General features: G+C 60.5%; 36 protein-coding genes and 1 pseudogene. 27 read left to right on the plus strand and 10 right to left on the minus strand.

The window, feature by feature from the left end; translation table 11 throughout:
* Positions 1 to 121: helix-turn-helix domain-containing protein (locus BN1800_RS44140; RefSeq protein ID WP_210191301.1), on the minus strand; the 121-nt coding region annotated here is incomplete at its 3' end.
* Positions 122 to 408: 287 nt separating this feature from the next.
* On the opposite strand from BN1800_RS44140, the gene BN1800_RS31365 reads away from it, so the two are divergent.
* From BN1800_RS31365 to BN1800_RS31395, 7 genes are all read left to right on the plus strand, one after another.
* Entirely contained in the window at positions 409 to 1,248 is an 840-nt protein-coding gene (locus BN1800_RS31365; RefSeq protein ID WP_087003174.1) for a GNAT family N-acetyltransferase, read from the plus strand.
* A gap of 13 nt (positions 1,249 to 1,261) precedes the next feature.
* Complete coding sequence (locus tag BN1800_RS31370) at positions 1,262 to 2,638, plus strand: aspartate aminotransferase family protein (protein WP_087003177.1); 1,377 nt, start codon at positions 1,262 to 1,264, stop codon at positions 2,636 to 2,638.
* A 238-nt stretch (positions 2,639 to 2,876) separates the two neighbouring features.
* Entirely contained in the window at positions 2,877 to 3,620 is a 744-nt protein-coding gene (locus BN1800_RS31375) for an HAD-IA family hydrolase (protein ID WP_087003180.1), read from the plus strand.
* A 75-nt stretch (positions 3,621 to 3,695) separates the two neighbouring features.
* Positions 3,696 to 5,306: an ABC transporter substrate-binding protein gene (locus BN1800_RS31380; RefSeq protein WP_027510277.1), complete on the plus strand. Its 1,611-nt coding sequence runs from the start codon at positions 3,696 to 3,698 to the stop codon at positions 5,304 to 5,306.
* An 89-nt stretch (positions 5,307 to 5,395) separates the two neighbouring features.
* Positions 5,396 to 6,346, plus strand: a complete 951-nt coding sequence (locus BN1800_RS31385; protein ID WP_027510278.1) for an ABC transporter permease — start codon at positions 5,396 to 5,398, stop codon at positions 6,344 to 6,346.
* Positions 6,343 to 7,197 (plus strand): ABC transporter permease, encoded by an 855-nt coding sequence (locus BN1800_RS31390; RefSeq protein WP_087003183.1) that lies wholly within the window; start codon positions 6,343 to 6,345, stop codon positions 7,195 to 7,197. Before BN1800_RS31385 ends, BN1800_RS31390 begins: the two co-directional genes overlap by 4 nt.
* Entirely contained in the window at positions 7,197 to 8,855 is a 1,659-nt protein-coding gene (locus BN1800_RS31395; RefSeq protein ID WP_087003186.1) for an ABC transporter ATP-binding protein, read from the plus strand. The genes BN1800_RS31390 and BN1800_RS31395 overlap by 1 nt, the downstream gene beginning before the upstream one ends.
* A gap of 15 nt (positions 8,856 to 8,870) precedes the next feature.
* Here the strand turns inward: BN1800_RS31395 and BN1800_RS31400 are convergent, their stop codons facing one another.
* Positions 8,871 to 9,347: an Lrp/AsnC family transcriptional regulator gene (locus tag BN1800_RS31400; protein ID WP_027510281.1), complete on the minus strand. Its 477-nt coding sequence runs from the start codon at positions 9,345 to 9,347 to the stop codon at positions 8,871 to 8,873.
* Between the two features lie 233 nt (positions 9,348 to 9,580).
* Here BN1800_RS31400 and BN1800_RS31405 point away from each other — a divergent pair, with 233 nt between their 5' ends.
* The 14 genes from BN1800_RS31405 (at position 9,581) to BN1800_RS31470 (ending at position 27,019) form a co-directional block, all read left to right on the plus strand.
* Positions 9,581 to 10,906 carry an NAD(P)/FAD-dependent oxidoreductase gene (locus BN1800_RS31405; protein ID WP_087003189.1) on the plus strand — a complete coding sequence of 442 codons (1,326 nt, stop codon included), beginning with the start codon at positions 9,581 to 9,583 and terminating at the stop codon, positions 10,904 to 10,906.
* A gap of 88 nt (positions 10,907 to 10,994) precedes the next feature.
* Positions 10,995 to 11,582, plus strand: coding sequence for an ANTAR domain-containing response regulator (locus BN1800_RS31410; protein ID WP_087003192.1), 588 nt, complete (start codon positions 10,995 to 10,997; stop codon positions 11,580 to 11,582).
* A 49-nt stretch (positions 11,583 to 11,631) separates the two neighbouring features.
* Complete coding sequence (locus BN1800_RS31415; RefSeq protein ID WP_087003243.1) at positions 11,632 to 12,906, plus strand: CmpA/NrtA family ABC transporter substrate-binding protein; 1,275 nt, start codon at positions 11,632 to 11,634, stop codon at positions 12,904 to 12,906.
* Positions 12,907 to 13,264: 358 nt separating this feature from the next.
* Positions 13,265 to 14,563, plus strand: a complete 1,299-nt coding sequence (locus BN1800_RS31420; protein WP_087003246.1) for a CmpA/NrtA family ABC transporter substrate-binding protein — start codon at positions 13,265 to 13,267, stop codon at positions 14,561 to 14,563.
* Between the two features lie 59 nt (positions 14,564 to 14,622).
* Positions 14,623 to 15,513, plus strand: a complete 891-nt coding sequence (gene ntrB, locus BN1800_RS31425) for a nitrate ABC transporter permease (protein WP_027510286.1) — start codon at positions 14,623 to 14,625, stop codon at positions 15,511 to 15,513.
* 11 nt (positions 15,514 to 15,524) lie between these two features.
* Positions 15,525 to 16,322 (plus strand): ABC transporter ATP-binding protein, encoded by a 798-nt coding sequence (locus BN1800_RS31430; protein ID WP_027510287.1) that lies wholly within the window; start codon positions 15,525 to 15,527, stop codon positions 16,320 to 16,322.
* 135 nt (positions 16,323 to 16,457) lie between these two features.
* A complete protein-coding gene (locus BN1800_RS31435; RefSeq protein ID WP_087003194.1) occupies positions 16,458 to 17,060 on the plus strand; it encodes an ANTAR domain-containing response regulator in 603 nt (200 codons plus the stop codon).
* A complete protein-coding gene (locus tag BN1800_RS31440; RefSeq protein ID WP_087003197.1) occupies positions 17,057 to 18,271 on the plus strand; it encodes a CmpA/NrtA family ABC transporter substrate-binding protein in 1,215 nt (404 codons plus the stop codon). Before BN1800_RS31435 ends, BN1800_RS31440 begins: the two co-directional genes overlap by 4 nt.
* 318 nt (positions 18,272 to 18,589) lie before the next feature.
* Positions 18,590 to 19,861 (plus strand): MFS transporter, encoded by a 1,272-nt coding sequence (locus BN1800_RS31445; RefSeq protein WP_087003200.1) that lies wholly within the window; start codon positions 18,590 to 18,592, stop codon positions 19,859 to 19,861.
* Positions 19,862 to 19,878: 17 nt separating this feature from the next.
* The gene (gene nirB / locus BN1800_RS31450) at positions 19,879 to 22,329 is read left to right on the plus strand and encodes a nitrite reductase large subunit NirB (protein ID WP_087003203.1); all 2,451 of its coding nucleotides are present in this window, start codon (positions 19,879 to 19,881) and stop codon (positions 22,327 to 22,329) included.
* A gap of 4 nt (positions 22,330 to 22,333) precedes the next feature.
* Positions 22,334 to 22,669, plus strand: coding sequence for a nitrite reductase small subunit NirD (nirD, locus tag BN1800_RS31455; RefSeq protein WP_027510292.1), 336 nt, complete (start codon positions 22,334 to 22,336; stop codon positions 22,667 to 22,669).
* Positions 22,670 to 25,327, plus strand: a complete 2,658-nt coding sequence (locus tag BN1800_RS31460; RefSeq protein WP_087003206.1) for a nitrate reductase — start codon at positions 22,670 to 22,672, stop codon at positions 25,325 to 25,327. It abuts the gene before it with no gap.
* The gene (gene cysG, locus BN1800_RS31465) at positions 25,299 to 26,789 is read left to right on the plus strand and encodes a siroheme synthase CysG (RefSeq protein WP_087003209.1); all 1,491 of its coding nucleotides are present in this window, start codon (positions 25,299 to 25,301) and stop codon (positions 26,787 to 26,789) included. The genes BN1800_RS31460 and cysG overlap by 29 nt, the downstream gene beginning before the upstream one ends.
* A gap of 20 nt (positions 26,790 to 26,809) precedes the next feature.
* Entirely contained in the window at positions 26,810 to 27,019 is a 210-nt protein-coding gene (locus BN1800_RS31470) for a hypothetical protein (RefSeq protein WP_087003212.1), read from the plus strand.
* Positions 27,020 to 27,052: 33 nt separating this feature from the next.
* On the opposite strand, the gene BN1800_RS31475 is transcribed toward BN1800_RS31470, so the two are convergent.
* The 7 genes and pseudogenes from BN1800_RS31475 to BN1800_RS31495 all read right to left on the minus strand — a co-directional run bounded on the left by BN1800_RS31475 (position 27,053) and on the right by BN1800_RS31495 (position 32,242).
* Positions 27,053 to 27,412: a type II toxin-antitoxin system RelE/ParE family toxin gene (locus BN1800_RS31475; protein WP_087003215.1), complete on the minus strand. Its 360-nt coding sequence runs from the start codon at positions 27,410 to 27,412 to the stop codon at positions 27,053 to 27,055.
* A gap of 2 nt (positions 27,413 to 27,414) precedes the next feature.
* Positions 27,415 to 27,666, minus strand: coding sequence for a ribbon-helix-helix domain-containing protein (locus BN1800_RS31480; RefSeq protein ID WP_027510296.1), 252 nt, complete (start codon positions 27,664 to 27,666; stop codon positions 27,415 to 27,417).
* 186 nt (positions 27,667 to 27,852) lie between these two features.
* Complete coding sequence (locus tag BN1800_RS31485) at positions 27,853 to 28,728, minus strand: PDDEXK nuclease domain-containing protein (RefSeq protein ID WP_244564721.1); 876 nt, start codon at positions 28,726 to 28,728, stop codon at positions 27,853 to 27,855.
* Positions 28,729 to 28,755: 27 nt separating this feature from the next.
* Positions 28,756 to 28,845, minus strand: a pseudogene (locus BN1800_RS43525) (hypothetical protein); the annotation flags it as partial.
* Positions 28,821 to 29,159 carry a DUF1016 N-terminal domain-containing protein gene (locus BN1800_RS42980; protein WP_244564722.1) on the minus strand — a complete coding sequence of 113 codons (339 nt, stop codon included), beginning with the start codon at positions 29,157 to 29,159 and terminating at the stop codon, positions 28,821 to 28,823. The pseudogene BN1800_RS43525 and the gene BN1800_RS42980, both read right to left, overlap by 25 nt.
* A gap of 199 nt (positions 29,160 to 29,358) precedes the next feature.
* Positions 29,359 to 31,071 carry an adenylate/guanylate cyclase domain-containing protein gene (locus tag BN1800_RS31490; RefSeq protein WP_087003218.1) on the minus strand — a complete coding sequence of 571 codons (1,713 nt, stop codon included), beginning with the start codon at positions 31,069 to 31,071 and terminating at the stop codon, positions 29,359 to 29,361.
* A gap of 349 nt (positions 31,072 to 31,420) precedes the next feature.
* Positions 31,421 to 32,242: a helix-turn-helix domain-containing protein gene (locus tag BN1800_RS31495; protein ID WP_087003221.1), complete on the minus strand. Its 822-nt coding sequence runs from the start codon at positions 32,240 to 32,242 to the stop codon at positions 31,421 to 31,423.
* Between the two features lie 175 nt (positions 32,243 to 32,417).
* Here BN1800_RS31495 and BN1800_RS31500 point away from each other — a divergent pair, with 175 nt between their 5' ends.
* The gene (locus BN1800_RS31500; RefSeq protein ID WP_087003224.1) at positions 32,418 to 33,254 is read left to right on the plus strand and encodes an N-acyl homoserine lactonase family protein; all 837 of its coding nucleotides are present in this window, start codon (positions 32,418 to 32,420) and stop codon (positions 33,252 to 33,254) included.
* A gap of 228 nt (positions 33,255 to 33,482) precedes the next feature.
* Here the strand turns inward: BN1800_RS31500 and BN1800_RS31505 are convergent, their stop codons facing one another.
* Positions 33,483 to 34,532, minus strand: a complete 1,050-nt coding sequence (locus tag BN1800_RS31505; protein ID WP_087003227.1) for a LacI family DNA-binding transcriptional regulator — start codon at positions 34,530 to 34,532, stop codon at positions 33,483 to 33,485.
* 139 nt (positions 34,533 to 34,671) lie between these two features.
* Between BN1800_RS31505 and BN1800_RS31510 the strand changes: the two genes are divergently transcribed.
* From BN1800_RS31510 to BN1800_RS31530, 5 genes are all read left to right on the plus strand, one after another.
* Positions 34,672 to 36,993 (plus strand): alpha-L-rhamnosidase, encoded by a 2,322-nt coding sequence (locus BN1800_RS31510; protein WP_087003230.1) that lies wholly within the window; start codon positions 34,672 to 34,674, stop codon positions 36,991 to 36,993.
* A 43-nt stretch (positions 36,994 to 37,036) separates the two neighbouring features.
* A complete protein-coding gene (locus tag BN1800_RS31515) occupies positions 37,037 to 38,320 on the plus strand; it encodes an ABC transporter substrate-binding protein (protein WP_087003232.1) in 1,284 nt (427 codons plus the stop codon).
* 65 nt (positions 38,321 to 38,385) lie between these two features.
* Positions 38,386 to 39,264, plus strand: coding sequence for a carbohydrate ABC transporter permease (locus BN1800_RS31520; RefSeq protein WP_087003235.1), 879 nt, complete (start codon positions 38,386 to 38,388; stop codon positions 39,262 to 39,264).
* Positions 39,261 to 40,088, plus strand: a complete 828-nt coding sequence (locus tag BN1800_RS31525) for a carbohydrate ABC transporter permease (RefSeq protein ID WP_087003237.1) — start codon at positions 39,261 to 39,263, stop codon at positions 40,086 to 40,088. Before BN1800_RS31520 ends, BN1800_RS31525 begins: the two co-directional genes overlap by 4 nt.
* 4 nt (positions 40,089 to 40,092) lie before the next feature.
* Positions 40,093 to 41,076, plus strand: a complete 984-nt coding sequence (locus BN1800_RS31530; RefSeq protein ID WP_087003240.1) for an ABC transporter ATP-binding protein — start codon at positions 40,093 to 40,095, stop codon at positions 41,074 to 41,076.
* Positions 41,077 to 41,330 lie beyond the last annotated feature (254 nt).

A 41,330-nucleotide genomic window follows, 5' to 3' on the forward strand; every position in this document is an offset into this window, starting at 1 on the left:
GGCGCTTCTGTTCGAGGCAGGTGTTGTAGACGAGGCGGCAGCACCCGATGGTGCGGCGGAACAGGCGGGCCTGCTCCGCGTCGGGGTAGATGCGGAATTTGTACGCCATGCGCTCTTTCATCGCAGACGACGCTACCGCGTTCACCTTATGTCCGCAAGCCGCCGACGGCGGAATGATGAACGGTTCCCGGATGTTGCCAGGAAGATGCCTTCCCGACCGCGCCTTACCATCACCCGAAGGAAAGGGTTTGCGGCGCGAGTGTGATCACCGGACAGGCTCGTACCCGCGGCATAAGATGCGGCGAACTGGCGAGGCTACGGCGGAAGATACCGCCGAAGACCTGTCCTTGGGACGATCTTCTGACGGCCGCGGTCTAATACTAAAAGAAACGGACTAGGGATCCCTCCATGAAGACAACCCAGATCGATCTTGCGGCTTTTGGCCCTGACCATCTCGACGGTGCGGTCGCACTTTCGCGCCAGGCTGGGTGGCCCCACCGCCTGGAGGACTGGCGGATGATGCTTGCATTGAGTAGCGGCATCGCGGCCATCGAGAATAAAGGCCGCGTTGTGGGGACGGTCCTTGTGACGCCCTATGGCGACGATTGTGCTGCGATCAACATGGTCATTGTCGATGAAGCCATGCGCGGCCGCGGTCTTGGCCGAAAGCTGATGGATTGCGCCTTGAAGATTGCGGGGAACAGGCCGCTTCGTCTGGTCGCGACGAACGACGGCCTGCCGCTTTATGAGAAGCTCAGCTTCCGGGAAACCGGTTCGGTCCTGCAGTATCAGGGCAGCGTGCCTGAAATCGAGCGGCCAGATGGCGTGGCGCCTGCCGATCACGATGATCTCGATGCTATCGTGGTGCTCGATCGCATAGCCTTCGGCGCCGAACGCCGCGGCCTTCTCGAATATATCGCAAAGGTCGGGCAATTCGCGGTGATTCGCCAAGCCGGGGAAGTTCGGGGTTTTGCGGCATTTCGCAACTTCGGCCGCGGCGAAGTGATCGGGCCTGTCGTCGCCGCAAATGCCAGCGATGCCCGTGCCCTAATTTCCTTTTTCATTGCCAGCCGTCCCGGTGCTTTCCTGCGCGTTGACACGACGGCCGACACAGGTCTTGCACCCTGGCTTGCTGAACGCGGCTTTGCCCATGCCGGCGGCGGCATCACCATGCGGACCCGCGGCATCGAGCCGCCGACCAGTCCCGCGCTGAAAACCTTCGCACTCGCCAACCAAGCCCTCGGCTGACCTGGAGACATTCATGTTTAGCAATTCCCTGATCGAACTCGACCGCGCCCACCTCGTTCATCCGGTCGCTTCCTATCGCAGTCACGAAAATCTAGGCGTACGGGTCCTGGCCTCGGCCTCAGGCGCAACTGTCACCGATGCGACCGGCAAGCAATTGATCGACGGCTTTGCCGGCCTCTGGTGCGTCAATGCGGGCTACGGCCATGACAGCATTGTCGAGGCGGCGGCAAGGCAGATGCGTGAGCTCCCTTACGCGACCGCCTATTTCGGCCTTGGCTCCGAGCCGGCAATCCGGCTTGCCGCAGAACTCGCCGATCGCGCGCCGGGTGACCTCAATCATGTCTATTTCACGCTCGGCGGTTCGGATGCCATCGACAGCACAATCCGCTTCATCCGTTACTATTGGAACGCGCGCAGGCTGCCTGGAAAAGACCAGTTCATTTCTGTCGAACAGGGCTATCACGGCTCCTCGACGGTCGGCGCCGGCCTGACCGCCTTGCCCGCTTTTCATGCTGGTTTCGGATTGCCTTTCGACTGGCAGCACAAAATTCCGTCTCACTATGCCTATCGAAACCCCGCCGGCGCTGATCCGGAGGCAATCATCGCTGCCTCTGTTGCGGCATTGAAGCAAAAGATCGAAGAACTGGGCGGCGCCGATCGCGTTGCGGCATTCTATGCCGAACCGATCCAGGGATCGGGCGGCGTGCTTGTGCCGCCCAGAGGCTGGATGAAGGCGATGCGCGACGTCTGCCGCGATCTCGATATCCTCTTTGTCGCCGACGAAGTCATCACCGGCTTCGGCCGCACCGGCCCGCTGTTTGCTTGCTCGGAGGACGAGATCGTGCCGGACTTCCTGACGGTCGCAAAGGGCCTCACCTCCGGCTATGTGCCGATGGGTGCCCTCTTCATGTCCGAACATGTCTACCAGACGATCGCCGACGGCGCCGGTGCTTCCGCGGTCGGGCATGGCTATACCTATTCGGCCCACCCCGTCAGCGCTGCCGTCGGCCTTGAGGTTCTGCGGCTCTACGAGGGGGGTCTGCTCCAAAACGGCCGGAAGGCAGGAGCGCGCCTGATGGCCGGGCTTGAGAGCCTGAAGGACCATCCGCTCGTCGGCGATGTCCGCGGTCGCAGCATGCTGGCTGCCGTCGAGCTCGTCGTCGACAAGGAGCGCAAGACGCCGCTTCCGGCAGCTGCCGAGCCGGCGCGCCGCATCTTCGACCGTGCCTGGAACAACGGTCTCGTCATCCGCGCCTTCGCCAACGGCGTGCTCGGCTATGCCCCACCGCTCTGCTGCAGCGATACGGAGATCGACGCCATCGTCGAACGTACGCGCCGGACGCTTGACGAGACACTGGACGATCCGGCCGTGCGCGCCCTGGTGGCATGAGCGGGAGAATGAACTCCCGGCAGAGTTTTGCGTGGTCGTCGAAATTCCGTGAAGCTGTCATATTCGCAATTTTGTGCCGCAGAGCAGGTTCTTTTCGGAGAATCCAGTGGGCCATAGCTGCGAAACTGAAGGGAAGAAAAAAGCGGGAACCCCGAAAAATCGGGCTTTTGCAGGAAGAAAAAATACCTGCCGCGTCCACAGCAGCATTTAATTCTGTAGGCGACCCACAGCTGCGGCAATGAGGCGCTCACGAGAGAGGAATTGCACTTTGGCAAAGAACTTCGCGGATTTCAAATACCTCAGTTTTGATGTCGTCGGCACGCTGATCGACTTTGAAGGGGGCATCAAGGATTGCCTTGCCGGTATCTGTGCGGAGGCAGGCGTGAAAGTGGACGGCGAAGAAGCGCTGACGCTCTACCGTGAAGCGCGCTATTCTGAGAATGCCGATCTCTTCCCGGACGACCTCGTGCGCGTCTATCTGGTGATCGCCCCGAAACTTGGTCTTCCCGCGGAGCCGGCATATGGCGAGCGGCTTCGAGACTCCGCCAGGGATTGGAAAGGTTTTGCCGACAGCAAAGACGCCCTGGTCCGACTTTCCAAGAAGTATCGGCTGATCGCCATGACGAATGCCCGGCGCTGGGCGTTCGAGCACTTTGCCGAGGAACTTGGCAATCCATTCTATGCGGCCTTCACAGCCGACGATACGGGCACCGAAAAGCCCGATCCGGCCTTTTTCGAAAGGGTGTTCGATTTCGTCGCCAGGGAAGGCAACACAAAAGAGGATATCCTGCATGTGGCGCAGAGCCAGTACCACGACATCGGCATCTCGCGCCGTCTCGGCATGACGAATTGCTGGATCGAGCGGCGTCATTCACAAAAGGGCTACGGCGGCACGATCGAGCCGGAGCAGTTCACCCAACCTGATTATCACTTCACGTCCATGGTAGGCCTCGCCAATGCCATGGAGGAGGCCGACATTTAAAACCAACCTCACAAACGGACAAAATCCGCCGCAATAAGGCGGACGCCACAGACAATTCAACAAAAGGGGAATGCCATGAACGCCAAGATCACGAACTGGACCAAAGCAGACGACATGATGGTGGAAAACGCCATCCGCCGCGGCGCAACCCGGCGCGAATTGCTTCAACTGATGCTGGCTGGCGGTGTCGCCACGGCGGCAGGCGGCCTCATTCTCGGACGGGCGTCGAAGGCAGTAGCCGCCGCGCCGGTTTCGGGCGGCACCCTCAAGGCGGCCGGCTGGTCGTCCTCGACCGCTGATACGCTCGACCCAGCCAAGGCGTCGCTCTCGACCGACTATGTGCGCTGTTGCTCTTTCTACAACCGCCTCACCTTCCTCGATAAGAGCGGCACACCGCAGATGGAGCTTGCCGAAGCGATCGAGTCCAAAGATGCGAAGACCTGGACCGTCAAACTTAGAAGCGGTGTTACCTTCCACGATGGAAAGCCGCTCACGGCAGACGACGTCGTCTTCTCGCTGAAGCGGCATCTCGACCCGTCGGTCGGCTCGAAGGTCGCGAAGATCGCCGCCCAAATGACGGGTTTCAAGGCAATCGACAAGCAGACGATCGAGATCACGCTCGCAAATCCGAACGCCGACCTGCCGACCATCCTGTCGATGCATCACTTCATGATTGTCGCAGATGGCACCACCGACTTCTCCAAGGCCAACGGCACTGGCGCTTTCGTCAAGGAAGTCTTCGAGCCAGGCGTGCGCTCGGTCGGCGTCAAGAACAAGAACTACTGGAAATCCGGCCCGAACGTTGATTCCTTCGAATACTTCGCCATCAGCGACGACAATGCCCGCGTCAACGCGCTGCTTTCGGGTGATATCCACCTTGCTGCCGCGATCAATCCGCGCTCGAGGCGCCTTGTTGAGACCCAAGGGGACAGCTTCGTGCTATCGAAGACGACCTCCGGCAACTACACCAACCTCAACATGCGGCTGGACATGGAGCCTGGCAATAAGCGGGATTTCATCGAGGGAATGAAGTATCTCGTGAACCGCGAGCAGATCGTCAAGTCGGCGTTGCGCGGCCTCGGCGAGGTCGGCAACGACCAGCCAGTGTCGCCCGCCAACTTCTATCGCAATGCCGATCTCAAGCCGAAAACCTTCGATCCGGACAAGGCGAAATTCCTTTTCGAGAAGGCCGGCGTCCTTGGTCAGTCGATCCCCGTGATCGCCTCCGAAGCAGCCTCCTCCTCGATCGACATGGCGATGATCATCCAGGCCGCCGGCGCCGAGATCGGCATGAAGCTCGACGTCCAGCGCGTTCCTTCGGACGGTTACTGGGATAATTACTGGCTCAAGGCGCCGATCCACTTTGGCAACATCAATCCACGCCCTACGCCGGACATCTTATTCTCGCTGCTTTACACCTCGGAAGCGCCCTGGAACGAGAGCCAGTACAAGTCCGCGAAGTTCGACAAGATGCTGATCGAAGCCCGCGGCTCCCTTGATCAGGCGAAGCGCAAGGAAATCTACAACGACATGCAGATCATGGTCGCCGAGGAAGCCGGCACGATCATCCCGGCCTATATCTCCAATGTCGACGCCACGACGGCCAAGCTCAGGGGCTTGGAAGCCAACCCGCTTGGCGGCCAGATGGGTTATGCCTTCGCGGAATATGTTTGGCTCGAAGCCTGATGAAGCAAGGGGCCGGGGCGAAAACCGTCCCCGCTCCGCTTTCAGATTGCGCTATAGTCCTCCAGCCGAACGCCTAAGGGAGCGCGCGTGTGAACCAGCAAGTCCTATCCCTCATCTCGAGCCGATTGCTTATCGCTCTGATCACGCTGGTGATCGTATCGTTTGCGGTCTTCTTCGCCACGACGATGCTGCCCGGCGACACGGCGTCGATCCTCCTTGGCCAAGCCGCCACGCCGGAAGCCGTCGAAGGGCTTCGCAAGGCCATGCATCTGGATGAGCCGGCGATCCTGCGTTTCCTGCGCTGGCTCTCCGGCCTCGTGACAGGTGATCTTGGCACATCCTACGCCAACGACATGCCGATCGGCGAATTGATCGGCGGGCGCTTCGTCAACACGCTGAAGCTCGCCGGCGTAACCGCACTGTTTTCGGTCCCGATCGCGCTGACGCTCGGCATTACCGCTGCAATGCTGCGCGGCTCCCTTTACGACCGGATTGTCACCATTGTGACGATCGGCGTGATTTCGGTTCCGGAATTCATGGTTGCGACTTCGGCCGTCCTTCTCTTCGCTGTCTACCTCAAATGGCTGCCGGCGCTCTCGCTTGCCAATGAAGTCCATTCCCTTGCAGACGTGCTCCGGGTCTATGCCATGCCGGTCATCACGCTGACCTTCGTGGTTTCCGCACAGATGATCCGCATGACGCGTGCTGCGGTCGTGGAAACGCTCACCACACCCTATGTCGAAATGGCTCTTTTGAAGGGCGCTTCCCGGGGCCGCATCGTGCTTAAGCATGCGCTGCCGAATGCGCTTGGCCCGATCGTCAACGCGATTGCTCTCTCGCTCTCCTATCTGCTCGGCGGCGTGATTATCGTCGAGACCATATTCAACTACCCCGGCATCGCAAAATTGATGGTTGACGCGGTCGCCACGCGCGATCTGCCTCTGATCCAGAGCTGCGCGATGATCTTCTGTCTCGGCTATCTGGTCTTGACCACGCTTGCCGACATTATCGCCATTCTTTCCAATCCGAGGCTCAGATGACGACAGATATCCAACAACAGCAGCCAGCCGCACGCCGGATCGGCTACCGCTTCAATCTCGTCGGGGTCCTGGGGCTCAGCGTCATTCTCTTTTGGGCCTTTATCGCTATTTTTGCGCCGCTTCTCATTCCTTATCCAGTTGGCGAAATCGTCGACTTCGATTATTTCGGCCCGATGTCGGCGCAGTTCTGGATGGGATCGGACTATCTCGGCCGCGATATCTTCTCGCGCATCCTAATGGGCGCGCGCTACACGGTCGGCATATCGCTCGCTGCCGTTTCAATCGCCTGCGTCACCGGCGTTGTCCTCGGCATGGTCGCCGCCGTAGCCGGCGGATGGACCGACTCACTTCTCAGCCGGTTTCTCGACGCGCTGCACTCCATCCCAAGCAAGCTGTTCGGGCTTGTCGTCGTGGCGGCCGTGGGTTCGTCGATCCCGGTCCTGATCCTCACGCTTTCGGTAGTTTACATCCCCGGTGCCTATCGTTTCGCCCGGGCCCTGGCAGTCAATGTCAACGCCATGGATTTCATCACCGTTGCGCGTATCCGCGGTGAAAATGTCTTCTATCTCATCGGCTCGGAAATCCTGCCGAACATCTTGGGTCCAGTGCTTGCCGATCTCGGCCTTCGTTTCGTGTTCATCGTGCTGCTCTTGTCTGGCCTCTCCTTCCTCGGCCTCGGCGTCCAGCCGCCCTATGCAGATTGGGGTGCGCTCGTGCGCGAGAATATCGGCGGTCTGCCTTTCGGCGCGCCAGCGGTGATCTTTCCATCGATCGCGATCGCAAGCCTTACGATCAGCGTCAACCTTTTGATCGACAACTTGCCCCAAAAGATCCGGGACCGGAGCGCATGATGGCTAACCTCGTTGAAATCCGTAATCTGAAGGTCGAGGCGAAGACCGATTCCGGCCGGATCGTTGAAATCATCAAGGACGTCAGTTTCGACGTCGCGGCGGGTGAGATCGTCGCGCTGATCGGCGAAAGCGGATCGGGAAAGACCACCATTGCGCTGACCCTGATGGGTCATGCGCGCACGGGCTGTCAGATTTCCGGCGGCAGCGTGATGCTCGCAGGCAAGGACATGGCGAAGCTTCCTGAAAAGGAACGCGCCGCCATTCGCGGCCGAGAAGTCGCCTATGTGCCGCAGAGCGCGGCCGCGGCCTTCAATCCTGCAGCGACGATCATGGACCAGGTGATCGAAGTCACCCGCATCCACGAACTGATGCCCGCCGCTGAAGCGAGACTACGTGCGATCGAGCTTTTCCGGGCGCTTTCACTGCCCAATCCCGAAACCATCGGCGAGCGTTATCCGCACCAGGTTTCGGGCGGCCAGCTGCAGCGTCTTTCGGCCGCCATGGCCCTGATCGGCGATCCTAAGCTCGTCATTTTCGACGAACCGACCACCGCGCTCGATGTCACGACCCAGATCGAGGTGCTGCGCGCCTTCAAGTCCGTGATGCGCAAGGGCGGCATTGCCGGCGTCTATGTCTCCCACGACCTCGCGGTCGTTGCCCAGATCGCTGACCGGATCATCGTCTTGAAGGGCGGCGAGATACAGGAGAGTGGCGCGACAGGAGATATCCTGTCGGATGCAAAGCATCCCTATACCCGCGAACTGCTCGCCGCCTTCGAACCCAAGGCGCGAGGCACACAGCCGGTTGTGGCAACGGACAATCCCCACATCCTTGAAATCGAGAACGTGTTTGCCGGCTACGGCGCGATCCAGGTGGACGGTCTGCCTCTGGTGCGCGCCGTCCGCTCGGTCAGCCTCAAGGTCGAGCGCGGCCGCAATCTCGGTATCATCGGCGAGTCGGGCTGCGGAAAATCGACATTGGCGCGAACGATTGCCGGCATTCTGCCTGCCTCTGCGGGACAGATCGTCTTCAACGGGCGGGAACTGGCACAGAACGCCCGCCGGCGCACCCGCGAGCAGCTGCAGGAGATGCAGATCGTCTTCCAATATGCCGATACCGCGCTCAATCCGGCCAAATCGATCGAGGATATTCTGGCGCGGCCGCTCGTCTTTTATCACGGCATGGCCCGCAAGGCCCGCGACAAGCGGATCAACGAGCTTCTGAACATGGTGCAACTGCCTTCTTCCGTGCGCCACAGACGTCCGGCAGAGCTTTCCGGCGGCCAGAAGCAGCGCGTGAATTTCGCACGGGCTCTTGCTGCCGATCCGAAGCTGATCCTTTGCGATGAGATCACCTCGGCCCTCGACACGGTCGTCGCAGCAGCTGTCATCGATCTGCTCAAGGAGTTGCAGCGGGAACTCGGCCTCTCTTACATCTTCATCAGTCACGACCTTTCGGTAGTGGAAGCGATCTGCGACGAGATCGTCGTGATGTATGCAGGCGAAAAGGTCGAGGAGATCCTGCCGTCCAACAGAGAGAAGATGCCGAAGCATCCCTATTCGCAGCTGCTCTTTTCCTCCGTGCCGAAACTCGATCCGAGCTGGCTTGACGGACTTGAACAGGATCCGGAACTGGTGCGCGCCTATTGCCGGCGCTGAGAAAACGCCACTTCCTCACAACGGAAAGAGGCTGGTCAGCGGCATGTGGGCCTTGACGATCGGCGACTTCAGCACCACGAAGCTGAAATACTTGTCGATGCCGATATCCAAATCCGTCAACCGTTCCATGATGGTCTGGTACTCGCCGATGCCGGCGGTCACGAACTTCAGCATGTAATCGTAGCCGCCGGAGACCAGGTGGCACTCGATCACCTGATCGACCTTCTCGACGGCCGCCAGGAAGCGGGCGAAATCGATCTGCCTGTGATTCTTGAGGGTAATCTCGGTGAAGACCGTGAGCGTCTGACCGAGCTTGCCCACATTCACCTGGGCGGAATAGCCGACGATGTAGCCTTCCGCCTGCAGCTTCTTCACCCGCATGAGGCAGGGGCTTGGCGAAAGGTTGACCAATTCGGCAAGCTCGACATTGGTAATGCGGCCATTCTTCTGCAGCTCATAGAGAATTTTGACGTCGATCCGATCGAGTTTCATGCGAGCCCTGCCATGTTGGTGTCACCGAAAGGCAACCGCAGCAGAAAATGCTGCGCTATGCCGATCCGACCATAGCATATAAGCCCCTCCTGTCATTACCGGTGCGTTCGCCTCGTCAAGCATAAACGGTTGCAGCAACGCGCAAGCACGGTAGAAAATGCTGACCTCTCTTGAACTCCAGCTACGTCTTTCTTGGCCAGGCGGTAGATTGATGGCTAAAGCTGGAGACGCCGATGCCTGCCCCCCTTCAAAAAGTCGAAACGAAGCAAGCCCTACCTGAAAGCGCTGATGCGGTGATCATCGGCGGCGGCATCGTCGGCGTCTTCACGGCCTACTATCTTGCACGCCGGGGCCTGAAAGTCGCCCTTGTTGAGAAAGGCCTGATCGGTGCTGAGCAGTCGAGCCGGAACTGGGGGTGGTGCCGCCAGCAAAACCGCGACGCACGGGAACTTCCGATCGCGACGAAGAGCCTCCACCTGTGGGAGCGATTTGCGGCCGAAACAGGCGAAGATACCGGGTTCCGGCGCTGCGGCCTCCTCTACCTCAGCAACAATGAGACCGAGCTTGAAGGCTGGGCGCGCTGGCGCGATTTTGCAACAACCGCAGGCGTGACGACGCATATGCTCGACAGCGTTCAGGCAGCCGAACGCGGAAAGGCCAGCGGCCGACCGTGGAAAGGTGGGGTCTTTTCGCCATCGGACGGGACTGCCGATCCCTCGCGCGCCGCACCGGCCGTTGCCCGAGCAATCATGAAACTCGGTAGCAGCGTGCATCAGAATTGCGCCGCGCGCGGCATCGAGACGACGGCTGGCCGATTGAGCGCCATTGTTACCGAGAAAGGAACCATCCGGACGCGTACGGCCATCATGGCTGGCGGCGCCTGGGCTTCGTCCTTCTGTCATCAGCTCGCCATCCGCTTCCCGCAAGCCTCCATCCGCTCGTCCATCCTTTCTGTTTCGGCTGGGTCGGACGATCTGCCGGATGCGCTTCACACTGCCGAAATATCGATTACCCGACGGGGCGACGGCGGTTTCACTTTGGCCATCAGCGGGCGCGGGCGGATCGACCCGACACCTCAGCAGCTTCGTTTCTCAAAAGAATTTCTGCCGATGTTCGTCCGTCGCTGGCGCAGTCTTGCGCCCGGCGGGACTGAAGGCTGGCTCTCGGGCCATGAGAGTCTGGCCCGTTGGCGTCTTGATGCTCCGACGCCGATGGAGCGGATGCGCATCCTCGATCCTGATCCGCACCGCAGCACTGTTGCGCTCACTCATCGCCGCGCCTGCGCGCTTTTGCCTTCTCTTGCTGCGACAACCATAACGGCAGTTTGGGCAGGATATATAGACAGCACGCCGGACGGTGTGCCAGCCATCGGCGAAATAGCCTCGGTCCCGGGCTTTATCCTTGCCGCCGGCTTCAGCGGACATGGGTTCGGCATTGGCCCGGGCGCCGGGCATCTGATCGCCGATATCGTCTCCGGCGCAGAGCCGTTGGTAGACCCACGGGCCTATGATCCAAGCCGCTTTGAGAACTCCGCCTGGGGGAAGGTTGCCGACTTCTAAAATGCGTATTTCTTGTGCATTTGTTTTTAATGCTTAATTTTGCGGCTTTCAACTTGCCTGTTCTGTTGCAGTGCGTCATAAATGGCGCATGAGCCGTTTCGACCTGACGATCCTTGTCATAGACGAAAATGCGATCCGCTCCTCGATCATCGAGGAGGGGCTGCAGGAGGCCGGCCATATGCGCGTCACCGTGATTCACGAGGTCCAGGGCGTCGCGCGCATCATCGAGACGCTGAAGCCGGACGTCATCATCATCGACATCGAGAACCCGAACCGCGACATGATGGAGCACCTGTTCCAGCTGACGCGAACGGTCAGCCGGCCGATCGCGATGTTTGTCGACCGGTCCGATACAGCTTCGATCGAAGCGGCCGTCGAGGCCGGCGTCTCTGCCTATATCGTCGACGGGCTGAAGAAGGAGCGGGTGAAACCTATCCTCGATATGGCCGTCAGCCGGTTCAATGCCTTCAGCCGCCTACAGCGGGAACTCGCTGACGCAAAATCGGCGCTCGAGGAGCGCAAGGTCGTGGAGCGCGCAAAGGGCATTCTGATGAAGATGCGCGGCCTTTCGGAGGAACAGGCTTTCGCGCTGCTACGCCAGACGGCGATGAACGAGAAGAAGAAGATGTCCGAGATCGCGCAAAGCGTCGTGACGGCAGCAGGATTGCTGATGTGACCCGGTGCCACGCCCATTCGATTGTCCGGAGGACTGCGGAGTGAATGCAGTGACGAGAATTGACACCCAGCAAGGGCGCGTCTCCGCGCCTTCACGACTCAGCAGCGAGGGCCCACGCGTTCTTCGCGCCGGCTTCATCCCGCTTGTCGACGCCGCGGTGCTGGTTGCAGCCGCGGAGTTCGGATTTGCCGAGAAGGAGGGTTTAACCCTCGATCTGGTCAGGGACGTTTCATGGGCGAATGTTCGCGACCGCCTGGCCTTTCGCCAGTTCGACATAGCCCATATGCTCTCGCCGATGCCCGTGGCGGCAATGCTTGGACTGGGCTCGAACCCCTCCCCGACCATTGCGCCCTTCTCACTCGGACGCGGCGGCAATGCGATCACCCTTTCCACGCGCCTCTTCGAACGGATGCGCGAAGCAGCAAACGTTTCGGAAGCAGCCAGCGCCCTTGAAAGCGCGCGCGCCTTTGCATTGGTGCTGAACCAGATGCGGTTGGCCGGCGAGCCGGTGCCGACACTCGGGATGACCTATCCCTTTTCCTCGCACAATTATGAATTCCGCTACTGGCTGGCCGCGGGCGGCATTGATCCCGACAAGGACGTCAAGCTCATCGTCGTGCCGCCCCCGCTCACCTCCGATGCCCTAGCTGCCGGCGCAATCGACGGCTTCTGCGTCGGCGCGCCCTGGAACATGGTGGCGTCCGAGCGCGGCGTCGGGCGGATCGTTGCGACGAAGCAGGACATCTGGCCCTCGGCGCCGGAAAAGGTCATCGGCATGCGGCCGGATTGGGCCGAGAGCCATCCGGAAACGGTCTCCCGGCTGATCGTGGCGCTGGATGCCGCAGCGCGCTGGTGCGATCATGCCGAAAACCACGACGCGCTGGCTGCGGCGCTTGCCGATCAGCGCTATATCGCAGCACCCGTCGAAATCATCCGGCGTGTGCTAGCCGGCGAGTTCAGCCTGGACGCCAAGGGCAACCGCCGCATCGTCGACAATTATTTCACGTTCCACCGCGGCTACGCGAACTATCCGCGGCCGAGCCAGGCGCTGTGGATCTACAGTCAGATGATCCGCTGGGGCCAGGCGGCAATCAACTTAAACAGCGCACGCGCGGCAGCGTCCGCCTATCGCCCCGATCTCTATAGGACAGCGCTCGGCGAGACATGCACGCCGCCGGACGCCGATGTCCGGGTCGAAGGCGACAGCGACGGTGACCGCTTCATGGACGGCAGCATCTTCGATCCGGCGCGCCTCGTGGAGTATGTCGACGGATTTTCAGTCAAGAGCATGCTGCCCTTCGTTCCAGGTGTCGGCGAGGTCTGATCTTCTGCTGCTTTGCACAAAAGGCTGGCAGCAGTTTGCGTTGGAAACGGCAATAGCACAAAATATGCACATTCCTATCGCGAGCCTAAAATTTAGGCGTAATCGCTGAAGGTGCTCATCCCCCTGTGATTTCAATGGGCTAGATCTCCGACCGGAAACTGGCATGCCGCTTGCAAGGATAGTCTTGCCCGGATCAATGGCGATCCTGGCGGATAAGCGCGTGATAAGCGCTTGCAAAAGACATCGACGTCGCACGGTTTTTGCTGTCCGGGAACTCTCCCTTCCCGCAGACGCAATCTCCGGGCGGCGTTTTTTTATTCCGAAAATTCCTGCGACGACCAACAAGGGGAACCAGCGCATGAACAAGATCCTCACAGGCGGCATAAGCCGCCGCAGCCTCCTGAAAACGACCGCCGCGACTGCCTTGATCGGCGCAGTCCGCACCGCTTTTCCCTCCGGCGCCTTTGCCGCAGCCGCAGCACCTGAAGTCACGGGCGCTAAACTCGGCTTCATCGCGCTGACCGACGCTGCTGCGCTGATCGTTGCCAAGGAAAAGGGTCTTTTCGAAAAACATGGCCTTCCCGATGTCGAGGTCGCCAAACAGGCGTCCTGGGGCGCAACACGCGACAATCTGGTTCTCGGCGGCGCTTCGAACGGCATCGACGGCGCCCACATCCTTTCGCCGCTGCCTTATCTCATGCATACGGGCAAGGTGACGCAGAACAATCAGCCAGTACCGATGGCGCTGCTGGCGCGTCTGAATTACGACAGCCAGGGCATTTCCGTCGCCAAGGAATATGCCGATACCGGCGTCCAACTCGACGCATCCAAGCTGAAGGCGGCCTTCGAGAAGAAGAAGGCCGAAGGCAAGGAAGTGAAGGCCGCCATGACCTTCCCGGGCGGTACTCATGACCTTTGGATCCGCTACTGGCTTGCCGCCGGCGGCATCGACCCGGACAAGGACGTCTCGACCATCGTCGTGCCGCCGCCGCAGATGGTGGCGAACATGAAGGTCGGCAACATGGATGTCTTCTGTGTCGGCGAACCTTGGAACGAGCAACTCGTCAATCAGGGGATCGGCTTTACCGCAGCAACGACCGGCGAGCTGTGGAAAGGACATCCCGAAAAAGCGCTCGGAATGCGGGCCGACTGGGTCGAGAAGAACCCGAACGCCACGAGAGCCCTCTTGATGGCGGTGATGGAAGCCCAGCAATGGTGCGACATCATGGACAACAAGGAGGAAATGGCGACCATCCTCGGCAAGCGTCAATGGTTCAACGTTCCACCGAAGGACGTACTTGGGCGCCTCAAGGGCGACATCAACTACGGCAACGGCCGTGTCGCCCACGGCACCGATCTTTACATGAAATTCTGGGCAGGCGGCGCCTCCTACCCCTTCAAGAGCCACGACACCTGGTTCATGGCCGAGAATGTGCGCTGGGGCAAGTTCGCGCCCGACACCGACATCAAGGCCCTCGTTGACCAGGTCAACCGCGAGGATCTCTGGCGTGATGCGGCCAAGGCTCTGGGTGTCGCCGCAGCCGACATTCCCCCTTCCCCTTCCCGGGGCAAGGAAACCTTCTTCGACGGCAAGGTCTTTGATCCGGAAAATCCGTCCGCCTATCTCGATAGCCTTGCCATCAAGGCCGCATCCTGATCCCCACCTCCGGCGCGCGACAGGCGCGCCGGCCTTTGATTTCCGACGAGGAGCCCTTCATGTCCGCCCTGGCAAAGAAAGAACCCATACCGGCAAAGATTGCGCCGAAGGCCGCAAATGTCGTCCGGCTTGCAGGCCCGCCGGCTCCCCGGATCGATGTGCGTGGCCTTGCGATGGCGGCAGCGCGCAACATCGTGCCGCCGCTTGTCGTGCTTGCGATCATTTTGACCATCTGGCAGGTGCTCTGTTCGTCGCCCGACGCCTCACTGCCCTCGCCGCACCGGGTCTGGCAGGAAAGCTTTGATCTGATCGCTTATCCGTTCTTCAACTATGGCTCGCAGGACATCGGGCTTGGCTGGCGCGTCATGATTTCGCTCCAGCGCGTCGCCTACGGCTTCGGCCTTGCCGCGGTCGCCGGGGTCGTGATCGGCGCCGTCATCGGCCAATCCGTCTGGGCCATGCGCGGTCTCGATCCGATCTTCCAGGTGCTGCGCACCGTCCCGCCGCTTGCCTGGCTGCCGCTGTCGCTCGCCGCCTTCCAGGATTCCAACCCTTCTGCGATCTTCGTGATCTTCATCACGTCGATCTGGCCGGTGATCATCAACACGGCGGTCGGCGTACGCAACATCCCACAGGACTACCGCAACGTGGCGCAGGTGCTGCGGCTTAATCATTTCGAATTCTTCTTCAAGATCATGCTGCCATCGGCGGCGCCCTACATCTTTACAGGCCTCCGTATCGGCGTCGGTCTCTCATGGCTTGCAATCGTCGCGGCCGAGATGCTGACTGGCGGCGTCGGCATCGGCTTCTTCATCTGGGATGCGTGGAATTCGTCGCGCCTGCCCGACATCATCGTCGCCCTGGCCTATATCGGTGTTGTCGGCTTTGCCCTCGACAAGCTGGTGGCCGCTGCAGGCCGGTTGATCACCCGCGGCGCTTCGGCCAACTGAGAGGAATACCCATGACCGCCTATCTCAAGCTCGACCACATCGACAAGCATTTCGACCGGGCCGGAACGCGCACCGAAGTACTGAAGGGCATCAGTCTGACGATCGCGAAAGGCGAGTTCGTGTCGATCATCGGCCATTCCGGTTGCGGCAAGTCCACACTTTTGAACCTGATCGCCGGACTGACGCCGGTCTCAGCCGGCGCTGTGCTTCTCGAAAACCGGGAAGTCAACGCCCCCGGGCCGGAACGCGCCGTCGTGTTCCAGAACCACAGCCTGCTTCCATGGCTGACGGTCTACGAAAACGTCAACCTCGCAGTCTCCAAGGTGTTCGGCAGTTCCAAGAGCAGGGCCGAACGCCACGACTGGGTCATGTCCAACCTCGACCTCGTGCAGATGGCACACGCCAAGGACAAGCGCCCCTCGGAAATCTCCGGCGGCATGAAGCAGCGCGTCGGCATCGCCCGCGCGCTCGCGATGGAGCCGAAGATCCTGCTGCTCGACGAGCCTTTCGGTGCGCTCGATGCGCTGACCCGCGCCCATCTGCAGGATGCAGTGATGGATATTCATGCCCGTCTCGGCAATACGATGGTGATGATCACCCACGATGTCGACGAGGCCGTGCTGCTCTCCGACCGCATCGTGATGATGACCAACGGCCCGGCCGCCAAGATCGGGGAAGTCCTCGACGTGCCGATCGCCCGGCCCCGCAACCGCATCGAACTCGCCTCGGACCGCACCTACCTCAAATGCCGCGAAGCCGTTCTGAAATTCCTCTATGAACGCCACCGCTTTGTCGAAGCCGCAGAGTAAACTCTTAACCAGCACGGATGCGATATGGCTTGATATTGCGTCTCTCTTGGCGCATCTGCGGCACCGTGTCCGTTCGCTCCTGCACTATCGGCACACTGTATCGAATGAATGCCAATAACCTGTGGCGCCGGTCTTATGAAAACTAGCAGTCTGAACGTCCTGGTCATTGATGAGAACCGCATTCGCGCCTCGATCATCGAGGACGGCTTGCACGAGGCCGGCTATGACAGGGTCACGATCATCGACGACATGCATGGCCTTGCCAAGCGCATCACCGAGATCAATCCCGATGTCATCGTCATCGATCTCGAAAACCCGAACCGCGACATGCTTGAGAGCATCTTCCAGATATCGCGCGCGGTGAAGCGACCGATCGCCATGTTCGTGGACCACTCCGATGAAGCCTCGATCGAGGCTGCCGTCGAGGCAGGGGTTTCCGCATATATTGTCGACGGCCTGAAACAGGAGCGCGTCAGGCCCATTCTCAAGATGGCGATCAGCCGTTTCAATGCCTTCGCGCGCCTCAGCCGCGAGCTGGAAGAAACACGCGGCGAATTGGAAAAGCGCAAACTGATCGATCGCGCCAAGGGGCTGCTGATGCGCAGCCGCGGGCTGTCGGAAGAAGAGGCCTACACGCTGTTGCGGCGCACGGCCATGAACCAGAACAGGAAAGTCGTCGAGATCGCTCAAAGCCTCCTCACCGCGGCAAGCCTGCTTGATCCAGGAGCGGACGTATGAGGAACAGGTATGACATTACCGCGGGCTTTGTTCCGCTTCTCGACAGCGCTCTCCTCGTCGTCGCCAAGGAAAAGGGCTTTGCCGAAACGCAGCAACTAGGCCTCACGCTCGTGCGGGAGCGCTCCTGGGCAACGATCAGGGATCGGCTGGCGGTGGGTCATTTCGAAGTGGCGCACATCCTTGCCCCCATGCCGATCGCCTGCAACCTCGGCCTCATGGCGCCCGCGCCACGCATGATCGTACCGATGGCGCTTGGGCTTGGCGGAAATGCAGTTACCGTTTCCAGCGCCTTGTGGCGGGACATGGCCGACCACGGCGCAGCCGATCCCCTCGATGCGCGCTTAAGCGGTGCGGCGTTGAAAAGCGTGATTTCGCGGCGGGCAGGCGACAGGCTTCGTTTCGGTATCGTCCACCCTTATTCGGGACATAACTACGAACTGCGCTACTGGCTTTCTGGAAGCGGCATCGATCCGGATCGCGAAATCGAGATCGTGACCCTTCCGCCGCAGGATATGGGTGACGCACTGAAGGCCGGTGCGATCGAGGGTTATTGTGTTGGCGAACCGTGGAATACTTTTGGTGTTTTAAAACGCGGCGCGCAGATCGCAACGGTCAAGGCGGCAATCTGGAAATCCAGTCCCGAAAAGGTACTGGGCGTGAACGGGCGGTGGGGCGACAGCCATCCTGAAGCCCTGTCGGCACTGCTGAGAGCGCTTTACAACGCATCGCTCTGGTGTGCTGATACAGCCAATCACGAGGAGCTTGCCGTCCTGCTTTCAGGGCCGGCCTATATCGACAGGCCTGTTGAATTGCTACGCCCGTCCGTAACCGGCGCACTCAGAACCGGCCGACATGACACGCAGACGGTCGAGGACTTCTTCGTTCCGCACGCCAAGGCGGCAACCTTTCCATGGAAGAGCCACGCGCTCTGGTTCTACACACAGATGGTCCGGTGGGGCCATGTCGACCACACCGCGATGCATCAAACGGTTGCCGGCAACACCTATCGGCCGGATATCTACCGCAGGGCCCTGAAGTCGCTCGGCGTTGCCATGCCGGCTGCGAGTTCGAAAGTAGAGGGCGCCTTGCAGGTCGAAACGCCGGTCGGCTCCAGCGGCACCCTAACGCTCGGCCCGGATGGATTTTTCGACGGCAAAATCTTCGATCCCGATCGCGTCGATGAGTATATCGCTGCTCAAAAGCAGGCTTAGCATGACGCCTATTTTGTATGCATTGCACAATATTTGACCGAAGATGCGGCGATTTTCGGGATGCCTATTCCGACCATTAAGGGCGACTTGCGGCTCAAAACAGCATAAATGGCGCAAATCTCAACTTGGCACGACCCTTGCATAGATAATAGCGAGGCCGAAGGGCCGCATTTTTCGGCGTCCAACGACGGGCGCCTCAAGCAAAGCCGCTGATCAGGATATCCCGCGCATTCTCGTGTGTGCGCGACCTGGCCAGCGGCTTTTTGTTTTAACTCTCAACGATGGATTGGCACGACATGGTCGCGCCCCGGAGAAGCCATGCCTTTTTCTGAGAAAACACAGTCCATGTCTGCTGGCGAACCGGCCAGAGCATTGTGGATTTCGACGGTCGCCTTCACCGTCTGCTTCGCTGTCTGGACGATCTTTGCGATTATAGGCATTCGTATCAAGCAAGAGCTCGGGCTCAACGAAGCCGAATTCGGATTGCTTGTCGGAACCCCTGTGCTGACCGGCTCGGTCGTCCGGATCCTGCTTGGTATATGGACCAGCCGCTACGGTGGCCGTCTTGTCTACACGCTCACGATGTTGGCCGCAGCAGTCGCAACCTTCCTGCTCTCCTACGCAACAACCTATGCAGAGATGCTGATTGCAGGACTTGGGGTCGGCCTTGCCGGCGGCTCCTTCGCAGTCGGCGTCGCATATGTGTCGCCGTTTTTTCCGCCGGACAAACAAGGGACTGCGCTCGGGATTTTCGGTGCCGGCAATGTCGGGGCTGCCGTTACGAAGTTTGCGGCACCCTTCGTGCTGATCGCCTGGGGATGGCAGGCAGTTGCCGAGATCTGGGCTCTCGTTCTTGCGGCAACGGCCATCATCTTTTGGTTTTCGACCACAGACGACCCGGCATTTCGGGATCGGCGCTCTCGCGGCGTTGCATCCAAGAGCTTCTTGCAGGAGTTCGCTCCGCTCAGGAGCGTTCAAGTCTGGCGCTTCTCGCTCTATTATTTCTTCGCCTTCGGTGGCTTTGTCGCCCTGTCGCTGTGGTTGCCCCGCTATCTGGTCGGCGTGTACGGCTTCAATTTGGAAGCCGCCGGCATGATCGCCGCGGCCTATTCCATTCCAGGCAGCATCTTTAGGGCATTCGGTGGCGTCCTGTCCGACAAGAAGGGCGCAAGAAGCGTCATGTATGCGATGCTGGCCGTTTCCGCCGTGGCCACCCTCATTCTTTCACTGCCGGCTGCGTCTGCGTCCGGGTCGGATCCTGCCTTCGGCGTTACTCCCGTCATCTTCATCGTCGTCATCTTCGTGCTCGGCTTCTTCATGAGCCTCGGCAAGGCGGCCGTCTACAAGCACATTCCAGCCTACTATCCCGAAAGCGTCGGCGCAGTCGGCGGCATCGTCGGGATGATGGGCGGCCTTGGCGGCTTCATCCTTCCGATTGCGTTTGGGCTCCTCAAGGACATCACCGGCCTCTGGTCCAGCTGCTTCCTGCTGCTCTTTGTAATCGTCGTGGCTTCACTCATTTGGATGCACCTATCCGTAAAGCAACTGTCGCGCCAAGGGCACTCCGCGCCCGCGGTGGCTGCCACCTAATCTGAGGACTTGGAAATATGACCCAAAAACTCGTTATCATCGGCAACGGCATGGCGCCTGGGCGCATGCTCGAGCACCTTTTCGAAAAGGCCCCGGGACAATACGAGGTCACGATCTTCAATGCCGAGCCGCGCGTCAACTACGACCGCATCATGCTGTCGCCGGTTCTCTCCGGTGAAAAGGACTACGAACAGATCATCATTCACGGCGACGGCTGGTACATCAAGCACGGCATCATGCTCTATAAGGGCCACAAGATCGTCAACATCGATCGCGCCGCCAAGACCGTCACCTCCGACCACGGCGTCACGGAGAGCTACGACAAGCTGGTGATCGCCACCGGCTCCGTGCCCTTCATCATCCCGGTTCCCGGCAAGGACCTGCCGGGCGTCATCACCTATCGCGACCTTGACGACGTGCAGGCGATGCTGCTGGCGGCTCAGTCGAGGGAAAAGGCGATCGTCATCGGCGGCGGCCTGCTCGGCCTCGAAGCGGCCGCCGGCCTTGCGTCGCGCGGCATGGACGTCACTGTTTTGCATGTCATGCCGACGCTGATGGAGCGCCAGCTCGATCCTGCGGCCGGCTATCTTCTGCAGAAGGCTGTCGAAGAACGTGGCATCAAGGTCATCACCAAGGCCAACACCAAGCAGATCGTCGGTAACGGCAGGGTCGAGGGCATCGAACTCGACGACGGCCGCATCATTCCGGCAACGCTGGTCGTCATGGCCGTCGGCATCCGCCCGAGTGTCGGGCTGGCGAAGGACGCGGGTATCGCCGTCAATCGCGGCATCGTCGTCGATAACGGCATGCAGACCTCGGATGGCAGCATCATGGCGCTCGGCGAATGCGCCGAAGTGGGCGGACAGGTCTATGGTCTCGTCGCACCGCTTTATGAAATGGCCCGCGTGGCCGCCTCGCATCTTTCGGGCGACACTTCGGCCGCCTTCGTTCACTCCGACACCCCGACCAAGCTCAAGGTCACCGGCATCGACCTCTACTCGCTCGGCGATTTCGCCGATGGCGACGACCGCGAGGAGATTGTGCTCCGCGACGCCTCGGCCGGCGTCTATAAGCGCCTCGTACTGAAGGACAACAAGATCATCGGAACGGTGCTCTACGGCGAAACCGCAGACGGCGCCTGGTTCAACGATCTCAAGAAGAAGCAAACCAATATTTCCGAGATGCGCGAGACGCTGATCTTCGGACAGGCCTACCAGGGAGGGTCCCCGCTGGACCCTATGGCGGCCGTTGCAGCCTTGCCGGATGATGCGGAAATCTGCGGCTGCAACGGCGTATGCAAGGGCAAAATCACCTCGACGATTACGGCCAAGGGCCTGACATCGCTTGACGACGTGCGCGCCCATACCAAGGCTTCCGCATCCTGCGGCTCCTGCACGGGCCTCGTCGAACAACTGATGGCGCTGACGCTCGGCGACAGCTACAATCCGGCTGCCGTCCAGCCAATGTGCACCTGCACCGAGCTCGGCCACGACGACGTCCGCCGCCTCATCAAGGCCAAGGGGCTGAAAACCATTCCCGCCGTCATGCAGGAACTGGAATGGAATACCTCCTGCGGTTGTGCCAAGTGTCGCCCGGCGCTCAATTACTACCTCGTCTGCGACTGGCCGGATGAATATGCCGACGACTACCAGTCGCGCTATATCAACGAGCGCGTCCACGCCAACATCCAGAAGGACGGAACTTATTCCGTCGTGCCGCGCATGTGGGGCGGCGTCACCAACGCTGCCGAATTGCGCGCCATCGCCGATGTCGTCGACAAGTTCGAGATCCCGATGGTCAAGGTGACCGGCGGTCAGCGCATCGACCTGCTTGGCATCGAGAAGGAAGACCTGCCCGCCGTCTGGGCCGATCTCGGCAAGGCAGGCTTCGTCTCCGGCCAGGCCTATGCCAAGGGCCTGCGCACGGTAAAGACCTGCGTCGGCTCCGACTGGTGCCGCTTCGGCACGCAGGATTCCACAGGTCTTGGTATCCGCATTGAAAAGTTCATGTGGGGTTCCTGGACGCCGGCAAAGGTCAAGATGGCCGTCTCCGGATGTCCGCGCAACTGCGCCGAGGCGACCTGCAAGGACGTCGGCGTCATCTGCGTCGACTCGGGCTACGAAATCCATTTTGCCGGTGCCGCCGGTCTCGACATCAAGGGCACCGAAGTGCTCGGACTGGTGAAGAGCGAGGACGAGGCGCTGGAGCATATCGTGGCGCTGACGCAGATGTACCGCGAGCAGGCCCGCTATCTCGAGCGCATCTACAAGTGGGCCAAGCGCATCGGCCTCGACGAGGTCCGCCGCCAGATCATGGGCGATGCCGAAAAGCGCAAAGCCTATTACGACCGCTTCGTCTTTTCCCAGAAATTCGCTCAGGTCGATCCCTGGTCGGAGCGCGTCTCCGGCAAGGACAAGCATGAGTTCAAGCCGATGGCGACGATTGGCTACCCACAGGCTGCAGAGTGAGGAGATGGACATGAACTGGATCGCAATTGGTGACATCTCCGATATCCCGCTGCGCGGTGCGCGCTGCGTAAAGACGCCGCAGGGCAAGATCGCCGTCTTCCGCACCGCCGAAAACGAGGTCTTCGCCATCGAGGATCACTGCCCGCACAAGGGCGGCCCGCTCTCCCAGGGCATCGTGCATGCCAAGGCGGTCACCTGCCCGCTGCACAACTGGGTGATCTCGCTTGAAACCGGCAAGGCGCTCGGCGCCGATAAGGGCGAGGTGCGGACCATTCCGGTCCGCAATGAGGACGGCGCCCTCTTCATCGCCCTCGAAAGCTTGATGATGGCGGCGGAATAGATGGCGGAAGAGGTCAAGACCACCTGTCCCTACTGCGGCGTTGGCTGTGGCGTCATCGCCAAGATAGCCGATGATGGCACTGTGTCCGTCAAAGGCGACCCGGACCATCCGGCAAATTTCGGGCGGCTGTGCTCGAAGGGTTCGGCGCTTGCCGAAACGATCGATCTCGACGGACGTGCCTTGCATCCGGAGATCGCAGGACGGCGGGCCGGCTGGAATGACGCTCTTGATCTCGTCGCGCACCGCTTTGCGGAAACGATTGCCGAGCATGGGCCCGACTCCGTTGCCTTCTACGTCTCCGGTCAACTGCTGACCGAGGATTACTATGTCGCCAACAAGCTGATGAAGGGCTTCATCGGCTCGGCCAACATCGATACCAATTCGCGCCTGTGCATGTCGTCTTCCGTTGCAGGCCACCGCCGCGCCTTCGGCGCCGATACCGTGCCCGGCACCTATGAGGACCTGGAACGGGCCGATCTCGTGATCCTTGCGGGTTCCAACCTCGCCTGGTGCCACCCCGTCATCTATCAACGGCTGGCTGCGGCCAAGGCGGCACGCCCCGGCATGAAGGTCGTCGTCATCGACCCGCGCCGCACGATGACTGCTGATCTCGCCGATCTGCATCTGGCGATCCGGCCTGACAGCGACGTGGCACTGTTTATCGGTCTCTTCGCGCATCTGATCTCAAGCAACGTTATCGACCAGAATTACGTGGCGGAGCATACGAATGGTTTTGCGGAAAGCTTCGCAACGGCTTCCGCAGTGTCTTTCAACGAAGTGCTGGAGCACACCGGCCTGCCTGCCATGCAGCTTCGCGAATTCTACCGCCTGTTTGCGGCAACGGAAAAGGTCGTCACCTGTTACAGCCAGGGTGTCAACCAGTCCTCGTCGGGCACCGACAAGGTCAACGCGATCATCAATTGTCATCTTGCAACCGGGCGCATCGGCAAGCCCGGCATGGGGCCCTTCTCGCTCACCGGCCAGCCGAATGCGATGGGTGGCCGCGAGGTTGGGGGGCTAGCGAACATGCTTGCCGCCCACATGGCGATCGAAAGTGCCGAGGACCGCGACCGCGTGCAGCGTTTCTGGCAGTCGCCGGCGATTGCCGAAAAGCCGGGTCTTAAGGCCGTCGACATGTTCAAGGCGGTCGGTGACGGCCGCATCAAGGCCCTCTGGATCATGGCGACGAACCCGGTGGTCTCGCTTCCCGATGCCGATGCCGTCGAGGCCGCGATCAGGGCCTGCCCCTTCTTCGTGGTCTCCGACATCCTCAAGGATACTGATACCGCGCGTCACGCCGATGTCCTCCTCCCTTCCCTCGGCTGGGGAGAAAAGACCGGCACCGTCACCAATTCCGAACGCCGCATCTCGCGCCAGCGGCCTTTCCTCGATGCCCCAGGCGAAGCCCGTCCGGATTGGTGGCAATTGGCCGAGGTTGCGCGCCGTATGGGCTTTGCCGATGCTTTCGCCTTTGCCTCGCCGTCAGACATTTTCGACGAGCACGCCGCGCTCTCCGCCTTCGAAAACGATGGCGGCCGCGATTTCGACATCGGCGCCTATGCCGGCATCGAGAAAGCCGCCTATGACGCGATGGCGCCCTTCCAGTGGCCGCAGCCGACCGGCGACGAGAGGGCCATAACCCGCTTCTTTGCGGAGGGCGGCTTCTTTCATCCCGATCGCAAGGCACGCTTCATCGCGGTCGAGGCGGCCGTATCCGACCGCACCAGTGCCGAATACCCGTTTACGCTGAATACCGGCCGCATCCGCGACCAGTGGCATACGATGACACGCACCGGCAAGAGTGCCCGCCTTTCCGCTCATATCGCCGAGCCTTTTGCCGAGCTTCACCCTCGGGACGCCATGGAAATCGGTATCGGCAATGCCGGCCTGGTCGAGATCGAGAGCCCGCACGGCAAAGCTGTCGTCCGCGCGCTGATCACCGAACGCCAGGCCCGTGGCAGCGTCTTCGTGCCCATGCATTGGAACGATCAATTTGCCGCCAAGGCGCGCATCGATGCCGTTGTTGCCCCGCTCACCGATCCCTTCTCCGGCCAGCCGGCTTCGAAGAACGTCGCCGTCGCAGCCCGGCCGTTTAAGGCGGCGCGCTACGGCTTTGCAGTCTGCCGGTTGAAGCCCGAAGCCCTCGATTCCACCTACTGGGCGCTTGCCAAGGCAGATGGCGGCTGGCGGGTGGAACTCGCCTTCGATCACGCGATCGACGATTGGTGCGATTGGTGCCGAACCACGTTCGGCATTCCTGACGGCATCGAGCCGCTCGGCTACACCGACCAACAGTCGGGCGATCTCCGGCTCGCCTTCTTCGACGGCACGCGACTGCTAGCCGCGCTGTTCCTCGCCCGCGGACCGGTCGCCGTCGCCCGCAACTGGGCGATCTCGCAGCTTGCCGCCGAACATGGCGACTTGCGCAAACGCTTCGCGCTTGTCGCCGGCCGCCCCGGCGCCGGCAAGCCGGACCCGGGCGCCACGGTCTGTTCCTGCTTCAGCGTCGGCGTCAACCAGATCGTCGCGGCGGTTCGCGGCGGTTGCCACAGCGTCGAAGCTGTAGGCAAGGAACTCAACGCCGGCACCAACTGCGGCTCCTGCCGCGCCGAGATCAGGGGGATCATCGATGGATGTCTTGCAGCAGCCGCGGAATGACAATCCTGCCCGCATGGAGCCGCTTGCAAAGCTGCCCGTCTTCTGGGCGCTTGAAGGCAAGCGGTGTGTTGTCGCGGGCGGGACTGATGGCTGCGCCTGGAAGGCGGAACTTCTCGCCGCCTGCGGCGCTCATGTCGAAATCTACGCCGAAACGCTGAGCGACACGTTCAAGGCTCTCCTTGGCCGCACGCCGGAGCACCCCGCAGCCAGGTTGACCCACCATCCGAGGCATTGGCAGACGGAAGCGCTGACGGGAGCCACTATCGCCATTGCCGATTGCGACGACGATGCGCAAGCCAGGTGCTTCTTCGAAGCGGCACGGAAAATGGGTGTTCCGGTCAATGTCATCGACAAGCCCGATTTCTGCCAGTTCCAGTTCGGGTCGATCGTCAACCGCTCCCCCGTGGTTGTCGCGATCTCGACGGATGGCGCAGCCCCCATTCTTGCCCAAACCATCCGCCGCAAGATCGAGACGCTGCTTCCGCGTACGCTGAAATCCTGGGCCGAACTTGCCCAATCGATGCGCGGCAAGATCAACGGAATACTTGATGCCGCTTCGGCGCGGCGTCTATTCTGGGAAAAATTCGCCGACATGGCGTTCGACGGTTCTGCTGACCGCGACGCCGAAAAGCGGCTTTTGCTTGCGGCCCGCGGCCTGAAATCGACCGCAAGCACAACCGGACGGGTGAGCCTCGTCGGTGCCGGCCCCGGCGATGCAGAGCTCCTGACGCTGAAGGCGGTCCGCGCCCTGCAGGCGGCCGACGTCATCCTCTTCGACGATCTCGTTTCAGCCGAGGTGCTGGAGCTTGCCCGCCGGGAGGCCAAGCGCATGCTGGTCGGAAAGCGGGGCGGCCGCACCAGCTGCCGGCAGGAAGATATCAACGCGATGATGGTGAGGCTTGCCAAGGCGGGCAAGCGCGTCGTCCGCCTCAAGTCCGGCGACCCGATGATCTTCGGCCGCGCCGGCGAAGAGATTGCCCATCTTGATCGCGAGGGCATCCCGGTTGACGTCATTCCCGGCATCACGGCCGCAAGCGCCATGGCCTCGCGCCTTGGCATTTCGCTGACCCATCGCGACTGCGCCCAGTCGGTACGCTTCATCACCGGCCATTCCCGCCATGGCGGTTTGCCGGTGGATGTCGACTGGGCAGCCGCCGCCGATCCGCATGCGACCACTGTTTTCTACATGGGCGGCAGGACAGCGCCACTCATTGCCGACCGGCTGATCGCCGAAGGGCTCCCGCCCGGGACGCCGGCCGTCATCATGAGCGACGTGAGCCGCGCCACGCAGCGTGAATGGCACGGGCATCTCGGAGCTCTTGCCGACGGCATAAGCGAGATCGGTTACGACAACCCCGTCCTGATCGCGATCGGCGATGTTTTTGCCGCCCGCCAAAGGTCCATGGATGCCGCGCCTCAATCGGTCGCCCGCGGCTTCCTGAGAAGCAGGCTGGAAACCTGAAGCGCCTGACGATCCGGGCCATGCGCGAGAAGAGGCCGTTCGGTTGCGGCCGGGAACGCATGGTCGCCCGCGTCGTCCGCACCGAAGATAGCGACGAGGCATGTGAGTTCGCCAAGAAGCACATCCGGAAAGCCTCGGCAATCCATGCCGCCGAGCACTTCAGCTACGACGATCCAGCGGGCTTAAGCGAGCTGAACGGCGTCGATCAGTGCAAAGGAATACGAGACTGAGGACGATAGTTTGCGGGCTTTGGGGCCGCAGTTCTACCTCTCTGCGGCGGCTTTTTCATCCAGTGCAGCCAAATCCTCAAGAAGGCGTACCGGCAAATCCATCCGCTCATGCAGGATGCTCATCACACCTAGATCGCCATTATCCAATTCGCGAAAAAACACATAATGCCGTCCATATCGGCTGAAATACGCCTCGCGTTTGAGATCGGCCGGAACCGCAAGCTTCTGCGGAAGCTTTCGCCATATCGCCTTGTCATCGCACAACCGCTGCAAATGGGTATGCAATCCGGTGATGTAGGTCACGGCTTGCTGATCACCCCATTTCTCGACGGTGTCGCGCCAAATCTTGTCCTGAGCGGCATCCGCTTGCGGATAGATCCGATAGGCAACCATTATCAGCGGCGCTGATTACGGCGGATTACGTCCTCGGCCGTAACGGTGACAAATTCACTATCGTCCGCGCGCATGGCGGGGGCCAGTTCCTTTTGCAACGCCTCCCATGCCTCATCACGGGTCTGCAAATCCCTACGGATCAAGGCACGAATGTACTCGCTGGCATTTTCGTAAAGGCCACCCTCGCCGATTTGCTGCTGGATATGGGCTTGTAGCTGACCACCGACCTTCACATGGATGCTTCCCGATGCCATTGGCATATCCTTTCGCTTTGCCCTTATTGTGGGCGGCGTAGCACATATTGTCAATAAACATCACACTTGCCGCTGGATCGGTTCGCTGTCCCTACGGCATCGTATTCATTGACGGAGACATCTTGGGCGCGGACCCCCGCTGATGTGGGAATGTGTGGCGGAGTAATGGCCCCCGGATGTTGCTGATCACGAGGATCGGCTGTTGCGGATCGCTCGAAGCTCAGCAAGGAAGGCGGCAGCAATTTCGGTCGCTTCAGATGCTTCCGCGGTCGCCACGTCCAGTCCGTGGGCTGCGCGGTTCATCACGTGAAGGGCATTTCGGAACCGCTCAGCTGTTTGGGGCGCTAGCCCGAGTCGCTGGAGCTCGTTCAGCATCGGCCCAAGAGCCGCCGGTCGCTCGCCCTCGGCCTGGTTGGCCATCAGCGGGCGGATTTCACGCTCAACCTCTATGCGTAGCTTCACGAGCGACATCAACGGGAACTCGCGTGCAAATTCCGCCTCTGTGGGCAGCTCTGTCTGCCATGGTTCGGGGAGCGCTGCAGAGAGCCTATATTCCGCAACGCCCATCGGCTTTGTTGAATCTCGAAGAGCATATTCGACAATTACCTCATTCTTGCCTTTGCACAGAATAATGCCGATGCTCGGAGCGTCCGACTCGTGTCGAAGTTGGTCATCGACCGCGGAAAGATAGAAGTTCATCTTGCCGGCGAACTCCGGCTTAAAGTCCTCGATCTTGAGCTCGACAATAACGAAGCAGCGCAGCCGCAAGTGATAGAACAATAGATCCAGATAGTACTCCTGCCCACCAACCTCGAGATGATGCTGGCTGCCGACGAATGCGAAGCCTTTACCGAGCTCAAGGATCAAGGAGCGTAGGTGCTCGAGCAGGCCTTGCTCGAGTTCGCGCTCGGACATCGCCGGGCCGAGGGCAAGAAAATCGAAGCTGTAGGGATCTTTGATTAATTCTTGCGCCAGATCGGATTGCGGCGCAGGCAGTGTCCGCGCAAAATTGGTGAGCGCCTTCCCCTGTCGCTGGTACAGGCCGCTTTCGATCTGATGCACGAGAACGCTTCGGCTCCACCCATGTTCTACGGCCTGGCGGGCATACCAGAGCCGCTCTTCGGGGCCCTTCAGTGCCTCGATGAGTTTGACGTTTATGACCCCAGGGCAATTGTGCAATAAGTTGTTGCACGATCGTCGGGGAATGCCTCGGCAAAGGCGCGCATATATTTGAGGTTTCGCGGCGAAAGCCCCTTCATATCTGGAAAATCGCGCCGGAGGTCCGTGGCGAGCCGATCGATGACGTGGGCGCCCCACCCTTCGGCGATTTGGCGTGCCAAGATCTCGCGGCCGGGCCTGCTCCAGTAGAGCACGATGAGTTCTCGGTTGACAGCGACGGCCGCCTTCAGGCGAGCTGTTCGGATCCTGTCCTTAAGCTCGGCGAGCAGAGAGGCATAACCGTCACCGTCAGATGAAGGAATGAGCGTGATCATACGTGAGTCTTTAGCAGGCCGGGGCTGAAAAAGCTCTACCGATCACAAACGCCGCTCAGTCATCCATCATTTTGATGATATGCCCGCTATCATGGGCGGGCCAGCGGTTCGAATCGGTTTAAGGCGAAGGATTTAAGGGTGCCCTTTTCACGGACTTTCGCTTTATGGACTAAGCCCTTACGCACTTTCACCTAACGGTTCATGGAGGCAGTCCTGCCTCCTTCAGTCGGCTTCGCAACTGCCGCCGTAGTGACGGGTCACGATAGCGCTCCTGGAAAAGGAACCGCGACACGGTGAAGTTCGGCTTAGTTGCCAGTGCCTCGTTGACGAGCTTGGCGGCCTCCTCCGCTCGGCCGAGCTCCAGCAGCGCCGCTGCGCGGTATAGCCGCGAACGGAAGGTCTGAAACACCAGCTCGCCCAAGGCCTGAAGCGCGTCCTCGAAGCGGCCCAGCGCATAGAGGGCGACCCCACGCTCCTCGACGCACCACACCGGCAGGAGCGGATCGAGCGCCTCCGCCTCATCGAGGAGCTTCAGCGCGTCCTCAGGTTTTCCAATAAAGATCGAAACGGCTGCGCATCGCGCCCTGATATAAGCGTCGGACGGGTTCAGCTCCATCGCCCGTCGCATCAGCCTCTCTGCTTGGTCGAAGTCGCCCTTGAGCAGCTCGTAAAAGGATGCGATGCGGTTGGCCTCGGCATCGCAGGGGTCGAGCTCCAGTGCCCGACAGACGTCGGGTTCGCTCTCGGGGTAGCTGAACTCAGGAAGATCGGATGCAGCGCAGACCCGCCAGGCGTAGGCTGCGCCGTAGTTCGGATCCATCTCGATGGCGCGGGTGAACCACTTAACTGCCTCGCGGGAGTGCTCCTCCAGCACGCCGCCAAGGCGGTGGTGATCGATGCCGCGCAACAGGCACTCGAACGCTGACATGTTCTCGGGTGGCTTGCGCCTAGCCGCGATCATGCCGGCGTCTTCCACCCGGCCGAACACAGTCGCTGCGATCTTCGCCGACGTTGTGTCGAGCAAGTCCATGACTTCGGTGAACGGCCGAGCGAGCTTGTCGCTCCACACTACCGAGCCCTTCTCTGTCTCGCTAAGGGTGAGCCCGATCCGCACCTGATTGCCGATCTTCCGGACCTGGCCCTCCAAGACGTATCGCACTCCCAACGTGTTGCCGACCTTGACTGTGTCGGCATCGGCAAGGGCAAAGCTTGCGCTGCGGGAGCTTAGGAACAGACGTCGGAAGCGGGCCAATTCGACGATCAGCTCATCCGTCAGGCCCTCGGCCAGAAACCGCTGGCTTTCATCCCCGCCCATGACGCGGAAGGGCAGGACGGCCAATGACAACGGACGCTTCTCCCCGACGGTTTGAATTCGCGTCGGCGCGGATTGCAGCCGGTGCCGCGCTATCTCGTCCAGCAGCTTATAGATGTGGACAGGCTCCGACAGGTTCTTGAGGTGCCGATCGCCCACGTCCTCGAAAACGAACGGCGAGTTGCGCCGGATGTTGTCGAAGAAAGCTCCGCTCACGCAGATGCAGTCGGGCTCGGCCACCTGCTGGATGCGCGCAGCAACGTTCACGCCGTCGCCGACCAAGTCGTTGCCCCGAACCACGACATCGGCGAGATGGAGCCCGAAGCGCAGCCTGAGCGGATCGCTGACCATGTTCTCGCTCCCGGCGAGCGCGTTACGGATCTCGGCGGCGCAGCGGAGCGCATTGATCGGGCTACCGAACTCCGCTAGGCAGGCATCACCGGCCGTGTTGAAGACTCTGCCTCCGAGGGCAACGACCTTCTCCGTGATCAACTCCTGGCAGCGGGCGACTCGGTCGGCGGTACGCTCCTCGGCATCCTCCATCAGTGAGGAGTAGCCGACAATGTCGGACACCATAATTGCGGCCAAGCGGCGTTCCATGCCGAGCTCCCGGGACTGCGGCTAGTGTAGCTCCTGCTCCACTGCGGCACAGGGGCAAAACCTGATTGCTGCCTGACCAACTTACGCTCTGACGGCTAAGAGATCGAGCCTTCGCAGCCGGTCTAAGTCCGGCTGCGCGCATTTAGCAAGTAAACACTCCTGTCGAATAGCCGCTACTGGCACAGCTCTAATCCCGCAGTCGATGTTCACACTAGGTGCTTCGACAGTCGCATAATATTCCGTCAGGAACGTTGGGATTATCGTCGATCAGTTGCTTTGCCGGTCACAATCCTAGACATGGTGACGGCTTCCCGGCTGAGCATGCGATAGTTCGCTTCTGTGGCGACGCTTAGCCAACCCGACGTCCCGTCGGCGATGTGCCATAGCTCTCACGATATCGACGGGCAAAGTGCGAACGGGAACTGTAGCCGGCTGCCTCCGCTGCAGCCAGGCTCGATGCACCAGAAGCAAGCGCATTTCGACCGGCCTTTATCCGCTCGGCGCACAGGATTTTCCGGAACGATCGGTCTTCCGAAGCGAGCCGGCGGCGCAGCGTCGAAGCGCCCAGTCCGAGACGATCAGCGATGCGTTCGACCGTCCAGGCTTCCGCGGGCGCGGCACGGATCAGCCAGGCAACCTCGTCTGACAGGCTGGTCCGAAAGAGCGGCCGCGCCGCGGCAAGTGGCTGCATCAACATCAACACCTCGGTGAGACGCAACGTCTTCACCGCCTCGCCCATCGCATCATTGGCGATCGACGTAGCGGCATGAACGAGGGCGTCAATGAGATCGGTGTTAAGCGGAAGACTGAATTGCCAGCCATTGCTTCCACATCGCGGGCTGCCAACCAATGGCGCTATCCCAGGCGGCAGCGATGGCACTTCCAGCAACAAAGACTCATAAGCGCTGCGCTCCCCTGGGATATTGACGACATCCATCCGCACGCCGCCGGGCAGGACAAAGACCGTGCCCGGCTCGAAGACATGAACCGTGTCGCCGAGCCAAACTTCCTTCAGTCCACGCAGGATAATGCCAATCAGCGGGTTGGGGAGCTCGATCGCCTTCAGCCGCTCCCGGTCGATGGAGCAGTAGGAAAACAAGCGATTGCCATGCTGATAGCGCCCAGCAGTGTCGCTCGGCGCCATCATCGGGCGCAGTCGCTCGAGCAGCATGAATCTCAGATCAGCGTCATCGTTTCTATAGTGAATGTTCATGGCCGGAAGATAGGCGAGGACGGCGAGATAAAAAACACCTTCGTGAGCGTTTCGGGCTCAAAGGCGATCATACCGGTGCCATGTCCCGCTTTAGATTCAGGCACAAGCTGGCCTCCATTTGCAGGAGACCACAATGAAAACGATGACAACAAGCCTTCTCGCCGCAGCCGTCCTGATGGCTTCGGGAGCTGCTGCAAGCGCTGACGAGGTAGAGCTCTGGCGGCTGGACTGCGGCCAGATCGAAGTTCGCAATCTCGGCGTCTTTTCCGATACGTTCAAATATTCCGGCGAGACCCGGACCCTGACCGACAGCTGCTATCTCATCAGGCACGACAAGGACTACATGCTCTGGGATGCCGGACTTCCGACAGCCCTGATCGGTGCCAAAGTCGACGCCTCCGCCACTTTCGCGCCCGCGCTCGCGGAGGATCTGCCGACGCAGCTTGCCAAGATCGGCGTCAAGCCGGAGCAGATCGGCCGGCTCGGCGTGAGCCACAATCACTTTGACCATGTCGGACAGGCCGCCACCTTCCCCGGAGCAACGCTGATGATCGGCGCTGCGGATTTCGCCCAGTTCAAATCCGATCCCCTGCCCTTCGCCGTCGATCCCAACCTCATCAAGCCCTGGCTCGACGGCATCTCCAAGGTTGATCCGATCTCTGGCGATCGCGATGTGTTTGGCGACGGATCGGTCGTGATCCTTTCCACCCCCGGCCATACACCCGGCGAGACCAGCCTACTCGTGCGACTGGCGAAGACGGGTCCAGTGCTGCTATCCGGCGATGTCGTGCATTTCGAGGAACAGTTTGCCAATCGCGGCGTACCGACGTTCAATTTCGATCGCGCCGACTCGCTGGCATCCATGGAAAGACTGACAGGGATAGCGGCGTCACTCAATGCCATCCTGGTCGTGCAGCACGACACGTCGGACATCAACAAGCTGCCAGCTTTCCCGAAGAGCGCGAAATGACCAAATAGTCATGATCGAAGCGCCGCGTGGCAGCGAATGCGGCCACGCGGCTGCGACGGAATTGCATGTGTCGAACCACAGATGGAAAGGCCGCTCACCTGGCCTTTCGGCTGACTTAGGCCTGCAGGTTGTCGGCTGACATTTTGCCAGACTTGGTCCTTGACCAGTTCGTAGCTGATCTTCTCAACGGGCAACACTCGCTACTGCGAGAAGCATCGCGCCATCCGGTCAGGGCCGCCCTGCGGGTGTCAAACTCTTCCTGCTGACCAACGAGGGCATCAACAGGAGATGCTCCGGTTCGCTGCGGCCCTCGATCCTGGACAGAAGCGCCCGTGTCGCCGCTTCGCCGAGTTCCCTGCCCGACTGGTCGATGCTTGCCAGATTGACCAGGCTGAGAGCCGCGGTCGCAGAATTGTCGTAGCCGATCATCGCCAAGTCTTCGGGTATCCGCACGCCCATTTCCGAGGCCGTGCTCAAAAGCGTAATGGCATCGAGATCGCTCCAGCAGAAGATCGCGCGGGGCCTGTCGCTGCGCGCCAGGAACGACCGCATTGCCTGCTCGCGCTTAGGAGAATTGACAGGGATATGGAAGATCGGTGCTGAGGAGCCTAGGCCTGCTCGCTGCATGGCGCGCCGATATCCGATTTCACGCTGATGAACAACGGAGACCTTGTGGCCCTCGCGGGCCCCCAGGCTGAGCATTTCGATGTCGCGGTAACCACACTCGAGCAACGCCTCCACCGCGATTTCTGCCCCTTGCTGGTCATCGGCATTCACCGTGTCGAACGTCTCCGCTTTCGGATCATGATAACCGACAGCGACAATCGGAATTTGCGTGGCGAATTTCGCGATAATTTCAGACGGCAGGCGAGGAGCGACGAGGATGAGCCCATCCATCTTGTAGTCGATCATCGACTCGATGAGAGAGGTTTCCAGTTGCGTCCGGGCCTCGCTGACACCGATCATCGCCTGATAATGCGACGGCGCCAGGACGCCATTCACACCGTCGATGACCTCGGGCAGGAAGGGATTGCGTATGTCGATAAGGAGCAATCCTATCGTGAACGTGCGCCCGCGCAGGCCACGCGCGGTCCTTGACGGCCGGTATCCCAGCTCCTCGATCGACCCGGTCACCTTGGCGCGAAGGTTCTCGCTCACACCGTATGCATCTCGCATGACCTTTGAAACCGCCGCAACAGATACACCTGCATGCGCCGCAACTGTCCGTATCGTCACGCGGTCGCGCTTTGCCGGCTTCGACTTCTCTTTGATTGGCATGAAATCCTCAGTTGCGTTCTGCGAGCCTTGACGCCTCGCCAAATCACCATGGCAGACCGGTCGCAAAATATCTATTGCACTCCCAGAAAAAATGTAGAACGTTATACGGAGAACGTTCTACAAATATGCGGAGGATTTGATGAACTTTCAGCCGAAAGCCGTCGGCGGTGATCTGGTTTCACGCGCGTGGAGCGGCGATATGATCGCGCCTCTGTCGGACCGCGGCCAAGGAACGGCAGCAAGTTTCGTTGCCAAGACGTTCATCTGTGATGGCGCAAAGATGCCTGCCGAACTCTTCATTTCGGCGCTCGGCCTTTATCGCTGTTTCATCAATGACAAGCGTGTCGGCGAGGACCTCCTGACACCAGGCTGGACCAGCTATGACCATCGTGTGGCCTATCAGCGCTACGACGTTTCCAATCTCATCAAGTCCGGCCAGAACCGCATCGAAATCTGGCTTTCCGACGGATGGTACCGGTCTCCGCTCATGTGGGGTCAAAAGGCCATTCCCAATTGCTGGGGTGACAGGACGGCAGCCATTGCAGATCTGGTTGGACCGAACGGCGTCATTCTCTCAACGGACGCGACTTGGCAAAGCGGACTGCTGCCGATCCGCAAATCCGGCATCTATTTCGGCGAGATCTACGATGCACGCGAAGAACGACTCGTCGACACCCATGGCACCGTGACGCTACCGTTCGACAAGGCGTTGCTCGTCGCGCACGAAACGGCACCGGTGCGTGAATTGCCGGCGATCACACCGATCGACACATGGACCGATGCGGAAGGACGAACGATCTACGACTTCGGCCAGAACATCGGCGGCTATGTGCTTTACACGGTTCGCGGAGCGGCAGGCGCCGAAATTCGAGTGGAGCATTCGGAGGTCCTGGGACCTGATCGTTATTTCGACAACCGCAACTACCGCACCGCGCAAGCGCATACGATCTATACGCTGCGCGGAACCGGCGACGAGACCTATTCGCCTCATTTCACCTTTTTCGGCTTCCGCTATGCCAGAGTGACGGTCACGGGCGACGCACACATCGTGACGATCTCCTCGGTTCCGATCTCCTCCGTGCCCAATCTGGCGGGCAGCTTCAGCTCGGGCAACGCTCTCGTCAACCGGCTTGTCCAGAACACAATCTGGTCGCAGCGCGCGAACTTCATAGAGGTCCCGACCGACTGCCCTCAGCGCGACGAGCGCCTCGGCTGGACGGGTGATGCTCAGGTGTTTGCCGCAACAGCCTGCTGGCTGACGGACAGCCGGACCTTCTTCCGGAAATATCTGCGCGACGTGATGGCCGACCAGCGTGAGGATGGCGCCGTCTCCCATTTCTCCCCCGACCCCACACGCCTGCATCCGGAGAATTTTCCGGGCTTTGCCGGCTCGACCGGCTGGGGCGACGCCATCGTCGTCATCCCCTGGATTCTTTACACCCATTACGGTGATCGTGCGGTTCTCTCCGAATGCCTCAATGCGATGGTGCGCTGGGTCAATTTCGTCTGGTCAATTTCGGATGGCCCGATCGTGCGCCCGCCATCCCGCTGGGGCGACCGCGGCTTCACATTCGGCGACTGGCTGCAGCCGGTCGGCGACAATCGCAAACCGCGTCCGACAATTGCCGACGATTGCGCCGCGACACTCTACCATTTCATCTCCACCGACTTGCTGGCGAAGATCGCGGCGATCCTTGGCGACGAGGTGCTGGCAGAACGCATGACGGGCCGTGCTGAAGAAATTCGGCATGCATTCGCCCGCGAGTTCATCGCACCGTCCGGGCGCATTGCACATAACGACCAGACGTCCTACGCGCTGGCATTCCTCCATGATCTGATCCCTGCTGAGCATCACGCTGCTGCCAGGCAGCACTTCCGACAGGTGATCGTCGACGCCGACTACAAGATCGGCACAGGATTCATAGGCACACCCGCCCTGCTGCCGGCCTTGACGAAGCTCGGCATGGACGACATTGCAGAAAAAGTGTTCCTGCAGGAGGAGGTTCCAGGCTGGCTCTACCAGGTATCCAAGGGCGCGACTACGATCTGGGAGCGCTGGGATTCAATGGCGCCCGACGGCACCATCTACGAGCCCGACATGAACAGCTACAATCATTATGCCTATGGCGCAGTATGCCAATGGCTGTTTGAAACCGTCGCCGGAATTTCGCCGAGCGCGACCGCCCCAGGATTTGCCGAGGTGATTGTCGATCCTGCGCCGATTGCCGCGCTCTCGCCGGTCACCGCCCACCATGACGTACGTCAAGGCCGAATTGAAGCTGCATGGGAGTGCCGCGGCAACAGAGTCACCTATCGGCTGACGCTTCCGGAGGGCTGCGTCGGCCGGTTCCGGCCGGGGCTGCGGCATCAGAATCCATCAATCAATGGAGAGCCTGTGGCCGAGGAGGCCATTCTTCGGCCCGGAACGCACCAACTGGTGTTTTCTCTCCCCCAATCCTGAGGAGCATATTCGTCCCGGTCAAACCGTTCAGAGGAGGAACGTCATGACATACCGCATCAAAGTCATTCTCGCCGGCGCGTCGGCACTCATAGCACTGGTCGCCGCAGGGCCGTCGCATGCAGACGCGACCCTCTCGTTTCTGATCGACAACAACCCCGATACGGTCGCGGCTGCCGAGGCGCTGGTTGCTGCTTACGAGAAGATCGCACCGGATGTCACGATCGAAATCGAGCAGCGGCCGGGTGGTGGCGAGGGCGACAACATCGTCAAGACACGTCTTGCGACTGGCGAGATGTCGGACGTCTTCCTCTATAATTCCGGCTCGCTGATGCAGGCGCTGAAACCTGCGCAGACACTTGCCGACCTCAGCGATCTGTCGTCGCAGGCAAAAGTGGACGAGAGCTTCAAGGCCGTCGTCGGCGCAGACGGCAAGCTCTACGGCGTTCCCTTCGGCACGGCGATGGCCGGCGGGATCCTCTACAACAGAAAAATCTATCAGGACCTCGGCCTGCCGGTTCCGAAGACGTGGACCGAGTTCATGGGCAACAACGAGAAGGTGAAGGCGGCCGGCAAAGCAGCCGTTGCGCAAACCTATCGCGATACCTGGACGTCGCAGCTCTTCGTTCTAGCCGATTACTACAATCTGCATGCCGCCGTGCCGAACTTCGCGGACGACTATACGGGCAACAAGGCGAAATATGCGACGACCCCTGCGGCGATGAAAGGGTTCGAGCGCCTGAAGGAGGTTTATGACGCCGGCCTGATGAACGAGGATTTCGGTGCGGCAAGCTATGATGACGGGCTCAGGATGGTGGCGACGGGCGAAGCAGCCCATTATCCCATGCTGACCTTTGCCGTCGGCGCCTTGAAGCAGAACTATCCCGAAAATCTCAACGATGTCGGCTTCTTCGCACAGCCGGGAGACGACGCAGCTAAAAACGGCCTGACGGTTTGGATGCCGCCTGCCCTCTATATCCCGCTCGCAAGCCCGAATGCCGAAGAAGCCAGGAAGTTCGTGGATTTCGCCGGAGGCGTCGAAGGCTGCAAGATCATGGTTGAAACCAACACGGCTCAAGGTCCGTCCCTAGTCGATGGATGCACGCTGCCCGCCGACGTACCGCCTGCGGTCAAGGACATGCTTCCCTATTTCGAAACAAAGGGGATGACGACGCCGGCGCTTGAATTCGTGTCGCCGATCAAGGGACCTGCCCTTGAACAGATCACCGTCGAGGTCGGATCAGGAATCCGTCAGCCGGCCGAGGCAGCCGCGCTCTATGACGACGACGTGCGCAAGCAGGCAAAGCAGCTCGGTCTACCCAACTGGTAACGGTCCTTCGGGAAAGCTGACCTCGCCTCCCATGGGCGAGGTTCCACCCGATCGAAGAGGTAGCAATGATCGAGACGTACCGCCGCTCACGCAGATCTCCTTATCCCTTGTGGTTCTTCATTCCGGCCGCGCTCGTCTATGGCGTGCTGTTTCTCGTCCCCACGGTCTCGTCGCTGTGGTTCAGCCTTACACGCTGGGATCTTTCAACCGCCGAGTTCATCGGACTGGAGAATTTCGAGCAGTTCTTTTCCGAGCCCTTTCTGGTCAAGGGTCTCGTCAACACGGTGATCTATGCCGTCACGACATCCGGCCTGAAGACGGTATGCGGGCTCCTGCTTGCCGTGCTTTTGACCGGCAACATTTTCGCCCGGGGCTTCCTGCGTACGCTCGTCTTTTTTCCGGTCCTGGTATCGACCATCGGCATCGGCATCACTTTTACGGTGATGATGCATCCGACCAGGGGCATCATCAATGTCACGCTTGAAACGCTCGGCATTCCCGGACCGGGCTGGCTGACCAATCCGGCGCTCGCCCTCTTTTCCGTGGCGCTCGTCGACCTCTGGAAAGGCGTGGGTCTCGCCACCTTGATTTTCATCGCCGGCCTGGCAGCGATTAGCCCCGAATATTACGAGGCGGCCAGAATTGATGGCGCCACCCGCTTCCAGCAATTCTCACGTATCACCTTGCCTCTTGTGCGCCCGGCGACGATCGCCGTCATCACGCTATCTTTGATCGGTGGCCTGCGGTCGTTCGATCTCATTTGGGCGATGACGCGCGGCGGGCCGGGCTTTTCCTCGGACGTGATCGCGTCAGTCATCTACAAGCAGTATCAGGCGGGCTTCTACGGGCTGTCGACTGCGGGCAACGTCATCCTGTTTGCGCTGATCGCGATCATCATTCTGCCGCTGACCCTGTGGCTCAACCGGCGCGAGGTCGAGCAATGAGAAAAACGCGACCCTACGTGACGGGCGCGGTCGCACTTGCCATCGCCACCGTCATCTTCGTTCTCCCATTCGTCTTCGTTGCGCTCCAGGCGGTCAAGTCGAAGTCCGAAGCCTCCCGGCTCGACTTCGTGCTCCCGGAACAATGGTTGCTCTGGGACAACCTCGCGGCAGTGTTCAAGGCTCGCGACTACCAGCTCGTCCTCGCATACTTCAATTCGACGCTGATCACCGTCGTCTCGGTTGCGATACTGATACTGCTTTCGGCAATGGTCGGATATGTCATGCAACGCCGGAAAACCCGCTGGAATGCCGTTGCCTCGGCTGCCCTGTTCATGGGGCTGATGATGCCGCCGGCCGTCGTTCCGACGATCGGATTGCTTCAGGAAATCGGCCTCTTCAAGACGATCACCGGAATGATCCTGATCCAGGTCGCTTATAATCTCTCGTTCTCGACCCTGCTCTACAGGTCGTTCATCTCGACCATCCCCCGTGACCTCGACGAGGCGGCGCTGATCGATGGTGCTAAACCCCGGCAGATATTTTTCCGCGTGATCCTCCCGCTGCTCAAGCCAGTGACGGTGACGAACATCGTCGTGCAGTCGATCGCAATCTTCAACGATTTCACAAACCCGCTCTACTATCTGCCAGGCAAGGAGAACGTCACCGTGCAGCTGACGCTCTATAATTTCCAGAGCATGTATACGAGCCAGTACAACCTGCTTTTCATGAACATCCTTCTCGTCACGATCCCTCCCCTCATCGTTTTCATCTTCTTCAACAGGCAGATCGTGGCGGGCATGACTGCCGGCGCAGTGAAAGGTTAGCGGAATGGCCGAACTCACCCTCACCCGGATTTGCAAAAGCTTTGGCGCCCTTGACGTCATCAAAGGCATCGATCTGGACGTGCGTTCCGGTGAATTCGTCGTGTTCGTCGGGCCGTCTGGATGCGGAAAATCCACGTTGCTCCGGATCATCGCCGGACTGGAAGAGTCGACCTCAGGTTCGCTTACGATCGGGGGCAAGGATGTGACCTACGCAGAACCTTCTGAACGCGGCATCGCAATGGTGTTCCAGAGCTACGCGCTTTATCCGCATATGACCGTTGCGGAGAATATCGGCTTCGGTCTCTCGCTCGCCCGCCGCCCGAAGGCCGAGATTGAGGCCAAGGTTTGCGCAGCAGCCGAGACCTTGCAGCTCTCCCATTTGCTCGACCGCAAGCCGAAGGCGCTTTCCGGCGGCCAAAGGCAGCGCGTTGCCATCGGCCGCGCGATCGTTCGCGATCCGAAGGTCTTCCTGTTCGACGAACCACTTTCCAATCTCGACGCATCACTGCGAGCACAGATGCGGCTCGAGATCGCAGAACTCCATGCTCGCCTGAAGACGACCATGATCTACGTCACCCACGACCAGGTCGAGGCGATGACAATGGCCGACAAGATCGTCGTCCTGAACGGCGGCAGGGTCGAGCAGGTCGGCAGCCCGATGGAGCTCTACCGCAAGCCGGTGACGCCCTTCGTCGCGGGCTTTATAGGTAGCCCGAAGATGAACCTCTACACGGGCGAAATTGCGCATCGCTTCGGCTGTGAGACTTATGGAATCCGCCCAGAGCATATTCGTCTTTCCGAAGCAGAAGGCGAGTGGCACGGGAGGGTGAGACATATCGAGCGCCTCGGTGCCGATGCCATCCTCTATCTGGATGTTCCAGACGTCGGAGAGATGGTGGTGCGCGCCGAGGGAGAAACGGCATTTGCAACAGGCGCCGCCGTTTGGGCAAGTCCGGTGAAGGGCGCCGCGCATAAATTCGGCGCATAAGCGGTTCTCTAATCCAGCGTGACTACTCCCCGGCCTGAAGGCCGGAGCTTCTGGTCTTGATCAGGCCGCTTGCGCGACCTGACTGCTACCGTCTTCTTCCTGCTTCCGACCTCCCGCGAGGTTCGATCCACAGGCCATCCCCGGATGTCCTCCGGTTCGGGCCTTGCGGCCCAGATGCAGAATGTTGCGGCCGGCGTTGTGGTCGGCGCAGGCGGCGTGGCCGCATCTGACGCATTCGAACCGGTCGCGGTCGA

Source organism: Rhizobium sullae, from assembly GCF_900169785.1.
Taxonomy (GTDB): Bacteria; Pseudomonadota; Alphaproteobacteria; order Rhizobiales; family Rhizobiaceae; genus Rhizobium; species Rhizobium sullae.

Bases quoted from the DNA above. Each gene is read 5' to 3' on its own strand.
- BN1800_RS31365 (WP_087003174.1), top strand. From the start codon at position 409: ATGAAGACAACCCAGATCGATCTTGCGGCTTTTGGCCCTGACCATCTC.
- BN1800_RS31370 (WP_087003177.1), top strand. From the start codon at position 1,262: ATGTTTAGCAATTCCCTGATCGAACTCGACCGCGCCCACCTCGTTCAT.
- BN1800_RS31375 (WP_087003180.1), top strand. From the start codon at position 2,877: ATGAGGCGCTCACGAGAGAGGAATTGCACTTTGGCAAAGAACTTCGCG.
- BN1800_RS31380 (WP_027510277.1), top strand. From the start codon at position 3,696: ATGAACGCCAAGATCACGAACTGGACCAAAGCAGACGACATGATGGTG.
- BN1800_RS31390 (WP_087003183.1), top strand. From the start codon at position 6,343: ATGACGACAGATATCCAACAACAGCAGCCAGCCGCACGCCGGATCGGC.
- BN1800_RS31395 (WP_087003186.1), top strand. From the start codon at position 7,197: ATGGCTAACCTCGTTGAAATCCGTAATCTGAAGGTCGAGGCGAAGACC.
- BN1800_RS31400 (WP_027510281.1), bottom strand. From the start codon at position 9,347: ATGAAACTCGATCGGATCGACGTCAAAATTCTCTATGAGCTGCAGAAG.
- BN1800_RS31405 (WP_087003189.1), top strand. From the start codon at position 9,581: ATGCCTGCCCCCCTTCAAAAAGTCGAAACGAAGCAAGCCCTACCTGAA.
- BN1800_RS31410 (WP_087003192.1), top strand. From the start codon at position 10,995: ATGAGCCGTTTCGACCTGACGATCCTTGTCATAGACGAAAATGCGATC.
- BN1800_RS31420 (WP_087003246.1), top strand. From the start codon at position 13,265: ATGAACAAGATCCTCACAGGCGGCATAAGCCGCCGCAGCCTCCTGAAA.
- ntrB (WP_027510286.1), top strand. From the start codon at position 14,623: ATGTCCGCCCTGGCAAAGAAAGAACCCATACCGGCAAAGATTGCGCCG.
- BN1800_RS31430 (WP_027510287.1), top strand. From the start codon at position 15,525: ATGACCGCCTATCTCAAGCTCGACCACATCGACAAGCATTTCGACCGG.
- BN1800_RS31435 (WP_087003194.1), top strand. From the start codon at position 16,458: ATGAAAACTAGCAGTCTGAACGTCCTGGTCATTGATGAGAACCGCATT.
- BN1800_RS31440 (WP_087003197.1), top strand. From the start codon at position 17,057: ATGAGGAACAGGTATGACATTACCGCGGGCTTTGTTCCGCTTCTCGAC.
- BN1800_RS31445 (WP_087003200.1), top strand. From the start codon at position 18,590: ATGCCTTTTTCTGAGAAAACACAGTCCATGTCTGCTGGCGAACCGGCC.
- nirB (WP_087003203.1), top strand. From the start codon at position 19,879: ATGACCCAAAAACTCGTTATCATCGGCAACGGCATGGCGCCTGGGCGC.
- nirD (WP_027510292.1), top strand. From the start codon at position 22,334: ATGGACATGAACTGGATCGCAATTGGTGACATCTCCGATATCCCGCTG.
- BN1800_RS31460 (WP_087003206.1), top strand. From the start codon at position 22,670: ATGGCGGAAGAGGTCAAGACCACCTGTCCCTACTGCGGCGTTGGCTGT.
- cysG (WP_087003209.1), top strand. From the start codon at position 25,299: ATGGATGTCTTGCAGCAGCCGCGGAATGACAATCCTGCCCGCATGGAG.
- BN1800_RS31470 (WP_087003212.1), top strand. From the start codon at position 26,810: ATGCGCGAGAAGAGGCCGTTCGGTTGCGGCCGGGAACGCATGGTCGCC.
- BN1800_RS31475 (WP_087003215.1), bottom strand. From the start codon at position 27,412: ATGGTTGCCTATCGGATCTATCCGCAAGCGGATGCCGCTCAGGACAAG.
- BN1800_RS31480 (WP_027510296.1), bottom strand. From the start codon at position 27,666: ATGGCATCGGGAAGCATCCATGTGAAGGTCGGTGGTCAGCTACAAGCC.
- BN1800_RS42980 (WP_244564722.1), bottom strand. From the start codon at position 29,159: ATGATCACGCTCATTCCTTCATCTGACGGTGACGGTTATGCCTCTCTG.
- BN1800_RS31490 (WP_087003218.1), bottom strand. From the start codon at position 31,071: ATGGAACGCCGCTTGGCCGCAATTATGGTGTCCGACATTGTCGGCTAC.
- BN1800_RS31495 (WP_087003221.1), bottom strand. From the start codon at position 32,242: ATGCTGCTCGAGCGACTGCGCCCGATGATGGCGCCGAGCGACACTGCT.
- BN1800_RS31500 (WP_087003224.1), top strand. From the start codon at position 32,418: ATGAAAACGATGACAACAAGCCTTCTCGCCGCAGCCGTCCTGATGGCT.
- BN1800_RS31505 (WP_087003227.1), bottom strand. From the start codon at position 34,532: ATGCCAATCAAAGAGAAGTCGAAGCCGGCAAAGCGCGACCGCGTGACG.
- BN1800_RS31510 (WP_087003230.1), top strand. From the start codon at position 34,672: ATGAACTTTCAGCCGAAAGCCGTCGGCGGTGATCTGGTTTCACGCGCG.
- BN1800_RS31515 (WP_087003232.1), top strand. From the start codon at position 37,037: ATGACATACCGCATCAAAGTCATTCTCGCCGGCGCGTCGGCACTCATA.
- BN1800_RS31520 (WP_087003235.1), top strand. From the start codon at position 38,386: ATGATCGAGACGTACCGCCGCTCACGCAGATCTCCTTATCCCTTGTGG.
- BN1800_RS31525 (WP_087003237.1), top strand. From the start codon at position 39,261: ATGAGAAAAACGCGACCCTACGTGACGGGCGCGGTCGCACTTGCCATC.
- BN1800_RS31530 (WP_087003240.1), top strand. From the start codon at position 40,093: ATGGCCGAACTCACCCTCACCCGGATTTGCAAAAGCTTTGGCGCCCTT.